Source organism: Candidatus Accumulibacter necessarius (assembly GCF_036625085.1).
On the sequence record NZ_JAZKUM010000008.1, the window covers coordinates 1 to 57671 of the forward strand.

Consider the following 57671-nt stretch of genomic DNA (forward strand, 5'->3'; position numbering starts at 1 on the left):
GGTGGCGAGAAACGCGCGCTTGGTCCTCGTGCAGGCCGAGGCGGCTCTGGGTTTTCCGATCGAGATCATCGGCGGTCGCGAGGAGGCGCGCCTGATCTTCATCGGTGCGGCGAATGCACTGACCTCGGCCAGTCACCGGCGGCTGGTGGTCGATATCGGCGGTGGGTCTACCGAGTTCATCATCGGCGAGCGTACCGAACCGCTGCTCATGGAATCGCTGTTCATGGGTGGCATCAGCTATCGGCAGCGTTTTTTTACTGAAGGCAAGGTCGACAAGAAGCGCTTTTACGCGGCTGAAGTGTCGGCTGCACGCGAGATTGAAGCGATTGCCGCCGACTACCAGCGTTTTGGTTGGCAAGAGGCGGTGGGTTCCTCGGGTTCCGCGCAGGAAATTGCCACGCTCCTGGAAACAAACGAGCTGAATCCTGAGGGGGGCCGCGGTATCAGCCGGGAAGGTCTGGCGAAACTGCGCCAACTGCTTATCAGGGCCGGGTCGGCCGAGGCGCTGGAACTCAAAGGCCTGAGCAGCGACCGCTTGACGATTCTCCCTGGTGCCGTCGCGATAATGTCTGCGGTGTTTTCGGAACTGGGCATCGAACACATGACCCACTCCGATGGCGCGTTGCCTCTGGGCGTTCTCTACGATCTGCTCGGGCGCTTCGAGCATCATGACAAACGCGACGACACGGTCGTCCATTTTCGGCGTCGCTATCAGGTCGACAAGGCACAGGTCGTCCGTGTCGAGCGCACCGCAGTGGCCTTGCTCGGTCAGATGATCAAGCTCGATTCACCAGAGCACGAGGACGACGTGCACTTTCTGCGCTGGGCGGTCTCGCTGCATGAGATCGGCCTTTCGGTGGCGCATAGCGAGTTCCACAAGCATGGGGCGTATATCCTTGGGCATGCGGACATGCCTGGCTTCTCCAAGCGCGATCAGGCGCGTCTGGCCCTGCTGGTACTTGGTCAGCGCGGCAAACTTCAGAAGCTGGCCTCCATGCCTGCCGGTGACGCCAACTGGCGCCTGGTGTTCTGCCTCCGCCTGGCGGTCCTGCTTCATCGTGCGCGGGACGACCATGCACTACCCGAACTGCCGGTCAGGGAGTCACCAGTCGGGTTCGAGCTTGATGTTCCTCTGGGCTGGCCGAATGCCAATCCGATGACTGCGGCTGCCTTGACCGATGAGGCGTTGCTCTGGCGCCGCATCGGCATCAAGCTGCGCGTCCGGCCGGTGCCGGACGGCATTGTGGTGAGCTCGGATCCGTTGCAGAAATCGTAGTGCAGTGGCCGCGAACGCGGCGCGATGCCTCGCGGGGGTTGGTTCGAGGCAGTGAAGAGGATGGGCATTGAACCGAGGAGGATTGAGCGAGTGAGCGAGGAAGCGGATCGGTCCCGCAGCAGATCGAACAGCGCCTTCTGAGGTCGGAATGGCGGTGGCCACCATAGAAGCCGTCAGGCAGTCCGACGCGGTGCAGCTCGTGCTTTCCGGTGAGTGGACGCTGGCGACCATGCCGCAGCCGATTTCGGGGTTTGAGTTGCGTCTGCGCGATTTGGCGATCAGCAAGCCCGGGTGGGACTTGCGGTCGATCTCCCGCCTCGACAGCGCGGGCGCGATCCTGCTCTGGCGCGCATGGGGACGGCAGTGGCCGGCCTCACTGGCGGTGTCTTCCGGACACCGAGCGCTCCTGGAGCGGGTCGAGGCTGTCGGCCCCGACCTCCAGCCAGAGCAATCGATGGATCCACTGGCCTGGCTCACTGTTCCTGGCGGCCTGACCCTGACCGCTGGCAACCACCTGGCGGCGATGGTTGCCATGATTGGCCAGTTGGTCCTGGATGTGGCCTATCTGTCCGTTCACCGGCGTGACATTCCGTGGCGCGAGTTTTCGGCGAACCTTTACAAGAGCGGCGCCCAGGCCTTGCCGGTGACGGCATTGATCGGCTTTCTGATCGGCGTCGTTCTTTCCTACCTTTCGTCACTGCAACTGAGGACCTTCGGCGCGGACATCTTCATCGTCAATCTGCTCGGCATCAGCATTGTGCGCGAGCTCGGTCCGGTGCTGGTCGCCATCCTGGTAGCCGGTCGCTCGGGGTCGGCGATGACGGCCCAGATCGGCGTCATGCGGGTAACCGAAGAGATCGATGCGCTAGCAACGATGGGTGTCTCGAGAAGCCAGCGTCTTGTCCTGCCCAAGGTGCTTGCGCTGGCCGTAGCGATGCCGTTGCTGGTAATCTGGTGTTCGGCAGCCGGGATCATTGGCGGCATGGTATCAGCCAAACTGCAGATGGGCCTGTCCTATGGCTTCTTTGTCGATACCCTGCCCAGGGTGGTGCCGGTCGCCAACGTGTGGATTGGCTTGAGCAAGGGAGTAGTCTTCGGCGTCCTGATTGCGCTCATCGCCTGCCACTTTGGTCTCAGAGTCAAGCCGAATACCGAAAGCCTGTCGGCACGGACGACCACTTCGGTGGTAACCTCGATCACGGTGGTGATTCTGGTTGATGCCGTCTTCGCGGTGTTCACGCGCAATCTGGGGCTCCCCTAGGTGGGTACATTGCCTGAGGTCTGCCCGAGAGCGACGCCGGTGGTCGAGATCCGCGGCCTGTGTACGCAGTTTGAGGATGTCGTGATCCACCGGGACATCGACCTCGACATCGAAGTCGGGCAGATGCTTGGGCTGGTCGGCGGCTCGGGCAGTGGCAAAACGACCTTGCTGCGCGAGATTGTTGGTTTACTGGCGCCAAGCAAGGGGACCGTCAGACTCTTTGGCGAGGCGGTCCTCGACCCCAATCCGGAACGGCGTCGTCGGCTTCGCCGTCGCTTCGGCATGCTCTTTCAGCAGGGGGCGCTTTTCTCGGCACTCTCCGTTCATGACAACATTGCTTTTCCCCTACGGGAACTGCACACTCTCGACGAGGCGATGATCACCGATCTCGTATTGCTCAAACTCGGCATGGTCGAGCTTGAAGCCCGCCACGCCCGGCTGATGCCCGCCGAGTTATCTGGCGGCATGATCAAGCGGGTTGCTCTCGCGCGCGCCTTGTCGCTGGAGCCTGAGCTGCTCGTTCTCGACGAGCCCACGGCTGGTCTCGACCCGGACCGCAGCGAGAACTTCGTCAAGCTGCTCAGGATGCTGCAGAAGGAACTCGGTTTCACGGTCGTCATGGTGACGCATGATCCCGAGACGCTGGCCGGCCTCGCCACGCGCCTGGCCGTTCTTGCCGACCAGCGCATCGTCGCCTGTGGTACGGCAGCAGAGGTGGCCGCCGTTGACCACCCATTCATTCGCAACTTCTTCAGTTCCGGGCGCGCAGCGGCGGTCAGACAGGGCGTCGGCTAGCCATGGAGCACCGTGCGCACGCCCTGGCGGCCGGACTGTTTACGCTGCTTCTCGGGGTGTCGGTAGCACTCGCGATCTGGTGGTTCGGGGGCAACCACGATGCGACCACCGAGTACACTGTGGTTACCCGAAACAACGTCACCGGTCTCAGTCTGCAGGGGCAGGTGCGCTATCGTGGAATCCGGGTTGGCAAGGTGCAGGCGATCGGACTGGACCCCAAGGATGGGCAGAACATCCTGGTTCGTATCAGCGTGGACAGCACCGTGCCGGTCACCCGCGCGACAACCGCCAAGCTAGGCTACCAGGGAGTGACCGGCATTGCCCATATCCTGCTGGAAGACAAGGGAGAAGATCCGACGCCGCTGCGCGGTGATGACGGTGAGCCGCCACGCATCGGCATGCAGTCGTCACTGATCGAGGAGTTGTCGGAAGTCGGCGGGGCGACCTTGCGTCAGGCACGGGATTTTCTGGCCAGCGCGAACCAGGTCCTCGACGGCGAGAACCGCCAGAAGCTGGCCAGGATCCTGACCAACCTTGAGGCGACGACCGGCAACAGCAACGAGCTGGCACTTCAGTTGCGCCAGTTGCTGGCTCCGGAGAATCTCCGCTTGCTGCAGGCGACACTTACCCATGCGGAGCGGGCGGCAAGTGAGGCGGCGCCCCTGCTGATCGATGCTCGTCACCTGATGGTTCGTCTCCAGGCGGTCAGCGACAAGCTGGATCTGCTGATCGGTGACCCGTCGCCGGCTGGCATCGGCGCTCTCGCGCCGCGCCTCAATGAACTTGGCGCTGATTTGTCGGCGAGTTCGCGTCAGCTCAATCGGCTGCTGCAGATGCTTGAGGAATCGCCACAAAGCCTCGTATTTGGTCCCCCGCAGCAAGCCCCGGGACCCGGCGAGGCCGGTTTTGTCGCGCCGCCAGCCAGCGAGGGATCACCATGAACAGGCCACTGATTATTCTCGCGGCGTGCTTGCTCGCTGCCTGCGCCGGCGGCGCACGAAACGCGCCGCCGGCCGCCGTGTACGACTTCGGGCCGCCAGTGGAGCGTCTGGCCGAGGGCAGCCCTTGGTGGAGCGTGGCGCTCGAAATCAGGGCGCCATACTGGTTTGACTCGCTGGGTATCGAATACCGTCTGCTCTACGAAAATCCGCTCAAGTTGCGCAGCTACGCAGGTAGTCGATGGGCAGGACCACCAGGACTGTTGTTGTCACAGCGCCTGCGGCAACAGCTGGGCCTCGTTCCCGTGACTGGACAGACCGCGGTCAGTTGCGTGTTGCGCCTGGAACTGCATGAGTTCTCTCAGCTGTTCGATACGCCACAGCGCAGTCGCGCCATGCTGCAAGGCAACGCCACCCTGCTCGATGCCAGGCATCGGATCGTTGCCGAACGAGTGGTCGCCAGCGAGCAGCCAGCAGCCACAGATGATGCTCGCGGCGGGGTCATGGCATTGGTTGCGGCCAGTGAAGCGCTTGGGCGGCAACTCGCCACCTGGCTCAACGATCTGGAGAAAGCCGGCCGGCTGAGGCATTGTCGGTCGACCGCCGGGGAAGACCAATAACTCGCATCACTCATTCAAGGAGAGAAAGATGAACACCCCGATGTCCAATCCGGATGACCTCTACGTTGTCCGCGCTGATCATGACGGCATTGCCACCCTGACGCTGAATCGCGCAAGTCAGTTCAACGCCTTGTCGCAGGCCATGATTGGTGCCCTGCAGGCGGAACTGGATGCGATCGCCCCGGACCCGGCAGTTCGTGTCGTGGTCATTGCTGGTGCCGGCAAGGCTTTCTGTGCCGGACACGATCTGAAGGAAATGCGGGCTAATCACCACAAGACGTTCATGCAGGATCTGTTCGGCCGCTGTGGCAAGATGATGATGACCCTGACGCAGATGCCCCAACCGGTGATTGCGCGGGTGCATGGCATCGCCACGGCAGCCGGTTGTCAATTGGTGTCGATGTGCGACCTGGCGGTTGCCGTCGACAGCGCGCGCTTCGCCACTTCCGGCATCAACGTCGGCCTGTTCTGCGCGACGCCGGGGGTGGGGCTGTCGCGCAACCTCGGTCGCAAGCAGGCGTTGGAAATGCTGCTCACCGGCGACTTCATCGATGCCCGGACGGCGCTGCAGCAAGGCCTGGTCAATCGGGTCGTCGCCGCCGATGCCCTGGATGCCGAGGTCGACAAGCTGGCACGCTCGATCATTGCCAAGTCTTCGGTCGCCATCGGCATGGGTAAGCAGATGTTCTACAAACAACTGGAGATGGGGCTGGAAGCGGCTTACCAGTATGCTTCCGAGGTGATGGCCTGCAACATGATGACCGACGATGCGGGCGAGGGGATCGACGCTTTCATTGGCAAGCGCAAGGCCGACTGGAAGGGCCGATAGTTCGGCACGGTGTGCCTTCCGGCCAATCGCTCTCGTCGGGGGGCCGGTCGTCCTTCTCTGCTGCGGCGTGAGTTCGCTCAATCACGTCGTATTGTCAAGCCAGCGCTATCCGATCGTGTCCGCCCGCCTTGGCATTGTGAAGCGCCTGCGCTGTGCGCTTCAGGAGGTCGTCAGTAGAGCGGTCAGTAGCACAGGCTGCGCCTGCTCCGACGCTGACCGTGAACTGGACAGTACCGTTCTCCGTGGGAATCGAGATCGCTGCGACTTCCAAGCGAACCCGCTCGGCAATACGGACCGCCTGTTTCACTTCGGTCTCGGGCAGGAGAATCGAAAATTCTCCACCGCCCAGCCGGCCCAGGAGGTCCCTTCCCCGGAGACAGCGTTTCGCTACAGTTGCAAAGGTGACCAGTGCCTGATCACCCACGGCATGGCCATAGCCGTCGTTTATCCGCTTGAAGAAGTCGATGTCGAGCAACAGTACGGCCAGCGGCGACTGCTGCCGCTGGGCGAGTTCGAGTTCCTGCTGCAGTGTCTCGACGAAGTGCTGGCGGCTGCTGACGCCGGTCAGCCGATCGGTGTCTACCAGCTGCTGCAACTGCGCATTCTGGCTGGCCAGCGCCTGCAGCAGACAGAGGGATCGATAGGCGATTACGGTCAGCGGTACGGTCACGCCCAATGCCAGGAGAACGATCCACACGGTCTGTCGCAGCCAGGCGGCGAGTGCGTCGTCGTAGTTTTCCGAGACCATTATCAGCAAGGGATAATCAGGCATCGACGAGAAGCTGATGAATTCCCTGGCCAGGCCATCCGCCTTGTCGTCGAACAGTACGAAGGCTTGTGATTGTGTGGCGAGATGCTTACGGAAAAGCTCTCCGTCAGCCAATGACCGGCTCGGCAGTTGCTGATCGTCTGGTGCCCTGGCGAGGATCGTGCCGTCGCGCCTGAGCAGAGTGATCGCGCCCCCCGGCTTCTGGCGTTGCTCGTCGTACGCACGGGTCAGCCGCGGCAGGTCGATCAAGGCAACCAGCATCTGGATGCCGTGCGCGGGGTTCTGCAGCGACAGAGCAACCGGCAAGCCAAGGTGGCCAGTCGACGGATCACGCTCGGGGCTGCCGATGAACAGCCCCGGGTTGGCCAGCGCACCCCTGAAGTGCTCGCTGTCAGCCAAACTCGCCAGCCGCCCCTTGGCCTTGCTCCGGACGTCAGATACCTCGCCATTCGCGGTCAGCAGCAGGATGTCGATGGACTCACCGGTCCGGCTGCGGAAACCTTCGATCAACCTCCGGAAAGCAGGATCGCTGCGCGGGTTGCGGCTGCTGTTCGCAGACAACCAGGATTCACAGCTCATGAGGAAGATGTCGAGCAGGCGCAGCTGATGTCTTGTCTGCTCCTCAACCGCATGCGTCATGCGCTGCAGGCGCTCGCCGGTGGCGATGATGCTTGCCTGCCGCGCCGAGACGGCTGAGACAATGACCACTGTCCACAGTGCGCCGAGGAGCAGCAGCGTCAGCACGACGACCGTCCGTGGGTTAGCCCATTCCTCCAGGTGCCTGATGGTTTCTCTCACCTTACCGTCTGCTTTCGTCGATAATCGATCGCAGCCATTCTAACAGCCTGCCGGTATGGGTCGATCAAGCGGCGCCCAAGCAACTCGACGCTGTCGTGGAGCGAGGTCAACTTCCGTTTCGGGCGACCGCTCGGCTGGCGATGGTCTCAGCGTGAATTCCGCAGCGTCTTGTCTTGTGCACCGTCGGTGGTGGCTTCCTCCTCCACCTCGACATCAATGACCCCGGCAAAGAAATCGATGGCCGTGCGGGCAACCTGCGAGGTGTCGTAGTAGGCGTAGGCGCTGGCGCCAAGCGCACCGAAGACGGGGATCCAGCGCGCTATCACCTTCCCTATCACGCGTTGCGAAATGTGCAAAGCGATCTTCAGGGCCACCGCCTGGACCTCCGGGCGTGAAGCGCGATGGACGACAAAACGCTGGCCGATTCCGGCAACCAGATCACGGACGGCCTGAGCGTCGGTATGCCGGAAGAGGCAATAAAGCATCTCCTCGCGGCCCAGCTCGGTCGTCCTGCCGTAACAACCGGCGATATCTGCAACCATTTGTGTTTGCAGCTTCCACAGCGCACGGAGTTGCGGAAGCAGCGTCAGCCAGCCCAGGGGGCCAGGGGGAAGCGTCAGAGTGCCCGCGGTTACGGCAGCCTGCCTGGCGGCCGTCCTGGCTATGGCGCGGGCACGACTTTCCGGCCTCTCCTTTCTGTGTTCGGCCGTGGCAGGGGTATGGCCGACATAATCCAGAATGGCTTCGGCGATTCGCTGGCTGGCACGGCGTTCGGAGCGGCGTCCGGAAAACTGTTTGTTTGGCATGGCGGGAATGCTGGCTAGGGTGGAAACGGGAATCTGGGGGATCGCTTGGGGCAGTCATCGTCGCTCATCCTGCGACCTGGCGCCAGACGCTGGCGAGCCATGGCTGCTGCGCACGTGGCACGCCGGTGGGACGATAATAATGCTCGAGTTCGCTGAAGCCGGCAGCGGAGAGCTGGCGGCGCCAGGCTGCAAGGTCATGGAAGGCGGCATAGCGTCCATCCTGCCAGCCTTCCTGATTGTCGCCGTGGGGGTTCGAGCAGAACAGTACGCCCTGCGGCTTGAGGGTGGCGTGCAGCTGTCGCAGAACGCGCGGCAGTTCCCGGGTTGGCACATGAAACAGCGAGGCGTTGGCGAATATTCCATCAAAATACCCTGCCGGGAGATCGAGCTGCAGGAAATCCTGCTGCCAGACCATGCAGCCGCTGTCGGCGCGCGCCATGTCGACAAAGCTCCGTGTACCGTCCAGCCCGATGACCAGATGACCGAGGCCGGTAAAGGTCTTCAGATCGCGGCCTGGGCCGCAGCCGAAGTCGAGGATCGTGAATGGCATCTGGCCTCGGAGGTGGCGCAGCAGCGCGGCGATATTCTGACTTACGTCATGGTCGCGCGTCCCCATGCGAAACTCCTCGGCGCGCTGGTGGTAATGAGCCAGCGTTCGGCCAGAGATTTGTTCGAGATCGTGTGAACGTGGCGGCATGGGCTGTGGTCGGGAGGATCGCCTTCAGGCAATGGTAAACCATTGTTCGCCAGAGATGGATGACGCCATCCCGGCCGGCATTGAAATCTTCCTGTGTTAATCTAGGATCCTGTGCTGCCCGGGGAATCACCCGCTTGAAGAGGTTTGGTCGCCGGGCGGCGTCACGGGAAAGCGGAATAACCCGGGGAGCACCAGCCCTCCCCAGCAGGAGGGTTTGTCATGGCCACAGAGACCGAAATCAAGCTGTCCCTCCCAGCGCGTGCCGCGAGCCAACTGGCCAAGCAAGCCATCCTGGGCGGCGTCGAGCCGCAACGGCAATTGCTGATCAATACCTACTACGACACGGCGGACAAGCGACTGCGGCGCGAAAGGATCGTCGTGCGTCACCGCCAGAAAGGGCGGCAGTGTTTGCTCACCGTCAAGACAGCCCCGATGCTCACCGCAGGACTAGCGCAGCGCAGCGAGTGGGAGGTCCCCGGCCGGCCTGGAGAGTTCGACTTTTCGCATGTGGATGACGCGATCGTCCGCGAACTGCTCGAATCGCTGCGTGACCATCTGCAGCCCATATTCACCACGCACTTCAGGCGCAATGTCTGGCTGCTGGAGCCGCGCCAGGGTGTACGCATCGAACTGGCGCTCGACCGCGGCTGGATCGATACGCGGGGTCAGCGCCAGACCATCCGGGAGATCGAACTGGAGCTGCTCGCCGGCGAGGTCAGCGATCTGTTCGACGTGGCGGTCGAGTTGCAGTTCAACCTGCCGCTGCACCCGGAGACAAGCAGCAAGTCGGAACGTGCCTACCGATTGCTGGCCGATGTGCCGCTCGCCACGGCCAAGGCGTTGCCGGTCGTCACCTCGGCCAGCATGCCGACCATCGAGGCCTTTCGCCTGATTGCCCTGTCCTGTCTCCACCACCTGCAAAGTAACGAACAAGGCGTTTGTCAGAGTGAGGAGCCGGAGTTCGTTCATCAGGCGCGGGTTGCCATCCGTCGCCTGCGGTCGGCGATCCGCCTCTGGGAGCCGCTACTGCCAGAGGCCTTTGTTGCCCGCTTCGATCCGCTTTGGCAGGAGCTGGCGACACGGCTTGGTGATACCCGCAACTGGGATGTCTTTCTGGCGGAAACGTTGCCTGGACTCGCTGAGGCCTTTCCCGGCAGGGGCGAGATCGACCGGCTTTCCCGTCATGCCAAGACACGCTGCGCTGGCAGCCGCAGGGCGAGTATTCGTGCGCTCAAATCGGTGGAGTACTCACGCCTGCTGGTCGACTTCACTGCCGCCCTTCTGGCGCTGCCGGAAGCCGGCGCCGGGCGGCTCGCAGGTTTCGTTCCGCGCTGTCTCAAGAAGCGGGCCAGGCGGGTCAATGAGCGCGCAGCGGATGCGCTGGAGTCGGATGTCGAGGCCCGTCACCGCCTGCGCGTGGCGTTCAAGCAGCTACGCTATGCGGTCGAATTCTTTACTCCGCTCCTGTCCGGCCCGCAGCTGGCCGACTACCACCAGTCAGCCACGTGTTTGCAGGAACTGCTCGGTCGTCTGAACGATCTGGCCGTTGCTGCGGAGCTGACTGCCGAGGCGCTGCCCGGTGGCAAGGGAGCGGTTATCGAGACCTGGCTGGCGGCAAAGTCCGAGTCCCTGCTGCCCGAATTCAGAAACTTCCTCAACCACTTCCAGCAGCAGCAGGCACCGTGGTAGCGCGCATGAACAGATCGCGTGCAGTCGACCCTGGCGGTGAGGCTCGGGCTCCAGGTCACCACTACTCGGTGGGGCTTCGGATGGCTCACAGCTGGTAAATCCAGCTGGCGATCACGAAGTAGTTCAGGACGCCCAGAATGTCGATCGCAGTGGTGACGAAGGGGCCCGTGGCCACCGCCGGGTCTACCTTGAGGCGCTGAAAGATCATTGGCAGGAGAACCGCCAGCAAGGCGGCGCCGGTCATGTTGCCGAGAATGGTCAGACCGACGACCTCGCCAAGCTGGATGCTGTTGTGGACCAGGTACCCGTAAAGTGCCAGGATCACACCGTAGAAGCCACCAAGCACCAGGCCGACACGCAACTCCTTGAGCACCAGTGGCACGGTGTCTCTGACATCGATTGCACCGGTGGCCAGACCCCGCACGGCGACGGTGGCAGACTGGACTCCGACGTTACCAGCCATGCCCATCACCACTGGCAGGAAGGCGCTCAGGACCAGAACCTCGCCAAGGATCGCTTCGTAACGTCCGATCACCGCCGTCGCCGCTAGTCCTCCGATGAATGCGGCGAGCAGCCAGGGCAGGCGTATTCCGGCAATCTTGAAGGCCGAGTGGGTGAGCGTTTCCGACTCGCTGGTACCTGCCATTTTCAGCATGTCGCGCGTCGTTTCTTCTTCGATGACATCGATTACGTCATCCACCGTGACCATGCCGACCAGGACATTTTCCTCGTCCACCACGGGGATCGCGAGCAGGCGGTACTTGTCAACCAGCATGGCGACGGTGGTCTGGTCGGTATCCGTCGTCACCTTCATCACGCGCCGGTTCATGACCTTGTGCAGAGGGGTGCCGGCGCGAGTCAGCAGCAATTGGCGCAATGAAACGACGCCCACCAGTCGATCGGCCTCGTCGGTCAAGTAGAGGTAGAAAACCATCTCGACGTCTTCACGGCTGCGGATGCTCTCGATCGCTTCCTCGACGGTCAGGGTGTGTGGCAGCGAGAAGAAGTCGGTGGTCATAATGCCGCCGGCACTGCTGGGGTCATACTGCAGCAGGCTTTCCACCTCGTTCTTGCTTTCGCGACCGAGCAGCGCCATCAGCTGTTCGCGCTGCGCTTCAGGGAGATCACCGATGAGGTCGGCAAGGTCGTCCGGGGGCAGATGCTCCAGCACGCCAGCCAGTTTTTCGATCGGTGACTCGGTCATCACCTGCGAGCGCAGGCCTGAGGGCAACTGGTTGAAGACATCTGCCGCCATCGTCGTGTCGGCGATGGCGTAGAAGACATCCACCACGTGCGCCGGGGGTAAGTCATCGAGAATCGCGGCCATGTCCGCAGGATGAATCCGGGAGATCATTTTCTGCAGTGACGCCTTGGCATCACGCAGGTAGAGGCGGTCGATCGTTTCGACGAGGCGCTTCTTCTTGATATCGTAGGCTGCGGAGGCAGGGGGCCTGGTTTCTATGTTGATTTGCATGACATTGTTTTCCCAAAAACGGCGTGCGCAAAAGTCTAACTGGCCAGTTTACTCGGAGGCACTTCCGCGGTCCATCGTTTCGACGTGCACCTGGGACAGCCACCTCGTTTTTCTGGTTTCGGTGGCCCATCAGCTCCTGCCAATGGGCGCTCATGCTTGCGCGAGACAACAGCTTTCGAAGGCATTCCCAGCAGGATGGCACTCGTGTCGATTTGCAGCAGGTTTGAATACTCTGGCATCAATCGGCGGCAAGCGATATTCGAACACGACGATCTGACCAAGCCATCGGTGAACACTTGCTGAATTTCCGGCAGATCAGGGTATATTGCCGGTCTGCTGCTTTTTGTCCGGAGCTTCACACATGAGAACTGCGCTGTTTTTCAAGTACCTGCAGTCTGGCGTGCCACTGGTCACCACTCTCAAGGAATACCGACTGGCATGGCTGAGCAAGGACTCGATCGCTGGCCTTTCTGCCTGTATCGTGTCGATTCCGTCGGTCATCGCCTACGCCGAACTGGTGCATCTGCCGGCGATTGCCGGTCTTTACGCAGCGCTGGCGGCGGCCATCGGCTACGCCCTGTTTTCCAGTTCACGTCACGTCATCGCCGGCCCCGATGCCGCCATCGGCCTGCTGGCCGGTTCGGCGATCCTGCCGCTGTCGGGTGGTGATCCGGCGCGGATCGTCGTTCTGGCAGCGGTCCTCAGCATCCTGTCGGGAGTCGTGCTGCTGCTCGCTGCGCGCCTTAAGCTGGGCGTCATAGCCGACCTGCTGTCGCGCCCGGTGCTGATCGGTTATCTCAATGGCGCGTCTCTGGTTCTGATCGCAACGCAACTCGGCAAGATGTTCGGCATCAAGACCGAGGGCGAGGAGTTCTTTGAAGTGGTGTTCACGGTGATCGAGAAGCTGCCGCAGACGCAGGTGCCGACCTTCGTGCTCGGGGTGCTGCTGGTTGGGCTGCTGGTCGGACTGGCGCGCTGGTTGCCGCACATACCGGGTGCACTGGCGGTCTGCGCAGTAGCGATCGTCGCGACCTTCGCTTTCGACTTGGGCAGCTACGGGATAGCACTGGTCGGCACTGTCCCCTCGGGGATCCCGTCTCTGACGATTCCGTCGTTCCGCTGGGCCGATATCGCAGCCCTTGCGCCGGCCGCCGTGGCGATCGCCTTCCTGGCTTTTTCGGATGGCATCCTTTTGGCACAGACCTTTGCCGAAAAGAATGGCTACGAAGTGCGTCCGAACCGTGAACTGGTTGCGCTGGGCTCGGCGAACATACTGGCCGGGGTCTGGCAGGGCTTTCCGGTTTCGGCCAGCCAGTCGCGCACCTCGATCGTCGATTCGGTTGGCGGCGTGTCGCAGGTGGCCCAACTGGTTCTGGCTCTGGGCCTGCTGTTGTTCCTGTTCTTTCTCACTGGCCTGATCGCGTTGCTGCCGAAGGTTGCCCTGGGTGCGATCCTGATCGTCACCGCTATCGGAATGCTGGAAGTGGCGTCGTTGGCGGGTCTCTACAAGATCGATCGGGTCGAGTTCGGGATTGCCCTTGGCGTCACCCTGGCGATCCTGATTGCCGGCGTGGTGCCGGGGATCATTCTTGGCTTGCTGCTGTCGCTGATTTCGGTGCTGGTCGAGATCTCGCGTCCCGGCGATGCGATTCTCCGGCGGCTTGTCAGCGACGGGAAGTTCCACGATTGCCGTGATGAGGACGAGGCCGAGAGCGTGCCAGGTCTGCTCGTCTATCGGCTCTACGCACCGCTGAACTTTGCCAATGCACGGCATGTAATGACGCGTATCCGGACGCTGGTGGACGAAGCCGATCCGCCAGTCAGGTGGCTGATCATCGACGCCCAGGCTATCCATGACATGGACGTGACCGCCGCGCAGCGCTTCGCGGAACTGCATCGGGAACTTGCCGAGGACGGCGTTGACGTCAAGATTGCCGACGCCCCGCGGCCTTTCCTTGAAGAACTGGCCAGGGTTGGACTTTCCGAGGAGATCGGCCGGCGGGATTTCTTCGTTTCGGTCAAAAAGGCTGTCGACGCCTTCGAGCAATACTGTGCTGGGCGGCATCCATGACCCTAACCACGGCCCATTGCGCGAGCGTCGGAGGCGCGGGCACACAGCCTGCTTGCCAAGTCCCCTGGCAGCCGTTCCACCGCCTGGGCAGGGCCCCGTGCTGGTCAGCGGCCGCGACCGGGCAGGACCTCGCGCAGTAGCCGGGCAGCGTCTCGTATCATCGTCTCGGTGGTCTCCCAGTCAACGCAGGCGTCGGTCACCGAGCAACCGTACCTGAGCTGCGAGAGATCTTCCGGGATTGACTGGTTGCCGGCAACGATATTGGACTCGATCATCATGCCGACCAGAGACTGGTTTCCGAGGCGGACCTGATTGACCACGTCGGCCATGACCAGCGGCTGCCACTCGTGTTTCTTGTAGCTGTTGGCGTGCGAGCAGTCGACCACGATATTGGTCGGCAGGCCGGCCTTGCGCAGTGCCTGTTCGGCCATCTGTACGCTGACCGTGTCGTAGTTCGGCCGGCCATCGCCGCCGCGCAGAACGAGGTGCCCGTAGCGGTTGCCACGGGTACGCACGATCGAGGTGCGCCCCTGGCCATTGATGCCGAGGAAACTATGCGGCCGTGAGGCAGAGAGGATGGCGTTGACGGCGATGCCGACGTCGCCGTTGGTGCCGTTCTTGAAGCCGACCGGGGTAGACAAGCCGGACGATATCTCCCGATGTGTCTGCGATTCGGTCGTGCGCGCGCCGATTGCCGTCCAGGAGATCAGATCGCCGAGATACTGCGGCGAGATCGGGTCGAGCGCCTCGGTACCGGCAGCCAGGCCGAGTTCGGCGAGCTGCAGCAGGAATGCGCGCGCCTTGTACATGCCCTGATCAACCCGGAAGGAATCGTCCATGTCCGGATCATTGATGTACCCCTTCCAGCCGGTCGTCGTCCTCGGCTTTTCGAAATAGACCCGCATCACCAGGTAGAGCGTCTGGCTGACCTCGTCAGCCAGAGCCTTCAGACGTTTGGCATAGTCGAGCGCGGCCACCGGGTCGTGGATCGAGCACGGGCCAACCACGATGAACAGTCGCTCATCGCTGCGGTCGAGGATGTGACGCAGGACCTCACGGCCGCGCATGACGAGGTCGGCGGCGCTCGGCGACAGCGGCACCCGGGCGAGGATTTCCTCGGGCGAAGGCATGGGGTCGAAGGCGCTGACGTTGATATTGTCGATGTCGAGGGTGGTCATGGTTTGGCCTGGCGAGTCAGTTGATGAATGATGTCTTTAACCGCAGCGACCCGGTCGGCAAGCGTCGCGCAGTGGCGTTTGAGGACCAGTCTGTCTGCTCCCGCCAGGCGGAAGTTGCGGTCCTTCTGGATCAGATCGATGATCCGCATCGGGTCGATCGGCGGATTGGTGTCGAACTGCAGCGCAATCTGTTCGGTGTTGGCGTCGAGTTTGCTGATTCCGAGAGGTTTGCAGAGCAGCCGCAGCCGGTGGCTGTCGAGCAGAGCCCGCGCTTGTGGCGGTAGGTCGCCAAAGCGATCGACCAGTTCTTCCTGCAGATCGGCAAGCTCGTTCGCCTGCCCGCAGTCGGCCAGGCGTTTGTAAAGCGTCAGCCTTTCGTGGACGTCTGGTGCGTAATCGTCGGGGAGCAGGGCCGGGGTGTGCAGCTTGATTTCGGTGGTGACGGCCAGCGGTTGCGTCAGGTCTGGTTCCTTGCCCTGCCTGAGCGCCGCAACGGCGCGCTTCAGCATCTCGGTAAACAGGTTGAAGCCGACCTCCTGCATCTCGCCCGATTGGCTGGCACCGAGCACTTCGCCGGCACCCCGAATTTCGAGATCGTGCATGGCAAGGTAGAAACCGGCGCCGAGCTCATCCATCATCTGGATCGCCTCAAGTCTCTGCCGGGCCTGCTTGTTGAGTGCCGTCTCGTCGTGCGTGAGCAGGTAGGCGTAGGCCTGGTGGTGCGAGCGGCCAACCCGACCGCGGAGCTGATGCAACTGGGCGAGACCAAATTTCTCGGCGCGGTTGATGACGATCGTATTGGCGTGCGGGTTATCGATGCCGGTTTCGATGATCGTCGTACACAGCAGCAGATTGGCTCGTTGTTGCGTGAAATCGCGCATCACGCGCTCCAGATCGCGCTCCTTCATCTGCCCGTGGCCGACGAGGATACGTGCTTCGGGCAGTAGCTTGCCGAGCCTGTCACGCATGTTCTCGATGGTGTCGACCTCGTTGTGGAGGAAGTAGACCTGGCCGCCGCGCTTGAATTCGCGCAGCAGCGCTTCACGGATGATGCCGTCCGAGAACCTGCTGACGAAGGTCTTGATCGCCAGGCGCTTCCGTGGCGCGGTGGCGATGACCGAAAAGTCACGCAGCCCTTCGAGCGACATGGCGAGCGTGCGAGGGATAGGCGTCGCCGTCAGCGTCAGCACGTCGACCTCGGCGCGCAGCGCCTTCAGTGCTTCCTTCTGGCGGACGCCAAAGCGGTGTTCCTCGTCGATCACCACCAGACCGAGACGGCTGAAATGGACATCCTTCTGCAACAGCTTGTGCGTCCCGATGACGATGTCGAGTCTGCCGTCGGCCAGTTCCTTGAGCGCCTGCGTCGCCTCGCCGGCGGTCTTGAAGCGTGAGAGTTCGGCAATCCTGACCGGCAATTCGGCGAAGCGGTCGCTGAAGGTCTGGAAATGCTGTTCGCAGAGCAGCGTCGTCGGGCACAGGACGGCGACCTGTCGGCCACCGGCAACGGCGCAGAAAGCGGCGCGCAAGGCGACTTCCGTCTTGCCGAAACCGACGTCGCCGCACACCAGGCGGTCCATCGGTCGGCCCGATTTCATGTCTTCGATCACCGCGGCGATGGCTGTTGCCTGATCCTGCGTTTCCTCAAAACCGAAACCATCAGCAAACGCGTCATAGTCATGCGCCTTGAACTCGCAGGCGTGGCCTTGCCGAGCGGCGCGCATGGCGTACAGGGCGAGCAGTTCAGCTGCTGTGTCGCGCGCCTGCAGGGCGGCACGACGCTTGGCCTTTTCCCATTGTTGCGAGCCGAGCGTGTGCAGGGGCGCACTGTCCGGATCGGCTCCAGAGTAGCGCGAGATGACATGTAACTGTGACACGGGCACGTACAGCCTGGCGTCGCCGGCGTAGTGCAGTTCGAGGAACTCCATCTCACCTTCGCCAAGATCAAGATGGATCAGGCCCTGGTAGCGTCCGATGCCATGCTGCTCATGCACCACCGGCGAAGCCACCTTCAGTTCGCTGAGGTCGCGCAGCCAGTTGTCAGCCGACGTTCGCCGCTGGGCCACGTGGCGCGTGCGCCGCGACGGGCTATCGGCGTAGAGTTCAGCTTCCGTGATGATCGCCAGTTGATCGAGCAGGAAGCCGTCGTAAAGGGGGCCAACCGCCAGCGAGAGCCGGCTGTCGCTGGCCATGAAGTCGGCAAAACTCGCGCTCGCCAGTGGTTTCAGTCCGTATTCCGAGAGCAGTGCGGACAGTGTTTCGCGGCGCCCGGCGCTTTCTGCGAGCAGCAGGACACGGCCTGGGAATCCATCGAGAAAGGCTTGCAGGCGGCAAAGCGGGTTTTCGGCGCGGCGGTCAACGGCCAGAGACGGCAGGCTGCGCACCGGGCCCTCATTGCTCGCCGTCAGGCTCACTCTGGCATAGGCCTTGGCAGCGATGAAGAAAGGTTCCTCGGCCAGAAAGAGTTCGGCCGGTGGCAGTAGCGGCCGCGAGCGCTCGCCCGACAGCATCGTGTAGCGTGACTGCGCCTCGCGCCAGAAGGTACGAATCGCTTCCGGCACGTTGCCGTGGAGGCAAAGCAGGGTGGCGCTGGGCAAATAGTCAAATAGGGTGGCCGTTTCCTCGAAAAAAAGCGGTAGCCAGTACTCGATCCCGGCGGCGGGAATGCCGTTCGAAACGTCCTTGTAGATTCCCGAGCGCCCCGGGTCACCCTCGAACATTTCGCGGAAGCGCTGACGGAAGCGCGCCCTTCCCTGGTCGTCGAGCGGAAACTCGCGCGCTGGCAGCAGCCGAACCTCAGGCACTGGATAGAGCGTGCGCTGGTTGTCGACGTCGAAGGTCTTGATGCTCTCGATTTCGTTGTCAAAGAGGTCGAGTCGGTAAGGCAGTTGCGAGCCCATTGGGAAGAGGTCGACCAGGCCCCCGCGGATGGAGTACTCTCCAGGGGCGACGACTTGCGTCACATGCGCATAGCCTGCCAGCGTCACCTGGGCGCGGAACTGGCCCGCATCGAGCTTCTCGCCCTGCTTGAGGAAGAAGGTGTAGGCGGCCAGATAGGCCGGCGGTGCCAGACGGTAAACCGCAGTGCTGGCGGGTACCAGCAGCACATCGCACTCTCCCCGCATGACAGCATAGAGCGTTGCCAGTCGCTCGGAAACGAGGTCGTGGTGTGGTGAAAAACTGTCATAGGGCAGGGTCTCCCAGTCCGGGAGCAGGCGTACGCGCAAATTCGCGGCGAACCAGGGGATTTCCTGCAGCAGACGGTGGGCATCACCCGCGCTGGCGGTGAGTACAGTGAGCATCTGCTGCTTGGCGTCAGCACTGCTTCGTGACGCCGCGTGGGCGATCACGAGCGCGTCGGCGGAACCCGCGAACGAGGGAAACGAAAGCTTTTCACCGCCTTTGGCTACTGGCAGATGGGGAAGCGGCAATGACAAGGAATGCGACTCGCGACTCGACTGCTGAAGTGGTCTGGGCTGCACAGGCCGGGCGGGGCGAGGCAGCGAAAGGGCGGCATTATAGCCGATCAGTCCTTCGCCCCGGCGCCATTGATCGCCTCATCGGATAAGCCTGGCGATTGGTTCAGGCGTCTTTCATGTCGGGTTTTTCATGTCGAGCTTCGTGCACAGCGCGGCGAAGAACTGCGAGGCACCGTTGCGGATCGAAAAATCGGCGGCGTCCGAGAAGGGCGTCGGGTGCGGATTGACTTCCACAACCACCGCGCCGGCACGCTTTGCCCATACCGGCAGGCGGGCGGCGGGCTGCACGGTAAAAGAGGTGCCGACACAGAAGAACACGTCGGCACCGAGGCTGCGTATTTCGGCAGCGGCAAAGACCTCTTCATCAAGCATCTCACCGAACATCACCAGGTCGGGCCGCACCGGCGCCCCGCAAGCGGGACAGGCATAAGGATTGATGGCGCTTTGATCCCAGGCGGCGACAAAGCCACAGTGTCGGTGGCAGCGTACCCGGTGGATGGTGCCGTGTACCTCGAGGACGTGTTCATTGCCGGCACGCTCGTGATAGCCGTCGATGTTCTGGGTAATGACGGTCATCCTCTGTGCCGGGCAGATTTCCTCCAGCCGCGCGATCGCCTGATGCCCGGCATTCGGGCGCCGCTCATCAACCAGGGTTTTCAACTGCAGCAACCAGTTCCAGGCGCGCTGCGGATTGCGCAGGAATCCCGCAATGCTGGCAACCTCGTCAGGGTCGACGTTGTTCCACAGGCCGGTCGCCCCATCGCGGAAAGTGGGAATGCCGCTGTCGGCCGAAAGCCCAGCTCCCGAGAAAACGACAATCTCCTCCGCCTCGCGCAGGATGGCAGCGATCGACTCCAGACTCATTGCGTGCATGGTCCTCTCCTTTTCCACTCAGCAGTCTGCGCTGCCGCAGCGATGATTGTCGCACGCACAGGCAGGCGCAGCGCTCCGGCGCTGGGCTTCCTGTTGCCACCCCAGTACAGGTGGGGCACCAGTTGCAGCAATCTCACCGCTGGCGAGGGCTGTTCGTTGTATAAAAGCGACACAATGCGAGGTCGATGCTTGAAGGAAATCAAGTTTGTATGCTTAAATCTCCCGACTGCGCAAAAATCGCATCGCGTTACACGCATTCGGACCTAACAGAGATTAATCGAGGAGGAACATCTTGAAATCGAAAATCATTACTACCCTGCTGGCCTCTATCGGCCTGTTTGCAGCCGCTGGCGCTGCGCAAGCCCAGACCGCTGCTGATCGCGTCTACGTGATCGACCAACGTGGTGAAGTCGTGCTGAGCGGCACCGGCCTTTGCTGGCGTACCGGTTTCTGGACCCCGGCCGCTGCTGCCAAGGACCCGGCTGGCTGCAAATGCGACAAGGATCTGCTGCCGAAGGAAGTTTGCGAGCCGCCAGCACCCAGGGCTGCTGCCGTACCGGGCGCCAAGCCCACGGGTGACAAGATCACCATCGCTGCCGATGCGCTGTTCGACTTCGACAAGGCGGTACTGCGTCCGGAAGGCAAGAAGAAGCTCGACGAAGTGGCCGCCAAGTCCAAGCAGATCAAGCTGGAAGTGATCCTCGCCGTCGGTCACACCGACCGTTTCGGTTCCGTGGCTTACAACATGAAGCTCTCCGATCGGCGCGCTGCCGCGGTGAAGAGCTACCTGGTGAGCAAGGGAGTCGATGCCAACCGTATTTACACGGAAGGCAAGGGTCCGAAGAATCCGGTCACCAAGCCTGATCAGTGCCCGGGCAAGAAGGCGACCAAGGCGGTTATCCAGTGCCTGCAGCCCGACCGTCGTGTCGATATCGAACTCATCGGCACCAAGTAATTCCGGCGCAATGCGTCAGAAAACCCCGCTTTGGCGGGGTTTTTTTGGGCTCCTAGATATGTCTTTGGAATGAACACCGCAGTGCCGGCAGTCGATCTGGTCATCGAGGCGCGCTGGATGGTTCCTGTGGACCCGCCTGGCGTCGTTCTCGAGAACCATGCGCTGGTGGTCAATCACGGCCGGATCATCGACCTCCTGCCACAGAGCGAGTTGGCTGGCCGTTTTTCACCGCTCAGCCGCAAGTGTCTGGACCAGCACGTGCTGATTCCAGGGCTGGTGAATCTGCACACCCACGCGGCGATGACCTTGCTGCGTGGTCTTGCCGATGATCTGCCGCTGATGCAGTGGCTTCACCATCACGTCTGGCCGGCTGAGGCGCAGCACGTTTCCGCGCAGTTTGTCCATGACGGAACCCTGCTTGCCTGCGCCGAGATGCTGCGGGGCGGCATCACGTGTTTCAACGACATGTATTTCTTTCCCAAGGCCGCAGCGGACGCCGTGCTGGCTTCGGGAATCCGGGCCGCAATCGGCCTGATCACGGTCGATTTTCCGAGCAACTATGCAGCCGACGCCGACGACTATCTTGCCAAGGGCCTGGCGGTTCGCGACCAACTGCTGGATGAACCGCTGTTGTCTTTCTGCCTCGCCCCGCATGCGCCCTACACCGTCAGTGAGCGGAGCTTTGCCCGCGTGCTGACGCTCGCCGAGCAGATCGAACTGCCGATTCATCTCCATTTGCATGAAACTGCCCAGGAAATCGACGACAGCCTGCAGCGTTTCGCGGTGCGCCCGATTGAACGCCTTCGCCGCCTCGGTCTGCTCAGTCCGGCGCTGATCGCTGTGCATGCAGTTCACCTCAGCGCGGCCGAAATCGAAATGCTGGCGCAGCACGGCTGTTCGGTTGCCCATTGTCCCAGTTCCAATCTCAAGCTGGCCAGCGGCATAGCCCCCATCACGCAGTTGTCGGCGAGCGGAGTCAATATCGGCCTGGGCACCGACGGGGCGGCCAGCAACAACCGGCTCGACCTCTTTCAGGAAATGCGCCTGGCCGCGCTGCTGGCCAAGGAGGAAGCCGGCCGCGCCGACGCCATCAACGCGCATCGCGTATTGCACATGGCGACTCTTGGCGGCGCTCGCGCGCTCGGTCTCGAGGCGAGCATCGGCTCCCTGACCCCGGGCAAGGCGGCCGACCTCTGTGCCGTCAGACTCAACGATCTTGCGCTTGCTCCTTGCTACGATCCCGTTTCCCATCTGGCCTACGCGGTAGGCCGTGAGCATGTTTCTGCGGTGTGGGTGGCAGGCCGGATGCGAGTCGAGAACGGGCAACTGATTGAAAACAACGAAACCGGATTGATAAAACTGGCCCTCTTGTGGCAAAATAAAATTCGTCCGTGATGAGTTCAGTCAACAACGAGGCATAACAGGCCATGCGGATCACTCCCGCAGGCTTCAACTAACGAGGGAAACCTAGATGAACAGAACTGCAAAAAACTCCATGATGGCCTTGCTCGCCGCCGCCACCTTCGGCGGCGGCGCCTCGCTTGCTCAGGCACAGACTTCAATTCCTTTGAATCGTGTGTACGTGATCGACCAACGCGGTGAAGTCGTAATGAGCGGCGCCGGCCTCTGCTGGCGCACCGGTTTCTGGACCCCGGCCGCTGCCGCCAACGACCCGGCTGGCTGCAAATGCGACAAGGATCTGCTGCCGAAGGAAGTCTGCGAGCCGCCAGCGCCCAAGGGCGCTGCCTTGCCGGGCGCCAAGCCCGCGGGTGACAAGATCACCGTCGCCGCCGACGCGCTGTTCGACTTCGACAAGGCGACGCTGCGTCCGGAAGGCAAGAAGAAGCTGGACGAAGTGGTTGCCAAGGCCAAGGCGATCAAGCTTGAAGTGATCATTGCCGTTGGTCATACCGACCACTTTGGTTCCGATGCCTACAACCAGAAGTTGTCCGAGCGGCGCGCCGCGGCAGTCAAGACCTACGTGGTCAGCAAGGGTATCGATGCCAACCGTGTCTACACCGAAGGCAAGGGCGAAAAGAATCCGGTGACCAAGCCTGGTCAGTGCCCTGGCAAGAAGCCGACCAAGTCGGTTATCGAGTGCCTGCAGCCCGACCGTCGTGTCGATATCGAACTCATCGGCACCAAGTAATCGTATAGCGATACCGAAAGCCCTGCCTAGGCAGGGCTTTTTTGTTTGGTGCGCCCGAGCATGGGCGTGATCCCGCGTCTGCTGTCGCTGCTTGATACGGTGCCACAACGACAGCGAGGTCAATGAACCGATGGATCCGAAACTGCATGTCCGGGTGTGGGTGAGGATGATGGAGGGGGCATCGCCTTGTGTCCGCCGCCTGTGAAGTATCAACTGTGAACTTTCTCCTGTGCCATTTGCCGGTAGAATCGTCGAAAATAGTATTGTCTCGACTCGTGCCAGGCTGGTGGCGAAAAGTGCGTGCTGGTCGTGTCATTAGCGGTTTGAGGAAAAGATGTCACTGTTCCTTCGTGAAGAAGACGTTAAGCAACTGTTGAGCATGCCGATGGCGCTCGAGGCGGTCGAGTCTGCGCACCGTGCACTCTCGTCAGGGTTGGCCTGTGACGTGCCCAGGCAACGTACACGCCTGCCGCAGACGACGCTCCATATCCTGCAGGGGGCTTTGCCGCAGTTCGACGTGATTGGTTACAAGGCCTACACCAGCAATCGATCCGGTGTGCGCTTCCTGGTTCACCTTTATCGTGCGTCGCGCGGCAACCTGCTTGCGGTAATTGAGGCCGATCTTCTGGGTATGATGCGTACGGGTGCTGCGTCAGGAGTGGCGACGCGCTGGCTGGCCAGGCCGGACGCGCAGGTGGCGGGCGTGTTTGGTGCCGGCTGGCAGGCGGAGGGGCATATCGAAGCGCTCGCGACGGTGTGTCCGTTGCTGCGGGTTAAGGTCTACGCGCGCCACGCCGAGCGCTTGGCGGCCTTTTGCAAGAAAATGTCCGAACGTCTCGCCCTCGAGGTGATCCCGGCGACTTCGCCGGAAGACGTAGTACGGGGCAGCGATATCGTGAGCACGGTGACGACCTCGGCAACGCCGCTGTTTGCAGCTGAGTGGCTGTCGCCGGGAACACATATCAATGCCGCTGGCTCGAATTCACTGATTCGCCGCGAACTGGGCGAAGATGTTCTGAAGCGCTGCTCGCCGATCGTTGTAGACAGTGTCGAAACGGCGCTGCATGAGTCTGGTGACTTGTTGCCGTTGCTGGAAAAAGGCCGCTTGCACGCTCGTCAGCTGATCGAACTCGGAGACGTGATCTGTGGACGACAGCCAGGGCGCTCAACGGCTGAGGAGATCACCTTGTTCGAGTCGCAGGGCATGGCCGTCCAGGATCTTGCACTGGCCGCCCGCCTGGAAACGCTGGCTCGTGAGCGCGGACTCGGTGTCGAATTGCCTTATGGTGGCTAGGTTGACAGAACGCCTGGTGTCGGGAGCGCAGGATGATGGAGACCAACCGTCTCAAGGGGGCGCTGGAAATCGTCGTTCGTACCGATCCGGGACTGGTGCGGGCAAAGAATGAAGATTCGGTGTTTGCCGATGCCAGTCACGGTCTGGCGATCCTGGCCGACGGAATGGGTGGCTACAACGCCGGAGAAGTCGCCAGCAGAATGGCAACGACGCTCCTGGCAAGCCGGCTGGAAGCCGCCTTTGCGACAACCGCAGCGCACGAAACCGACCGCATGACCGGACAGCCGTTTGCCAGTCGTTGCCTGGCGGAGCAGATCGAGGCGGTGAACTCGGCGATCTATCATGCGGCAGAGGATGACGCGAAGTTCGTCGGGATGGGCACGACGCTGGTGGCGGCCGTCTTTTGTGATGACCGAGTGGTTGTCGCGCACGTTGGCGACTCGCGGTTGTACCGTCTGCGTGGCGAGGAGTTCATGGCCATCACGCATGATCACTCCTTCTTGCAGGAGCAGATTGACCAGGGCCTGATGTCGGCGGAAGAGGCGCGTTATTCGCTCAACAGGAACCTTGTGACGCGAGCGGTCGGCGTCGATGATAAGGTTGAACCGGAGATTCATGTTTACTCTGTCCGGGCGGGCGATGTCTATCTGCTGTGTTCTGATGGTCTCTACGACATGGTCGATGAGGCGGAGATTCAGGAGGCATTGGAAACGTTCGGCGCCAACCTCGAGCTTTCCGCGACGCAACTGATTCAGATGGCCAACGACAACGGCGGTGACGACAATATCTCGGTGGTTGTGGTCAAAGTATTGCGTGAGTTCCCGGTCGCTGGAGGAGGTTTGTCCAAACTCTGGTCATGGCTCAATTAAGGACGAAGAAGGCGATGGCAAAGCTGATACTTAGCATGGATGGTCTGGTCCTCAAGGAAATCCCTCTGCGCAAGGAGCACATGAGCATCGGCCGCAAGGCACACAACGACATCCAGATCGACAATATGGCGATCAGTGGTGAGCATGCAGCGGTGGTGACCATCCTCAACGATTCCTTCCTGGAGGATTTGAACAGCACCAACGGAACCCTTGTCAATGGTCAGCCGATCAAGAAACATTTCCTGAAGGACGGCGACGTCATCGAGTTTGGCAAGTACAAGATGAAGTATCTTGTCGAAGCCGTTGCCTCGGGTGAGACTTCCGAGTACGAAAAGAGCACGCCGTTCCGCTCCGAACCCCTGCAGGTGGTTTACGGAGACCGGGATGCAATGACTGCCAGCACGCCGCAGGGTAGTGCCACGGCGCCCACCCTGCCGGGTGCAGCCATCCAGTTGCTCAGTGGTTCCAACGCCGGCCACCAGTTGCAACTGACCAAGACGCTGACGACACTCGGCAGGCGTGGTCAGGTGGCGGTGATTGCCCGGCGGCCACAGGGTTACTTCCTTACCCACGTCGAAGGATCGGGCTTCCCGCTGTTGAATGGCCAGGTTGTTGACGCTCAGGCGCGGCGTCTGGAAAACCACGATGTGATCGAGATTGCGGGCGTGAAGATGGAATTCTTCCTGAAGAACTGATGGGAAATCGTCTTCTGGTCAGGCGAGGCAGTCATTGGTCTTGGGCTCTGGCGACAATGGGCAGCAGCGGACAGCATCGAAATCCGGTGGAGCCAGCATGAAAGTCAGGATTCTGGGCTGTAGCGGCGGCATTGGCGGGCGCCATCTGCGAACCACATCCATGCTCGTCGATGATGACATCCTGATCGACGCGGGGACGGGTGTCGCTGACCTGTCGCTTGCCGAACTGGCAACCATCGACCACGTTTTCCTGACCCACTCCCATCTCGACCACATTGCGTCGTTGCCCTTGCTGATCGATTCGGTCAGCGACATGCGTTCGAGACCGGTCACCGTTTATGCCACGGCGGCGACGCTTGAGATCATTGCCAGGCACATTTTCAACTGGTCCATCTGGCCGGATTTCAGCGCCATACCGAGCCGCGAGCAGGCGCTCATGCAGTACCGGACAATCGCTCTGGGACAGTCGGTTCGGCTGGGTCAGCGAGCGATCACGGTGCTTCCTGCAGAACACACGGTGCCAGCCGTTGGTTATCAGCTCGACTCGGGGTCCGCCAGTCTGGTTTTTACCGGCGACACGACGATCAATTCCGCTTTCTGGCCGGTGATCAATCGGATCGCGAATCTTCGCTACCTGCTGATTGAAACCGCTTTCCCGAACTCTGAGCGGAGGCTTGCCGAGATCTCGAAGCACCTGTGCCCGAGCCTGCTGGCGGAGGAGTTGAAGCAACTGAAGGTCGATGCCGAGATCTACATCAGTCATCTGAAGCCGAGCCAGATCGAGCTGACAATGTCCGAAATCGAGGCCTGCGCCGCCGATTTCAGGCCGCGCCGGCTGTACAACAATCAGGTCTTCGACTTCTGATCAGGACCATGGCAAGCACCCGGCCAATCGACAGCAACCTGGGCGACATGAGCCGGCGCTTGGGCTTCTTCAAGAATCTCCAGCGCGTCACCAACAAGATCCACGCCACCAGCAATGCTGACGAAATCATCCTCGAGATGTCGGAGGATATCTGCGAGCTCTTTCACTGTGATCGCCTGACCATCTACCTTGTCAGCGACGACCGGCAGAACATCGTCTCCAAGCTGAAGACTGGGCTGGCTTCGCACAAGGACATCAAGCTGCCGATTTCCGAGCAAAGCATTGCCGGTTATGTCGCGGGGTCCGGCAAGGCAGTCAACATCCGTGACGTCTACGATGATCTCGAACTGGCGAAGCATAGCCCGCACCTGTGCTTCCTGAAGGACATCGACCAGCGTACCGGCTATCGTTCCCGGCAGATGCTGGTGGCACCGATTGTCAACGAGCAGAACAGCGAGCTGCTAGGCGTTGTACAACTGATCAACAATCGGTCGGATACCCCCTTTCCGGCCGTCGCCGAGGAGGGCATCCAGGCTCTGGCGCAGACCCTGGCCGTGGCTTTTGCGCAGCGTCAGAAGGCACCCCTCCCCGGGCTGAAAACGAAATACGATGCCCTGGTCAGCGATGCCATCCTCTCGGCTGCCGAACTGGACCTGGCACAGCGCTCGGCACGGCGAAAGAACATCGATCTCGAAGAAGTGCTGATGGAGGAATTTCACGTCAAACTGCCAGCGATCGGTGCCGCGCTGTCAAAGTTCTTCGCTGTTCCCTATGAGCCCTTCCTGCCGAACCGCATCAGGCCGATGGCGCTGTTGAAGCATCTCAAGCGGGATTACGCAGAGGCAAATCATTGGCTGCCGGTTGAGGAGAGCGCCGACGGCCTGGTCGTCGTGACCATCGACCCGGAGCGGATCAGGGGCTCGCGGACGGTCAACAACATCTTTCCGAAGAGCCGGATAGCCTATCGCGTCACAACCCACCGGGATTTCCTGCAACTGATCAACCAGTTTTTCGGCGACCTGTCGAAAATGGATTCTGTCGGCGACCTCTTGTTCGGACTCGACGACGATGAAGCGAGCGATGTGCCCGGCAGCAGTGCCGAGGTACTCAGTGCTGCGGCGGACAACGAACTCGTTCGCCTGGTGAACAAGATCATCGTCGAGGCCTATCAGAAGGGCGCGTCGGATATCCACATCGAGCCACGGCCTGGCAAGGAAAAGACGGTCATCCGCTTCCGTCGCGACGGTGCCCTGGCGCCGTACATCGAAATTCCGCCATCCTACCGAAGTGCCCTGATTGCGCGTCTCAAGATCATGGCCGATCTCGATATTTCGGAGAAACGCCGGCCGCAGGATGGCAAGATCAAGTTCAACCGTTGGGGGCCGTTGGACATCGAGCTGCGGGTGGCGACAATCCCGACCGCCGGCGGCATGGAGGACGTCGTCCTACGCATCCTCGCCGCCGGCGAACCCATCCCGCTTGCGGATCTCGGTGTGACGGAGCACAACCTCGAGCGACTGAAGGCCCTGATCGCCAAGCCCTACGGGCTGTTCTTCGTCTGCGGCCCGACCGGATCAGGGAAAACGACCACCCTGCATTCCATTCTCAGCTACATCAACCGGCCGGAAACCAAGATCTGGACCGCCGAGGACCCGGTCGAAATCACCCAGAAGGGCCTGCGTCAGGTGCAGGTCAACAAGAAGGCCGGGCTCGACTTCGCTACCGTGATGCGCGCCTTCCTGCGCGCCGACCCCGACGTGATCATGGTCGGTGAAATGCGCGACCGGGAAACCGTGTCGATCGGCATCGAAGCCTCACTCACCGGCCACCTGGTTTTTGCGACCCTGCATACCAACAGCGCTCCCGAGTCGATCAATCGCCTGCTCGACATGGGCATGGACCCCTTCAATTTTGCCGACGCGCTGCTCGGCATTCTTGCCCAGCGGCTTGCCAGACGCTTGTGCACCTCGTGCAGGGAGGCTTACCAGCCGACTTCAGACGAAATCCGACACCTGCTTTCCGAGTATTGCGCCGAAATGGCGCATACGCAGGCATGGCAGGCCGACCCGCAGGCGGCTACCGAGCGCGTACATCAGGAATGGCTGGCAAGGCACGCTCGGGGCGGCAAGTTCATACTCTATCGGGCGCGCGGCTGTGATGCCTGTGCTGGCAGTGGCTACCGGGGGCGTGTCGGCCTGCACGAACTGCTGAGCGGCACCGATCTGGTCAAGCAGCAGATCCAGGAGCGGGCGCGTGTCGCTGAGCTGCTCGCCACGGCGCTCAACGAGGGCATGCGTACACTGAAGATGGACGGCATCGAGAAAATCCTGTCTGGCATCACCGACCTGAAGCAGGTGCGCGCGGTCTGTGTCAAGTAGGCTGGTCATGTGGACGGCGACAGGCCGTCAGGCAGCGAATCGTTGCGTAGAAACTCCACCCGCGGAAGGACCATGGCCACGAGTCAGGTAAGCCGGGCTGTTCGGTCAGATGTCTGTTGGCCGCGTGCCAATGAGGAATGCTCCGGATGGGTTCGGTCGATGGCACGAAAATTGCTGATTGATGCGGAGGATGTTCCATCACATTGGCCGGAAGGACTGACATCGCATGAACGAGCAGGAAAAAGGTTTTACGCTGATCGAGCTGATGATCGTCGTCGCGATCATCGGCATTCTGGCAGCCATCGCGGTCCCGCAGTTTTCGGAGTACATCAAGAAGGGCGAGGACAAGGCGGCGCAGAGCGATGCGCGGAACCTGCTGACGGCTGCCACCAGCGCCGGCTTCAACCACTAGCCCTGGCAGGTCGTCACCATGGAACGACAGCGGTTTGCTCCGGTGCCGTTTTGGCATCGTGCCTTATGGGCAAGAAGCGTGGGTCAGGCTGACAGCCAGGGCATGTGGGCTGACGTTTTTTGTCAGGCGGGTGACGCTAATGAGGGTAATACCCGGCCGCAAAGACCGGAAAAGGCGTTTTCCACCCGGTTAATAGTCTGGCATGGAAAGTGCTATATCTAACTCAACGGATTGTCCGTTTAATTCACTGGAAGGAGCAACCACCATGAAGAAGCTGCAAAAAGGTTTCACGCTGATCGAGCTGATGATCGTTGTGGCGATCATTGGCATCCTGGCCGCCATCGCGATCCCGCAATTCACCGAGTACACCAAGAAGGGCGAAGACAAGGCAGCTCAGTCCGATGCGCGCAACCTGCTGACCGCCGCTATCGGGAACTCGACGTCCAATTAACCCTCTCGACTGGAGACTCTTATGAGCAATATCAGTATGAAAAATGTTGTGATGGCTTCGGTTCTTGCCATCTCCGCTGTCACCTCGCTGTCGGCTAATGCCGTTACCGTGTGCACCGGCGGCGGTGCCACAAACGGCGCTTCATTTGCTTCCGGGACCAATTTCGTGAAGACGGCGTTCACTCCAAAATGTTCGGCGAATGTCTTCCTGGATGGAACCGAAACGAATGCAACCTTGTTCAAGGTGGGTTCGGCATCGATCAAGGGCAAGAAGTATTATGGCGGTTCGACGGCCGGTGGTGCTGTCAAAGCCGAAGGGGAATGTGTTGCCGTTGCTGCTGGCGGTGCCTGCGCCCAGACTGACTCTCAACTGGGGGAAGCTGCCGCCCCGAGTTCCTGACCTTCGACCTTCTGACGTGAAAGCGGGCGCGCCGCAGGCTGCGCCCCTTTTTTTGACGGGTAATCATGCTTGAGTTTGCCCTTTCCGGGCTACGTTCCGGCTTGCGCGGAAGAAGTTTCCACGCGGTCTTTTTTCTTGGCATGCTGATGATCGGTATCGCCTATCTTTCGGGTTTCTTCTCGCCGCGGCAGCCGCAGACCGTCGCGCTCGATGTCGGCTTCTCGGGGATCCGCTTTTCCCTCGTTCTGCTCAACCTGTTCTGGGTGCAGGAACTGGTCGCGCGCGAGATCGATCGCCGAGTGATCCTCTTTTCACTGGCCTATCCGGTCTCGCGCGCTGCCTTTCTGGCCGGGCGTTTTGCGGCCGTGCTGCTCCTATCGCTGCTGGCGGCAACGGTACTTGGATTGCTCTTACTGCTGGCCGTGATGGTGGTGGGAGGGGGTTTCAGTGGGGAGTTTCCGCCGGCACTGGGGCTGCCCTTCTGGAGTACCGTCGCCGGCCTGGCCCTCGACGCAGCCGTGGTGGCCGCTTTTGCCCTGTGCATCGCCGCGCTGTCCACCGTTTCAGTGTTGCCGCTCGCCCTGGGCGCCGCTTTTGCGGTGGCCGGCAAGGCGCTTGGCGCGACCATGGATTACCTGGCGCGCGGTGCCGACGGTGACCAGGAATTGCTCGCCAGCTACAGCCCGATTGTTGACCGGATCCGCTGGTTGGTGCCGGATCTCTCGCGCCTCGATTGGCGGGAGTGGTCGATGTATCAGTTGGCGCCCGGCGCCGAAACGGTGTTCTGGTCGGTGTCGATGGCGGTCGCGTACATCGTCCTGCTCATGGTTGCTGCCAGCCTGTTGTTCTCGCGGCGGGAGTTCTCCTGATGCGACGTTCGCTGAGCGTCATGACGCTGTTCATGGGTGCGCTGTCGGTGCTCGTCTATGGCTATGCCCAGCACCGTCTGTCCGCCCTGGCTCGCCCGACGGCGGCGCCGGAACTGCTGATATCCTTGCCGCGCTTTGCGCAGGTCCTGATGGCCGGCGGGGATCGCTATCTGGCGGCCAATCTGGCGGGGTTTCGCGTGCTGGTCGCCGATACCGGCCGGATGAATGCCGAGGACTACGCGGTGCAGGCAAAGCTGCAGCGCGATATTGCGTGGTTCAACCCCTTGCATGAAGACAATTACTACGTTGGCGCGGCGATCCTGCCGTGGAATGGCGAACTCGATGCGGCACAATACGTCCTGCGGCGGGCTTCGGACGCGCGGACTTTCGATTGGTACCCGCTGTTCCATTATGGATTTCTCTTCTATCATTTTCGCAAGGACCCGGCGACAGGCGCCCAGTGGCTGCTCAAGGGCGTCCCGCGGGTCACCAATCAACAGGACGAGTGGGCGTTGCAGAATCTCGCCGCCATCTGGATCGAGAAGGGTTACCAGACCGCCAATGCAGCGACAATGGTCGACGCGATGGCGGCAAACTCGCCGCCGGGGGCATTCCGCAACTACCTGCAGGTCAGGGCACACCGCCTGCGTGACCTGGCGGCGCTGCAGGACGCAGCGACGCTTTTTCGGGCCAGGCAGGGCCGGGCTGTGAAGAAGCTGGAGGAACTGGTGAGCGCTGGTTTGATCGCCGAAGTGCCGAAAGACCCGCTGGGCTTTGGCTTCGGCCTCGATGCTGCCGGCTGGCCCATCCTGAATTCAGTCGCTGCGGGTGGGCAATGAGCGTTCCCGCGATCGCCATTGACGGTCTTGAAAAACACTACCGGAAGCGGTGGCGGTCGGCAGCGGTCGTTGCACTTGGCGGCGTTTCGCTGGCCGTCGAGCCCGGCGAAGCCTTTGGCTTCATCGGCGCGAACGGCGCCGGCAAGACGACGACGATCAAGATCCTGATGGGCCTGATTGGGGCGACGAGCGGAAGCGCCCGCCTATTCGGGACAGCCGTCACGGAGCCGCGTGCTCGCCTGGGCCTCGGCTATGTTCCCGAGAACCCCTATCTCTACGACTATCTGACGCCACTCGAACTGCTCACGATGAGCCTGCGGCTGCATCGGGTCAGGGTGACTGCCGAGGAAAGCCACTGTCTGGCCTGGCTGGAGCGCCTTGGCCTGGCGCAGGTAGCGACAAAGGCGATCCGTTCGTTCTCGAAAGGCATGACGCAGCGCGTGGCCATTGCCCAGGCGCTGTGCATCAATCCGCGCCTGCTGATTCTCGACGAGCCGCTGTCCGGTCTTGACCCGATTGGTCGCCGGGATGTGGTCGATATCCTTTCCGAATACAAGCGCGGCGGCGGGACCCTTTTCCTGACATCGCATGTGCTGCACGACGTCGAAAGACTCGCCGACCGCTTCGGGCTGATTCATGAAGGGCTGTTGCGGGCGGTTCGATCGCCGGCCGAACTCACGGGTGAGCAGGAGATGGTGCTGGTGCGCACCTTCGGCCAGGTCGCGGTGGCCGGGATGCGCGAGGATTTTTCGGGGCGCTGGCTTGGCGAAGTGCCACGCGCTGAGCTATGGGCGCGCCTCGAAGCCCTGCATCATGCCGGGCATGTCCTGGTGGAAGTGCGCCCGAGCCTGTCCCTGGAGGTGGCCTTCATGCGTGCCGTCGGGCAGTCGTGACAATGAAGACAACCCGGAAAAAGTCGCACGCGGCAGTTGCCCGGCGTGTTCCGCTGGATGCGGACTGCCTGGCGCTGATGCGCCTGGTCGAGGCTGGCAGGCACGCCGATGTGGAAGCGGCGGCCCGTCGCATTCTTGGCGCCCGGCCTACGCAGCCGCTGGCCCTGAAGGCGCTTGGCTTCGCCTTGATCGGGCAGGGCCGTTACGACGACGCGCTGCCGGTGATCCGTTATTCGCTCGAGCGCCATCCCGATGACCCGGAAGCGCTCAACAACCTCGGGATCGTCCTGTCGGCGCTGATGCGCTGGGATGAATCGATCAAGTGCTTCGCTCGTTCAATCGAGATCAAGCCCGGCGATCCCGAGGTACTGAAAAACTACGGCGTCGCTCTCTCGCGCATGCACAAGTGGGACGAGGCCGTCCCATTCTTTCTCAAGGCCATTGAGTGTCACCCGGGTGATTATGTCGAGGCGATCGAGCAGCTGGCCAATGTACTGCTCAACAGCAATCGCAACGACGAAGCCTGGACGTGCTTCAACGAGCTGTGGAAAAATGACCACACCAACGCCGCCTTCTTGTCCCAACTGCTTTGCGCCAGCCTCAAGCGGTGTGACTGGACTGATCTGGAGGCGCGGCTGCTGACCCTCAGGTCCTTGACCACGGACTATCGCTCGCTGACCGATAATCCTTTTGTCGTCCTGTCGTTTCCTGGCATCACTTCCGAAGAGCAGCGCAGCGTTGCATCGAACTACGCGCGCTGCAACATCCCGGCGAGCGTTCTCGATGCACCGGACCCTGCCCTGGACGCACGCAAGGAAGAACCCGCTCGACGCTCGCGGCTACGGATCGGCTACCTGTCGGCCGATTACCGCAACCATCCGGTTGGCCAGATCATGCCGCAGGTCATCGAGTTGCACGATCGCGCGCGGGTCGAGGTGTTCGGCTATTCACTGGGGGTCGATGATCAGAGCGACATACGGCAGCGCTTGCGCGCTGCCTTCGATCATTTTGTCGATCTGCGGGATATCAGCGTGATCGAGACGGCCGAGCGCATTCGTGCCGACGAGGTCGATATCCTGATTGATCTCCACGGCTGGACTGCAGACGGGCGGCCCGAGGCACTGGCCCTGCGCTGTGCGCCGCTGCAGGTGAATTGGCTGGGCTATGCCGGGACTCTCGGTCACCCGAAGCTGGCCGACTATCTTCTGGGGGACCCGGTGGTGACGCCCTTGTCGCACGCGCACTGCTATACCGAGACGCTGGCGCACTTGCCGAACTGCTATCTGCCGGCGGACAGCACGATCACCCTGGCGGCTCCCCCACGGCGCAGGGATGCCGGGCTGCCCGAGGAGGGCTTGGTTTTCTGTTCCTTCAACAACAGCTACAAATTCAACCCGCAGGTTTTTGACATCTGGTGTCGGCTGCTGCTGGAGACAGGCGATAGCTGTCTGTGGTTGAGCCAGCCTGGAGGTACGGCTCATGATCGCCTGCGGAAGGAAGCTGAGACCCGTGGCGTCGATCCGGCACGGGTCATCTTCGCACCGCGAGTCGCGTCAAAGGCAGATCATCTGTCGCGCCTGCAACTGGCGGATCTGGCGCTCGACCCGTTTCCGTACAACTCGCATTCGACGGGTATCGATGTCTTGTGGGCGGGCGTTCCGATGGTCGCCCTGCTCGGCGACACTTTCCCGGGACGCGTTGGCGCCAGCCTGCTGCACGCGGCAGGCCTCGACGAGCTGATCGCCGGATCGACCGACGAGTACTACCGATTGGCCCTGGCGCTCGCACGCACCCCAGATCGTCTTCATGCGCTGCGGATGAAGCTGGTCGAGCAGAGAAGCCGCTGCCCGCTCTTCGATATGCCGCGCTTCGTTCGCTCGCTGGAGGAGGTGTACTTCCGGATGTGGGACAGCGCCCTGTCGGGTGCCGAGAGGACTGCGCTCGTCTGAGCGCAGCCGGTACTGATCTTGATGCGCACATTAGTGCGATGCCTTGCCGGGAGGTGAGGGGAGTGCTCGGAGCTGGCACGGAAAACCTCGAAACATCTTCGCGGGCTTTCTTCTGGGGGGCCCTGTTCGTTGTCGTGGTCGTGGCGATCTCGCCCAATCTGGCCTGGCTGGCGGTGGATAGCCCGCCCAAGGACTGGTCGCTGAGATCCTTTTGCCGGCACTGGCGACCGTCGGGCTGTTGCTGTCGGTCGCCGGCAGACTCTGGATCGGCGTCCTGCTGCTGCTGCCGTGGGTGGCGCTCGCGCCCTTCGAGGCTTACTACATCCTGGATTTCGGCAGGCCCAGCGATACCCATCTGCTCGGCGTCATCGCCGACAGCGATGTCGCTGAAGCGAGCACCTTCCTGTCCGGGATCGCCGGCGGCCTCGCAGCGCTGAGCCTGGCGGGCGGCGCTCTGGCGGTATTTGCCTTGCAGCGCGCGCGGCGCTGGCGAATCACCTGGGTGGGGCGCACCCGCTGGTGGGCGCTGTGCGCGAGTGCTCTTGCCCTGGCTCTGCCGGAACTGGTGGACCTGGATGGACCGCCACGTTCGCTGCCGATAGAGAACCTCCGGGCATCTCTGCTCGATCCGAACGACAATCTGGCGAATGATTTTCGAGCGCAGATCTTCGGCTACCTGCTGCCAGTCTATCCGGTCGGCGTTCCCGGCCGCTTCCATGCCTATCTGGCAGCAGCGCCGGGCGCTGAATGCAGCGAAAGAAAGGCTCGAGGACTTCCGTTTTCATGCCCGACAGGAATCCGTCGCCGGGCGCGAGGTGCACGTGCTGGTGATTGGCGAAACCGGGCGGCCGGATCGTTGGCAGTTGAATGCCTATCACCGCGAGACGAATCCTCGCCTGATGACGATCGAGGGCCTGGTCAGTTTCAGGGATGCGTTTTCTCCCTGGACGTCGACGCGGATGTCCGTGCCACTGCTGCTGACGCGCAAGTCGCCAGTCGACCACAAGGTGTTCTTCCCGGAACGTTCCCTGATTTCGGCCTTCCGCGAAGCGGGTTTCCGGACCTACTGGCTATCGACGCAGAGCCCGCTCGGTCCGCACGACAGCTCGATTGCGCTGCATGCTGCCGAGGCGCACGAGGTACGCTTCCTCAACCCGCTGGGCTACCAGGCGGGCGGTGTCCTCGATGGCGCGCTGCTGAAGCCGCTGGCCGAAATCCTCGCACGTGACGAGCAGAAGGTGCTGGTTGTCCTGCATACCCTTGGCGGGCACTTCAACTATGCCGATCGCTACCCGGATGAGCTGGACGTTTTCAGGCCTTCGCTCAAAGGTGTGAGGAACCCCAGCCTGCACCAGCCGGCGCTGAAAGAGGAATTGAACAACAGCTACGACAACAGTTTGCTGTACCTGGATTTCTTCCTCGCCGAAGTGATTGGCTACCTGTCGGCTGTCGACGCGCTGACAACGTTGTTCTACATTGCCGACCATGGCGAGAATCTCTTCGACGGCGAGTGTGACAAGGCGGGTCACGGGCGTGACAACGAGTATGACTTTCGTGTGGCTGCCTTGTGGTGGCCTTCGGCTCGTTACGCAGAGGCCTTTCCGGAAAAGGTGGCCGCCGCCAGATCGCGTAGCGATTCTCCGATTGCCACCAGCAACGTCTTTCACTCGCTGCTCGATGCCGCCAGCATCCGCTATCCGGATGAGGATCCTGCCTTGAGCCTCTTCAGCCCGGCCTGGCGCCCCGCCGCACGCATCACCCAGAACGGGATCGACTTTGATCTCGCCAGTCGGGACCCGATATGCAAGAAACTGCTGCCAACACCGCCCCGGTCAGCGTCCTGACCGGCCTGTTCTTCGTTTCCGGTTTTGCCAGCCTGGTCTATCAGGTCAGCTGGCAGCGAGTGCTCTTTGCCGCTTTCGGTTCTGACCTCGAATCGGTGACCATCGTGGTCTCGGCGTTCATGCTCGGTCTTGGCGGCGGTGCGCTCTGCGGGGGCTGGTTGGCGGATCGGCTGCCGACCAGGGCACTGGCCATGTTCTGTGGCTGCGAGGCGGGGATCGGGCTGTACGGACTGATAAGTTTTGCTTTGATGCGCTGGATTGGCGATGCTTTTGTCCTGGCTTCCCTGCCGGTCATTGCCGCGGTGAACTTCCTGCTGGTTCTTGGCCCGGCGCTGCTGATGGGGGCGACCTTCCCGATCCTGGTGGCCCATACCGTCCGGCAGTGGGGTAACGTCGGGATGGCCACGGGCCATCTTTACGGCGCCAATACGCTGGGTGCGGCGCTGGGCGCCCTGAGTACGGTGTTCGGGCTGTTCCATGTCATGCGTCTCGATCAATCGATCAGCCTGGCAGCGGCACTCAATTTTTCTGTCGTGGCCATCGGTTTCTGGCGCCTGAGGCAGGCCCGATGAAGCGACTCGGCTGGAGTCTCGCATTCTTCATCGGTTTCCTGAGCCTGAGCCAGGAGATCCTGTGGGTTCGGGTCGTCACGTTTGCCCATCAAGGTGTCCCGCATTCGTTCGCCCTGGTCCTCGCGGTCTTTCTGTTTGGCGTTGCCTCCGGAGCAACCGCCGGGAAGCGCTTGTGCGGACGATGGCCGTTGTCGGCAGATACCGCTGTCGGGTGGTGTCTGCTGGCAGGCGGGGTGCTCGATCTGCTGATTCCGTGGTGGGTGTCACGGGTTGCCGGCAGCGAGTGGCTGTCGGTCACCATGGGCGTTCTGATTTATGTGTCGGCAATGCTGAAAGCCATGGCCTTCCCGGTCGCGCACCATCTCGGGTCGGATGCCGGCGGTTCGTATCTCGGCCGGTCTGTGGCCAGGTCTATGCCCTGAATATCGTCGGCTCGACACTCGGCGCCTTGCTCACCGGCTATGTCTTGCTGGACTACGTTTCAGTGAGCAGCGGCTTCACCCTGGTCGGTACCGCGACGCTGGTGATTGGCTTGGTGTCGCTGCTGCGAGGCTGTCCGCGCTGCGTGTGGATTGCGCCAGTGGTTGTCGTCGGCGTGATCGTGACCGCCGATCCCGACGATCGGACTCTGGTCGTGGCGGCCAGCCGTCATGCGCCGGGTCGCATCAAGACGATCATCGAGAATCGGCATGGCATCATCCATGTGGTCGATGATGGCGAGGAACGGGGCGATGTGGTCTATGGGGGCAATGTGTATGATGGGAGAACGAACATCGATCTGCGGCTGAACAGCAATCGGGTCGACCGTGTCTATCTGTTGGCTGCGCTGCATCCGGCACCGCGCAAAGTGCTGGTCATCGGGTTGAGCACTGGCGCCTGGGCGCGTATTCTTTCGACGCTGCCGTCCCTGTCGCAAATGGATGTCGTCGAGATCAATCCGGGCTACCTGCCCCTGATCTCGGCTTATCCGCACTTGTCGCCGCTGCTCGACGACCGGCGCGTCCAGGTGCATATCGACGACGGGCGCCGATGGTTACGGCGACATCCGGCAGATCGGTTTGACCTGATTGTGATGAACACCACATTCCACTGGCGAGCAAACTCAACCAATCTGCTGTCGAGGGAGTTCATGGAGATCGCCAGATCGCGACTGGCGCCGGGTGGCATCCTTGCCTTCAATGCCACCGGCTCAGCGGACGCGCTGGCGACGGCTGCGGCGGTTTTTCCTCATGCCTACCGCTGGTCCAACTTTGTCTACGCTGCCGAACAGGACTTCCGGGCCATTCCGCCGCAGGCGGTGGACCGTCTGGCGGCACTTCGCCTGGGCGCGGAGGCGTTTGACCTGCGGAGAAGCACCGACCGGTCGCTGTTGAACGACATGTTGGCGAAACCATTTGCCAGCGTGCACGACGTCGAGATTGAAAGTGGTCGCGCGCTGGCCGTGATCACGGATGCCAACATGCTGACCGAATTCAAATATGGCCGGCGGCTGCGGCTGGACTGATCGCCGAGAAAGATCTGGCTGAGCGCAGCCGGCTTTTGTGGAGTATCTGTCGGCAAGGGGAGGCGAGCCCCCGTGTGCTTGGCGGGTAAGCAAGAGCGCCAGCTGGTCATGGCTTTCTGTCCAGCGAAGGTGTCACTCTGGCGCCAACCGGCCGCGCCTCGCGCTATGATGGTAACCGAGTTCCGGGCCGGGGTGCTTATCAGGAATCGATCGTTGAACAGGGAGGCAGAAGTCACATGTGGAGTCTATTGGACTATTTCCCCGAAAATTTCAAGATCAACATACTTGACATCGGGGCAGCGCTGAATGAACGACCACCGTATCAGTCGCTGGTCGATGCCGGCCGGGCGAGAATCATCGGCTTCGAACCGAACCGCGAAGAATGCGAACGATTGAACCAATGTTACGGCGAGCCGCATCGCTTCTTCCCGTACTTCGTTGGCGATGGACGATCAGCGATTTTCCATGAAACCAACTGGGTGCTGACGGGCTCGCTTTACGAACCCAACTCGCCACTTCTCGAGAAGTTCCAGAATCTCGCCGAGCTGGTGACACCGGTGGGCAAACATCCGGTCAGCACGACCCGACTTGACGACATCGATGAGATCTCCGATGTCGACTTTGTCAAGATTGACGTCCAGGGAAGTGAGCTGGCTGTCTTCCAGAACGGATTGCGCGCGCTTTTGGGCACGCTCCTGATACAAACCGAGGTTGAGTTCGTCGAGTTGTACAAGGGACAGCCGATGTTCGCCGATGTGGATTCTTTCCTCAGGGGGGCAGGGTTTCAGTTTCACGCGTTCAACGGCTTTGGCAGCCGCTCGTTCAAGCCGATTGTTGTCAATGGCAACATCAACCAGGGGGTTCGTCAGGCGCTATGGTCGGACGCTCTCTACGTACGCGACTGGATGAGTCTGGATGCCCTCGATGCAACCAAGCTCAAGAAGTATGCCGTGCTTGCCCATGATTTGCTGCAGTCGTACGATCTTGCCCATCTGGTACTGTTGACGCTCGACAAGAAAACCGGAAGCAGCTTCGCCACCACGTACCTCGATCAATTGACTGACGGTATCGAGCAACCGGATTCCTGACGGCACGGTCTGGGAAGCGTCCGCTCCCGCTCCACTGGCTCGACGCGGGTCAGGTCAGGCGAGAACCAGCGGTCGAGAATCCTGGGCCAGCAGATGCGCCCACGCCGGTTCGGTCATAGGTCGACGCCACGCCGTGGCGTTGGCGGTGCCTGGCGGCTATGACGCCGGCAGTCCAAAACGGTTCTGCAACAGGCGCAGGCGACGTTCCATTTCGCTGCTGCCAAAGCCCAGGGCGCGGATCATTTCCAGGCGCTGCTGGGCGGATACCCCCGTGTAGAACGATGAAAACGAGCCAAGCCGTTCTGTTTCCTCAAGGACAGCGGCGAGAACCCAGTTGCCGATGCCATCACCGGGAGGGAGGGATTCGAATCGTTCTCCGGGTACCAGAAAAGGTTCCCTCGGATCGATCTGACCATGCTCGAAGATGGCGTTGGCAAGGTGCTGGAGCGCGGACACGGCCAGCGACCGTGCGCCGAAGTCCCGCGCCACGCGTGCGAGGCTGGCCAGGCGCAGATACGACGACTGGCTCTCACACAGGCTCTTGAGCAGGCTGAAGCTGGCTTCCAGGGAAGCCCAGCGATCAGCAGGGGACACCGACGAATCCTGACTGATCGCATAGAAGGACAGCGCTTGATCCACCGCAGCGCTGCCGCCAGCAGCCATTGTCTGTTCCCAGAGACTGGCGAGTTCAGTCCCGTACGGTAGCTTGCCGATGGTGTGACGCCAGTCGTATTCAGGGGAGTCACTGCGCCGTTCCACGCTGTTCGGCAACCGTTCCGCAGGTGGTTTGCCGGCTTGGGCAGCAGGAGCCACCAAGAAACCCTGCGCTGCAAGCCGTTCGGCACGGTCCGGCTTGCAGCAGAACAGGTTGAGCAGGTAGCCATCCGGAGGTGATTCGGCATCGAAGCGAACCAGCAGGTTCAGTCCCGGGACCAGCCGGTAGGAGTCATAGCCCAGGGCGGCGAAGTCGTGGACGAGGTCCATATGCAGGTCTGCGCCGGCCTTGATCTCATACTGGACCAACGGTGACAGGTCGGCAAAAAAGCGTTGTCCCCCTTGCAGAATGTTGGCCTCCTCCCCTTCCGCATCGATCTTCATGAAGTCGATATTCGGGCCGTGCTGACCTCTCATCCAGTCGTCGAGGGTGAGGACTGGCACCGTCTCAACAGCGCTCGTTGATGGCTGACCATGAACCAGCGCGTTCAATTCGGAATTCTCGTTCAGGGATAACTGCGCTGTACCACAGCTACTGGACAGGGCGCTCTGTTCCAGGAAAACATGGGCAAAGCCATTGACGGCAATTCCTTCCGCGAGCAATCTTGCCGTGCCGGACGCCGGTTCGAAAGCCCAGACGCTTCCTGTGGGTCCGACGGCCTGCGCCATCGACAGAGCGTAAACCCCATAGTTGGCACCGATGTCGATGACTTTTTGCCCTGGCTGCAGCAGGTGCCGCAGGAACTTGATCTCATCTTCAAACCAGTCCTGTTGTTCCAGCAGAACGTAGGGAGTGATCAGATCCAGCGAGTCAGGAACGACGACCCGTACTTCATCGACCATGGTGAGTGTCGCGGTGGCAGTCATGGTTTGCGAGACCTCTGTGAGATTCAAGTTGCGGCGTTTGTGCGCCGCCCGGAACATGCGGGTTTTGGCCGCTGGCCAACACCGGCCGCCAGGGTCGCTGGACTGAAGCACCGGCAGCGGGTACCTCTCGGTATTGTAAGCGACGATTCCGATCGCTGCTGACGCCAAACCCGATTGTTCGGGATCAGCGGCGCCTTGATCCGCTCATGAGACCGCGGGCTGTTGGCGGCCCTGCCGCGAATCCGGAAGCACGCAGGGGGATTGGAGCGGTCGGCCAGCACCCGCAGCAAGGGAAAAAGATCGGTCCGGGTCTGGATTTCGTCCAGGATTACCAACCCGGTCAGTGGACGCAGCACGAAGGCGGGGCCGACAAGTCGCGCCAGGGTCGTCTTTCCAACCTGGCGTGGCCGCGAAGAGCCCCCTCCCCCGGAAACGCAACAAGCGCTCGACAAGGCGATCAAGATGGGGGGACGTGGAAGCATTCCTGGAATTCAACATGAAATCTCGGAGCCTCGGTCCGAGATTTCATGGATCAGAGGGTCCGGCCAGCGCCGGAGTATGAGCCCGATCAGCGCGTCAGGTGCCAGCTCGCGCTGATCGTGACTCAGCTCTATCAATCGCCCGATGAATCGGGCTCCTACGGATGTCGTGGGTTTTGGGCAGGCCATCGGCTGTCATAGCGAGTTGACTACTTTCTCCCGCCGAGCAGACTCAGCAGGCTTTCGGCGAGGCGCTGGACGGTCTGCGGGTCGGGGACGGGAAGCTTGAAATAGCGCTAGCCGGTGGTCGAGTCGGTCTGCACCCAGGGCGACTCGCGTTCGCCGCTTGACGCCGCGGTCAATTCGCCGAGCAACTGCACGCCGGCAGCGAGCAGCGGCGCCCAGGGATCGGCGCCCCCTGAGACGGCCGCAGGGGCCGACGTTGGTGGCTCAGCCCCGGTTCTCGCGTCGGCAACGGGCGGCTGATCCGCTTCGCCCGCGGGCGTCGACTGCCGGTATTCGGCTTCTGTCTCGCTACCGGCTTCGGGCGCGGCATCGAGCGGCAAGGTGTCCTCGCTCGACTCGTCCATCGGGGCGGTGCTTTCCGCTGCGCCGGAGACCTGGTCGACGGTTTCCATGAATTTTGATAGCCGCGTGCCCTGCAGGACCACTTCGCTTTCACCGCCGTCGAGGATGTCGGCGAACAGGGATTGCTTGAACGCCAGTATGGAAAGCATGCCCTCCTCGATGGTTCCCCGGGCGACAAAATTGATCACCTGCACGCCGCGTGTCTGGTCCAGTCGGTGCACGCGACCGATGCGCTGTTCGAGTACCGCCGGGTTCCAGGGCAGGTCCATGTTGACGATCACCGCCGCCGCATGTTGCAGGTTGAGCCCGACGCCGCCGGCATCGGTGCTCAGAAATACCCGGCAGGCGGGGTCGTTGTTGAAGCGGTCAACGAGCGCGCCGCGCTTGTCGCCGGGGACGCCGCCGTGGAACAGGACATGTTCCCAGCCAGGCGTTTGAGCCGGCGGATGATCAGCTCGTGCGTGCGCAGCCACTGGCTGAAGACGACGACCTTGGCCTGCGGGTCGTCGAAGAGGTCGTCGAGCAGGGTCAGCAGCTCGTCGGCCTTGTAGCCGTTGTCTGTTTCGTGGTCGATGAGAAAGCTGCTGTTGCACGCCATTCGCATGTTCTGCAGGGAGCAGCGCAGACGGAGCTGGTCCTTTTCCGAGAGGAAGCCGGTATGCCGCCAGGGTTGTACGATGCGCGCGACGGTCTGGAGGTTTTCCTCGCGATGTTCGGCCTGCAGCGGGCTCATCGGCATGAACAGGGTGTTGTCGACGCGTTCTGGGAGTTGTTCGAGCACCTCTGATTTGCGTCGGCGCAACATGATCGGCGCCAGCGTCTGGCCAATCCGGTGCAGCTCGCGGTAGCCGACGACGCGGCCGCGTTCGTCCCGCTGCTGGTGTGCGTCGAGCAGGCGCCAGGTTGGCCCCAACCGGTGCTGGTCGACGTACTGCACGATCGAGATCAGCTCCTCGAGACGGTTTTCGAGCGGCGTCCCGGTGAGCACGATGGCGTAAGGGCTGTCGATCCGCTTCAGTGCGCGCGCCACGAACAACGCGCCCTCACGCTGGTAGGGATAGAGCTCGACCTTGAGCAGTGCCTTGAGTTCAGCACTGTCGGCACCCAGCGGGTAGGCGGTCGTGAGCGTCTGCCGGCGTATCTCGCCGTCGCGGACCTCGGCGACGAAGGATAGCGCTTCCTCAGCGCAACGACAGTTGCCAGCTGCTGGTCCCGTCGAAGAGCTGGCGCATGCTCGACTGCAGCTCGGCGGGGAAATCGCTTCCCGGACGCAGGCGAACGCGTCGCTGTCCGGTGTAATCGAGGAACAGCTCGCTGAACGATCCCTGGAAGCCCCGCTCGAGGGTCTTCTTGCCGCCTGGTCGGGTGCTGATCTGCGCCAGTGTGAATTCGATGTGCTTGCAGGTGCCGAGATCGTTGGTCGCGAAGTCGGGACACGAGCAGTGGTTGTCGCCGGCTTGTGCGCCGCGAATGGCCACCCGGAAGCGGCGACGGCTGTCGGGGTTGAAGAAGGAGAACTCGGAGAAGACCGGATCATCGCTCAGGTTCTCGAAGCTGAATGACTACTCGCGGCCGAATTGTCGGCGCGGCGCCCTTTGCCAGTCGTCGACCGGCAGGTTGGCGGGCTTGCGCTGCCGGAAGAGGCGAGGCTCGGCAGTGCTGTGGGCAGAAGTCTTGCGGCTCTGGCTGGTGGTGTGTGCCTTGGTCATGGTGTCTCCGTGGCCTGCTCCGTGGATGTCGGTCGGAAGTGGTGGGTGAAAGGTCCCCGTTGTCTGCGTAGTGGTCGCCCTCGCAGCCACTGCGGGAGAGCGCTGCTTCGCTCAGCGTTTGAGGCGGGCAAAGGCGCTGGCCATGGCACCGGTCGACTCCGGCTGGCTCTGCTGGCTTTGCCGGGTGCGGGCCGAGGTCGGTGCGGCAGCCATCTTTGGGGCGCTCGGCAACTCATCGGCGAGTCGCATGCTGAGCGCAATGCGCTGGCGCGGCAGGTCAACCTCGATTACCTTGACCCTGACCACGTCGCCAGCCTTGACGACCGTGCGCGGGTCCTTGACAAAGCGGTCGGCGATCGCCGAGATGTGTACCAGCCCGTCCTGGTGCACGCCGATGTCAACAAAGGCGCCGAAATTGGCGACGTTGGTGACCACGCCTTCGAGGATCATTCCCGGCTGCAGGTCCTTGACCGACTCGACGCCTTCACGGAAGGCTGCGGTCCTGAACTCCGGGCGGGGATCGCGGCCCGGCTTTTCGAGTTCCCTCAGGATGTCGCGTACAGTCGGCAAGCCGAACCTGTCGTCGATGTACTTCTCCGGCGTCAGCGCCTTGAGGATTCGCGAATCGCCGATCAGCTCGCGAATACCCTTCCCGAAATCGGCAAGAATACGTTCGACGAGCGGGTAGGCTTCGGGGTGCACGGCCGAGCGGTCGAGCGGATTGTCGCTTTCGTTGATGCGCAGGAAGCCGGCCGCGAGTTCGAAAGTCTTTTCACCGAGGCGCGGTACTTCCCGGAGTGCCTGCCGGTTGCGGAAGGCGCCATAGCGGTCACGGTGCGCGACAATGTTCGTCGCCAGCGTCGGGCTCAGTCCCGAGACCCTGGTCAGCAGAGGGATTGAGGCGGTGTTCACATCCACGCCGACGGCGTTCACGCAGTCTTCGACGACTGCGTTGAGCGCCCTGGCGAGCCGGGTCTGGCTGACGTCATGCTGGTACTGGCCGACGCCAATCGACTTCGGATCGATTTTCACCAGCTCGGCAAGCGGATCCTGCAGCCGACGGGCGATCGACACGGCGCCACGCAGGCTGACGTCGAGTTCCGGGAATTCGCGCGAGGCGTATTCTGAGGCCGAATAGACCGAAGCGCCGGCTTCGGAAACGACGACTTTGCTTAGCCGCAGGTCGGGCTGCTGGCGCATCAGATCAGCGGCCAGGCGATCGGTTTCGCGCGATGCCGTGCCGTTGCCGATGCTGATCAGGTCGACCTGGTGCCGGCGCGCCAACAGGGCCAGGGTATGCAGCGAGCCGTCCCAATCCCGGCGCGGTTCGTGCGGGTAGATCGTGGCGGTGTCGAGCAGCTTGCCGGTGGCATCGACGACGGCGACCTTGACGCCGGTGCGCAAGCCGGGATCGAGGCCCATGGTGGCATGCTTGCCGGCGGGTGCGGCGAGCAGCAGGTCGTGCAGGTTGGCGCCGAAAACGCGGATCGCCTCGGCCTCCGCACGCTCTCGCAGCGCGCTCATCAGTTCCAGCTCAAGGTGCAACGATACCTTGATTCGCCAGCTCCAGCGTACTGTCTCGGCGAGCCATCGGTCGCCTAGCCGGCCCTGGTCGACGATGCCGAAACGTCGCGCGATGCGTGCCTCGCAGGGGTTGGGGGTGCTCGCCTTTTCGTCCCGTTCGCTGTCGAGAACCAGCGCGAGTTGCAGCAGGCCCTCGTTGCGGCCGCGGAAGAGCGCCAGGGCACGATGCGAGGGAATCGCCAGGATGGCTTCCGAATAGGCAAAGTAGTCCTGGAACTTGCCGGCTGCGCTTTCCTTGCCGGCGATGACCGTCGATTGCACGCAGCCGTGCGCCTCCAGGTAGGCACGCAGCTCGGCCAGCAGCTCGGCGTCTTCGGAGAACTGCTCCATCAGGATCTGGCGGGCGCCGTCGAGCACGCTCTTGAGGTCGGTAAAGCCGGCTTCGGAATTGCGATAGCGCCCGGCTTCCACTTCCGGCGACAGCCTGGGGTCGGCCAGCAGGGCTTGGGCGAGCGGGGCCAGGCCGGCTTCGCGAGCGATTTGTGCCTTGCTGCGCCGTTTCGGCTTGTAGGGCAGGTAAAGGTCTTCGAGGCGCTGCTTGGTGTCGGCGGCGTGGATGCCGGCGGCCAGTTCGGGCGTCAGCTTGCCTTGTTCCTCGATCGAGGCGAGGATGCTGCTGCGCCGGTCTTCCATTTCGCGCAGGTAGGTCAGACGCTCGTCGAGCAGGCGCAACTGGATGTCGTCAAGGCCGCCGGTCACCTCCTTGCGGTAGCGGGCGACGAACGGTACGGTTGCCCCTTCGTCGAGCAGGCTGGCGGTAGCGAGCACCTGCTGCGGGCGGCAGCCGATCTCCTCGGCGATTTTCTCGGCAATGGCGCGCGAGGCTTCTGGTGCGGGCGGTGGCGGCATCGGTGTCGGCTGGCTGAAAAGGAGCGCGAACTATGCAGAATCGGGCGGCAAAACTCAAGCCGGGTGGTTCATCGGTGGCCAGAGGTTGGCGGCAAATAGAATTGCCGCTGCGCTGTCACTCAGGTTACATTGCCACTCTTGGGCAGCGACGCGCAGTTGGGAAATCTGACCGACCGCCGCGCGATGCAGAAGGTATTGCAGGAAGTGCATCCGACCTTGCTCTATCGCGCTGGCTGATCAAAGGCGGGTGTAAAGGCAGGGGCAGTGTCGTAGCGCGCGTGGCAGTTCCTGAAGACCTCCAAGGGGACGATCGGCTGCCGGCGGTCAACCGGGGGGGAGCCGTGCGTCCTGCAAGCCAGGGGTGGTGGCGTTGATCATGAAGAATCTTGTACTGGCGCTGGGGCTTTGTCTGGCCACTGCAGTCGGCATTGCCGCTGAGACCGGGGCACCGGCCGGTAAGGTCAAGCGCGCTGAAGGCAGCGTGACGATCGATCGCGCCGGGCATGTCCAGTCGCTACCGGTGGGCTCAACGGTGTATGTCGGGGACCGGATTCGTACCGGGGCCGATGGCTCGGTAGGCATCACTCTGTTTGACGATACCCTGCTCACCGCCGGGCCCCGTAGTACCCTGCTGATCAACGACTTCCAGTTCAATCCCGTGACTAATGAGGGGAATTTGCTGACAACACTGGTCAAAGGCACGCTGAGTGTGGTGACCGGCCTGATCGGCAAGCAGGCCCCACAGAACGTGCGCTTTCGGACACCAACCGTGGTGCTGGGCATTCGCGGCACCGAGTTCATCGTCGAAGCGCGCGGAGAAGACGAGTGAGAGCAGCGGGCGGTTCGCTGTGCGTGCTGGCGCTGAGCCTTTCGGCCTGCGCGCAGATCTCCGACCGTGTCATCTTGCTGCCCGGGCCGGATGGCCGTACCGGGGCGCTGTCGGTCACTGCCGCGGCCGGCGAGGTGGTGCTCTCCGAGCCCTACACCGGGGTCGATGTCACCGACAGCCGGTTGACCCGGCAGAAGACCAGCCCGGGCATGGTGCGCGATGCCTATGGCCAGCTGCTCGCCATGCAACCGTTGCGGCCACGAATTTTCGTGGTTCATTTCAACCCTGGGAAAGACGCGCTGCGGCCTGACTCGCAGGCCATGCTGGCAAACATTGTCGCCACTCTGGCCAACTTTCCGGCGGGCGAAGCGATCGTGATTGGGCATACTGACCGAATGGGCCGCGCCGCCGACAACCTGCGGTTGTCGCTGCGCCGGGCGGCGGCGGTGCGTGAGTTATTGGTCGGTGCTGGCGTGGCCCGGGAGGCGATAAGCGTAGTTGGGCGGGGCGAACACGAGCCGGCCGCGATCACCGATGATGAGGTCGCAGAAGCACTTAACCGCCGTGTCGAAATCAAGCTTCGTTGAGTTTGCTGCAAGCTGCGGGCGCTGGCTTGCGCCAGGCAATCTCCGGCAGTGGTTGGGCGTTGCGTTGCTTGGTGTGCTGCTTGCGCACAGCCTGAATTACCTCGAAATCGTGCCGCTGCGTCGACTGGACGCGCTGCTTTACGACTTCCGTGTGCGGTTGCTGGCGCGCGGAGCGGTCGACGAGCGCATTGTCATCATCGATATTGACGAGCGCTCGCTGGCGGAACTGGGCCGCTGGCCGTGGAGTCGGTTGCGGCTGGCCGAACTGGTCGACAGGATTTTTGGCCAATACGACGCGCTGCTGCTCGGCCTCGACCTAATTCTGGCTGAGGCCGACGAGAGTTCCGGGCTACCTGTGCTGGATGTGCTGGCACGCGGACCGCTGCGGCAGAATGCCGCCTACCAGTCAGCGTTGCAGGCATTGCGCCCGGCGCTTGATTACGACGGCCGTCTGGCGATGGTCATGCACCGCTATCCGGTGATTCTCGGTTTCCATCTGTCGAGTGGAACCGGCGCTGCCCGTAGTGGACAACTGCCGCCGCCGGTGGTGATTGAACCTGCTCTGGCTGCGCAGGCTGCAAACCTTACCCAATGGGCCGGTTACGGCGGCAACCTGGCGATTCTTCAGCAAGCCGCCACCGCTGCCGGATTTCTCAGTGCGCCGCTTGATCCTGACGGGGTGACACGGCATGCCTTTCTGCTGGCGGTCCACGATGGACAAGTCTATGCAGCGCTGTCGCTGGTCATGGCGCAGGTACTGCTGGGCCAGCCGGGATTGCACCTGCGATTCGCCGACAGCGTTCCCTGGCAATCCGGCACGGGACCACTCGAGGCGCTCGAACTGCTCACGGCGCGCGGCGCGCGGCGTATTGCCGTCGATCAGCAGGGGGCCGTGCTGCTGCCCTTTCGTGGCGCCGAGGGGCGCTTTCGTTACCATTCGGCGGCTGACGTGCTGGCTGGGCGCTTGCCCGCTGACAGTCTGCGCGGCCGTGTTGTCCTGCTGGGCACGACCGCGCCGGGTCTGCTCGACCTGCGCGTGACGCCGGTTGGCGAGGCCTTCCCGGGGGTCGAGGTGCATGCCAACCTGCTCGCCGGTCTGCTCGACGGCAGCATGCCGCATTCGCCGGCTGAGGCCCCGGTGCTCGAGGCCGGCCTGGTGTTGATCGTCGGCATCGGCCTGCTGCTTGGCTTTCCCCGAGTTTCGCCGCACGGGGCGGTCGCTTTGGCGCTGTTGACACTGATGCTGCTGACGGGCATCAACCTGGTTGCCTGGGCGGTCGCCCGCCTGGTACTGCCGCTGGCAACCGGCCTTGTCCTGGTGGTGGCAATGCTGGCCCTGCATCTGTTCTTCGGCTCCTATCTCGAGTTTCGTGCCAGGCGCCGCCTGGCGGAGTTGTTCGGCCAATACGTCCCGCCTGAACTGGTCGAGGAGATGAGCCGCGACCCGACGCGTTACAGTATGGAAGGCCGCAGTGCGGAGTTGACGGTGCTTTTTGCCGATGTGCGCGGGTTTACGACTTTTGCCGAGCAGATGCCGCCCGACGAATTAGCGCAGCTGATCAACGAGTATTTTTCGGCCATGACTGATGTCATCCGCGCCCATCGGGGTACGCTCGACAAGTACATCGGTGATGCTCTTGTGGCTTTCTGGGGCGCGCCGCTGGCCGATCCGCAGCATGCCCGGCATGCGGTCGCCGCCAGCCTTGCGATGCAGGCCGCCCTGGGCGGCGTCAATCAGCGCTTTGCCGCCCGTGGCTGGCCGTCGCTGCGAATTGGCATCGGCATCAACACCGGCACGATGATCGTCGGCGATATGGGCTCGCGTCACCGGCGCGCGTACACCGTGCTCGGCGATGCGGTTAACCTGGCGTCCCGCTTTGAGGGGCTGTCGGCACAATACGGCGCTGGCGTGATTGTCGGCGAGGCGACGCGCCAGGCACTCGGCGACTGGCGTTGCCGGCAACTGGACGAAGTGACGGTACGCGGTCGCACGACGCCGGTGGCGATCTACGAGCCGCTGGCCGAGTAAGCAGGGGGGGTCGCCTAAAGCCGAGGCAGTTTGTGCCGTTAAACAACTGGTAAAGAGAAGACGACAATGATGAGGGGGACGGGATGAGCGGAGTGGCGTGGAGAATTCGTGTCGCGATGCTGCTGCAGGTTGCTGCCGCAGCACTGGCCGGGTACCTGGGGAATGCCGTATTCGGTGCGGGCATCTACGGTTGGTTGGGCGCTTTGGGCGTTCTGGTGCTGGTCGCGGCGGTGATTGCCGGGCTGGTGGAGAGGCACCTGGTCGGCCGCCTGGAGGTGCTGCGAGACGTGATCACCAGGACGTACGCCGATGGCGATCTGACCCGGCGAGCACCGGTTGAAGGGAAGGACGAAATAGCGGCGGTGGCTGGTGCTTTCAATCGGTTGATGGAGAGCTTCGCGACCATTGTCGGCAAGCTGCTTTTCAACTCTATCGAGGTTGGGAATGCCTCGCGACAGTTGATCGGCGACGCCAATCGTGTGGCCTCGGGGTCGAATCAGCAACGTGACGCGGCCTTGGCGACGGTCGGCGAAATGGGCGCTTTGACCGAGAACCTGAACGAGGTGAGCCAGAATGCCACGGAGACGGCGAGCATTTCCGGGACGTCCAATAGTCTGTCGACCGAGGGAATGGCCATCGTGCGCAGTGCTTCGGCCGAGATGGAGCAGATTGCTGCCTCGGTTACCCAGTCAGCGAAGGTGGTGTGCGCGCTGGGCGAACGTTCGAAGGCGATCAGCGGCATTGTGCAGACGATTCGCGAGATTGCCGATCAGACCAATTTGCTGGCCCTTAACGCGGCGATCGAAGCGGCGCGGGCTGGTGACCAGGGACGTGGGTTTGCCGTCGTTGCTGACGAGGTGCGCAAGCTGGCTGAACGCACTTCGCATGCGACTGGCGAAATCAGCCAGATGATCGCGGCAATCCAGGGCGAGACCCAGAGTGCGATCGTCAGCATCGAGGCGGGCAGCGGGCAGGCCCGCAAGGGTGCCGAGCTTGCCCGACAGGCAGCTCAATCGCTGGAGCGCATCAACCGTGGCGCGCGTGAAACGATGGAGAAAGTTGACGCCATCGCAGCGGCCGTCGCCCAGCAGAGTCGCACCGGGCAAAGCATCGCAGAGCACGTGCACAAAATCCGGGAAATGGCCGAAACAAACAACGCGGTCACCGCAGACACCCTGCTCGCAGTGGATCACGTTGAATGCCTGGCCGAGAACCTCAAGGAAGTCGGCAGTGTCTTCAGACTTGGACCGGCCGGCGAGCAGGCGGTCAGCACTCACGGCAGAATGCCGGCTATCGTCAGGCAGGCGGCGCTGACCGCTGGTGAGATTCTTGACCGGGCCGTGGACGCGGGCAGGATCTCCGTCGGGGATCTGTTCGACGATCGCTATCAGCCGATTCCGAACACCAAGCCACAAAAGTTCAAGACGCGCTTCGACGACTTCACCGATCAATCCATGGCGCCGCTACAGGAAGGTTTGCTCGCCCAGCACCCATGGCTCGTCTACGCCATCGGCATCGACCGCAATGGCTATGTGCCGACGCACAACCGGATATTCTCGCAGCCACTGACGGGAGATGAAAAGCTCGACTTCTTGAACAACCGCACCAAACGACTCTTCGATGACCCGGTTGGCAAGCGCTGCGGGGATCATGAACACTCCTTTCTGTTACAGACCTATCGCCGGGATACGGGTGAGCTCATGCACGACATCTCGGCGCCAATCTACGTCAAGGGCCGACATTGGGGTGGCTTCCGCATTGGTTACCGGACCGCGGCCTGACCGCGTCAGGGTTTGTTCGTGTGCCGGTGGACGATCATGACGTGGCGCCGCAGTTTCGATTAAGATGAGGGCGGCCAGCCGTCCAAGCCTTTCAACGGCCTTTGTACGAGGAAAAGAGGAATGTCGGATCTACTGAGAAGTATTGATGCCCGAACCAAACTGGCGGGGACCAACAAGCTGGAGATTCTCCTGTTCTCGCTCGGTACCGATGCGCGCACCGGCAGGCGCGAGACCTTCGGCATCAATGTCTTCAAGGTTCGCGAGGTAATGCGCACGCCACCGATTACGGCAGCACCGGAAATGCCTCCTTCGGTCGAGGGAATGGTCAGCTTGCGGGGCGCTCTGGTGCCCGTCGTTGACCTGGCCCGTTATGCGGGTGTCGACACCGACACACCACGTTCGATCATGATCGTGACCGAATACGCTGGCCATACGCAGGGTTTCCTCGTAGAAGGTGTGGACACCATTCTGCGTCTCGACTGGAGTCAGATGCGGGTGCCGCCAGCCATGCTGCTCGCGGATATGGGTGGTCTGGTGACAGCGGTCACCGAATTGCCCGATGGTCGTCTGGTGATGATGATGGATGTGGAGAAAATTCTTTCGGAAACGACGAACTACGACGACGAAATCGTGTACCGCAATATCAAGCCGCTCGAAAATCCTGAATTGACGGTATTCTTTGCCGATGACTCAGCCGTTGCGCGCAAGCAGATCCAGAGGACCCTGGAGGCAATGGGGGTGAAGTACGTGGCCGCGATCAACGGCCTTGAAGCCTGGCTGGAACTGGAAAAAATGGCTGCTTATGCGCAGGCATCGGGGCAGGAAGTGGACGACCTGATCAGCCTGGTGCTGACCGATATTGAAATGCCCGAGATGGATGGCTACATTCTGACCAAGAAGATCAAGTCCGACCCGCGCTTTGTCAACGTCCCGGTCATCATGCATTCGTCGTTGTCCGGGATGTCAAACCAGCAGCTCGGCAAATCCGTCGGCGTCGATGAGTATGTGCCCAAGTTCGAACCGCAGCGCCTGTCCGAGACGCTGACGCGAAGGCTGCGACGGGACGCGGTTCCGACCGCGCTGTTGACCTGATTCGCGATCTCTCTGGAGCAATACTATGGATCTGGCAGAAAGGAAAAACCTGCTCGAGGGCGTTGACGCGCGAACCCGGCTGGCCGGTTCCAACAAGATGGAGATTCTGCTCTTCTCCCTGGGGACGCGTGAGACTTTCGGGATCAATGTTTTCAAGGTGCGAGAAGTCGGCAGGACACCGCACATCACCAAGACACCGAACATGCCGCGCGGCGTCGAAGGGCTGATTTCCCTGCGCGGTAACGTCATCCCGGTGCTGTCGCTGATTTCCTTTCTGGAGCACCGGGATCCACCGCGCGAGTATGGCAAGACCATGATGGTCGCCGAGTACTCCAAGCGTACCCTGGGCTTTCTGGTACATGAAGTGGATCGAATCATCCGGGTGGATTGGGAGAAGGTGAAAGCACCCGAAAGCCTGTTGTCTGCCAACCAGGGCCTGATCACGGCGGTGACCGAGCTGGATGACGGCAAGCTGGTGTCGATTCTCGACGTCGAGCAGATTCTTGCCAATGCCTTCGGCGAGGCGGTCATCGTCGATATCCCGCGAGCCAACGTCGATGACGACGTGAGTCTGTTTTTTGTCGATGATTCCATCGTCGCCCGGCGGAAAATCGGTGAGGTACTAGACCGGCTCGGCGTCAAGCACAAGCATGCCACCAATGGCGCCGAGGCCTGGAGCCGACTACAGGCAATCGCTACCCATGCAGGGCAGACCGGGAAAGGCGTTCGCGACGAGATCCGCCTGATTCTGGTGGATGCCGAAATGCCGGAGATGGACGGCTACGTACTGACGAAAAACATCAAGAGCGATCTTCGTTTCACGGGCATTCCGGTGGTCATGCACTCCTCGCTGTCGTCGCAGGCCAATCATGCCATGGGCAAAGCGGTGGGGGTGGATGCATATGTCGCCAAGTTCGACGCGGAGGTGCTTGCCGATACCCTGCGCCCCTTGCTTGAGCGCTGAAAGAACAAACAGGAGTAGAGAATGGCTGATCCGAAGATGCGAATTCTGGTGGTGGACGATTTTTCGACAATGCGACGCATTGTCAGGAATCTCCTCAAGGAATTGGGTTTCGCCAATGTAGAGGAGGCTGAGGACGGGGCGATCGCCTTGCAGAAGCTGCAGAATGGGAGCTTCGAGTTCGTCGTCACCGATTGGAACATGCCGAACATGGATGGCCTGCAGCTGCTGCAGGCAATTCGCAAGACGCCAGCGCTCAAGCACCTGCCGGTGATGATGATTACGGCCGAGGCAAAGAAGGAGAACATCATCGCTGCCGCCCAGGCCGGGGCCAGTGGCTACATCGTCAAGCCTTTCACCGCTGCGACGCTGGCCGAGAAGCTGCAGAAAATCTTCGACAAGATGGGTGGGTGACATGAGTGATGCCGATAGGTCTGGTGACTCCCGGGAGCTCGAAGCGCTGTTCGACAGCATTGCCTCGGGAATGACCGCCACTGCCATGCCGGCGCCGACCGCATCTTCCCGGCCGTCGCTGCTGCAACAGTTGCACGAGGGCGACGGGGTCGACGACAGCGACGAGTTGCAGAGCCTGTTCGATTCGGTGGTCGACGCGCAGCGCACGGCGGCAGGCAGCGCCGAGTCTCCGCCAGGTGGCGAGCAGTGGCAGGGTCAGGACCGGGTATTCCAGCGCGTCGGCCAGATGGCCAGACAGTTGCATGACACGCTCGGTCAGCTGGGCTACCACAAACTCATCGAGAGCACCGTTGCCGCCATCCCGGATACCCGAGACCGGCTCAGCTATGTCGCCAGCCTCACCGAGCAGGCGGCCTGCCGGGTATTGAATGCGACGGACATCGCCAATCCATTGCAGGAGGAGCTTGAGTCGGGTTCGGCTGCGCTGGCGGCGAAGTGGGATGCGCTGTTTGCGAATCAGATCGGCGTTGAGGAGTTCAAGGGTCTGGCCGAGGAGACGCGTACATTTCTCAAGCAGGGTCTGCCCGGGAAGACCGAAGCCACCAAGGCGCAGCTGCTCGAGATCATGATGGCTCAGGACTTCCAGGATCTGACGGGTCAGGTAATCAAGAAGATCATTCATGTGGCACAGGAACTGGAGGCGCAGCTGATGGGGGTGCTGATTGAAACGATGCCCGGCGAGCGGCGGACCGATTCGGTGATGAGTCTACTCAACGGGCCGGTGATCAACCCTGAAGGCCGCAGTGACGTGGTTGCCACACAGCAGCAGGTCGACGACCTGCTCGATAGCCTGGGATTCTAGGAGACCCAAGATGAGCGATTTTGCCGGGATGGAAGACCTGCTGCAGGATTTTCTGCAGGAAGCCGGTGATCTCCTGTCGGATGTCGACAACAAACTCGTTGATCTCGAGCGGAGTCCGGATGATCGTCGTCTGCTGAATGACATCTTTCGCGGCTTTCACACCATCAAGGGTGGCGCGGGCTTTCTCAATGCAGGCGAGCTGGTGACGCTTTGCCATCTCACCGAGAGCCTCTTCGACAAGCTGCGGAACGCCGGGATGACGCTGACGCCGGGCTTGATGGATACCATCATGGCCGCGACCCACGGTGTCCGCAACATGTTTGGTGAGATCGCGCAGGGGAGGCAGCCCAACCCGGCCTCGCCAGAAGTGATCACCAATCTGCGCGCGGCTCTCGCCGGTGGCGGCAAGATTGAACTGGCGGCCTTGACAGCCACTGGCGGGGTTGACGGCGAGACGCTAGTGGGGCCAGATCCTTTGCCAGCCACCGCTGCGCACAGCAAGGGCCCGGACTGGCAGGCGTTACACGCGGCCGTGACCGGCCAGAGTGTCGGACCCCTGGCAGTATCGGCGCCCGTCGAGCCAGTCGCCAACGCTGGTTCGGGCAGCGCGGTGGATCTGGCCAGTCTGCAGCCGCATTTTCCGCCGGAGGGACGCCGCGTCACCGACAAGCCAGGTGCTGCAGTCAGCGGGGCACCGACCGGTCGCCGTGTCGAGGAAAGAGCTGCCGCGCGCGAGACGACAATCCGGGTTGATACGGCGAGGCTGGATCAAGTGCTCAACCTTTCCGGCGAGATCGGGCTGACGAAGAACCGCCTGACCAGCCTGCGGGCCGACATCCTTGCCGGCAGAACCGACGCAGAGACACTCCAGGCACTTGATCAGGCCGTCAGCCAACTCGACCTGCTGGTTTCCGACCTGCAGAATTCGGTGATGAAGACGCGCATGCAGCCGATTGGCCGGCTGTTCCAGAAATACCCGCGCATTGCGCGCGATCTGGCCAGGCAATTGGGCAAGGACGTCGAGTTGGCGCTGGTGGGTGAAGAAACCGAAGTCGATAAGACGATGATCGAGGATTTGGCCGATCCGCTCATTCATCTGATTCGTAACGCCGTCGACCACGGCGTCGAGTCGGCCGAAGAACGCCGAGCGGCGGGCAAGCCGCTGAAGAGCGTTGTCCGCCTGGAAGCGCGCCAGGAGGGCGATCACATCGTGTTGATGATCGCCGACGACGGGCGTGGGATGAGTCCAGAGCGCATTCGGGCGAAGGCGGTCGAAAAGCGCATCATCAGTGAAGAGGAAGCGAATACCCTGGATGACCGGCAGAGTCTTAATCTGATCTTCCTGCCCGGCTTCTCGACGATGGCACAAGCCTCGGCGGTTTCGGGCCGGGGTGTCGGGATGGATGTCGTGAAAACCAACATCCAGAAGCTCAATGGTTCGATCGAGATCCGTTCCGAGGCTGGCAAGGGCTCAGTATTCGTCATTTCGCTGCCGCTGACGTTGGCGATTCTTCCCGTCCTCCTCGTCCTGCTGGGCGATCAGCCGTTTGCCCTGCCACTCTCCATGGTTCGGGAGATCCTGCCGATCAATCAGGAGAGGATGCAGGAGGTGGGCGGCAAGGAAACCTTGGTCGTGCGCGGCGAGATCCTGCCGGTGATCGCTCTTTCGCGGCTACTCGGCTGGCCGCAGGTGCAGCCAGCCGAGTACGGCGTCCTGATGCAGACGGCGGAGCGCAGCTTCATTCTTGCGGTCGACAACTTCGCTGGCCGCGATGATGCGGTGATCAAAGCGCTTGACGATTTTCGTCCGCGCGGGGTGGCCGGGGTGACGACGCTGTCGAACGGGCAGATCGTGCTGATTCTGGACATGAAGGAACTGCTCGCTGATCTGACGGCACACCCCGAACGTGACCTGCGGCCGGCGCCTGCCCGGGCTCTGGAGTTCTTCGCCTGAACACCGAGAGAACATCGCCACTCAGGGGGCTGCGGCCCCCTGTTTTTTTGTTGCGCTACGACAACTGTTGCTCCTGTGCAACTATCCAAGAACCAATCTAAATAAAGACCCATAATTCCCTATTTTAACGACGATTTTCTTATAATTAAGACGAGTAAACTGGAAGCTCGAAATGGCAGAGGAAAGCGACCTCGAACGAACTGAACCAGCGTCAGCAAGGCGCCTGGAACAGGCACGCGAGGAGGGCCAGGTGCCGCGTTCGCGGGAGATCGGCGCGTTCCTGATTCTGATCGTTGCTGCCTTGGCGTTCTGGCTGATGGGTCCCTGGATGGTGCAGCGGGTATTGGAAATTTTCCGTCGCGCTCTGGTGGTTGACCAGGATCTGGCCCGGGAGCCGTCGCTGATGCTGGTTCGCCTGGCCGATCTCTCGATTGACGCCTTGCTGACTTTTGCGCCATTGTTTGCGGCGCTGGTCGCTGCCGCATTGCTGTCACCTTTCTTTCTCGGGAGCTGGAACTTTTCCCCAAAGGCGCTGCGCCCTGATTCAAGCCGCCTGGATCCGCTGAAAGGAATGTCCCGCCTCGTGTCCTGGAACGGGCTGGTGGAACTCGTCAAGGCGGTGGCCAAGGCGTCCTTGCTGGGTGGCATTGCCGCGTGGGTCCTGTGGAGCGAACGCGGTGACCTGCTCGCGATGTTTGCGCAATCGATTCCGGTCGGTCTGTCGAGTGCCGGGCATTTACTCAATTTCAGTTTCGTTGCGATCGTTTCGGCGATGCTGGTAATCGTTGCGGTCGATG

At 61.9% G+C, this 57671-nt stretch carries 52 protein-coding genes (1 of these 52 running past the window's edge); 38 read left to right on the forward strand and 14 right to left on the reverse strand.

All coding sequences use genetic code 11. The features are described 5' to 3' along the window. The 6 genes from V5B44_RS19710 to V5B44_RS19735 all read left to right on the forward strand — a co-directional run. A partial coding sequence (locus V5B44_RS19710; RefSeq protein ID WP_332360786.1) for a Ppx/GppA phosphatase family protein occupies positions 1-1276 on the forward strand: 1276 nt, incomplete at its 5' end. Positions 1277-1424: 148 nt separating this feature from the next. Beyond that, positions 1425-2537: an MlaE family ABC transporter permease gene (locus tag V5B44_RS19715; RefSeq protein ID WP_332360787.1), complete on the forward strand. Its 1113-nt coding sequence runs from the start codon at positions 1425-1427 to the stop codon at positions 2535-2537. A 9-nt stretch (positions 2538-2546) separates the two neighbouring features. Further along, on the forward strand, positions 2547-3332 hold the full coding sequence (locus V5B44_RS19720) for an ABC transporter ATP-binding protein (RefSeq protein WP_332360788.1): 786 nt from the start codon (positions 2547-2549) through the stop codon (positions 3330-3332). Between the two features lie 2 nt (positions 3333-3334). Next, entirely contained in the window at positions 3335-4273 is a 939-nt protein-coding gene (locus V5B44_RS19725) for an MlaD family protein (RefSeq protein ID WP_332360789.1), read from the forward strand. Beyond that, entirely contained in the window at positions 4270-4890 is a 621-nt protein-coding gene (locus V5B44_RS19730; RefSeq protein ID WP_332360790.1) for an ABC-type transport auxiliary lipoprotein family protein, read from the forward strand. Before V5B44_RS19725 ends, V5B44_RS19730 begins: the two co-directional genes overlap by 4 nt. Positions 4891-4918: 28 nt before the next feature. Next, positions 4919-5719, forward strand: a complete 801-nt coding sequence (locus V5B44_RS19735) for an enoyl-CoA hydratase (protein ID WP_332360791.1) — start codon at positions 4919-4921, stop codon at positions 5717-5719. 94 nt (positions 5720-5813) lie between these two features. Here the strand turns inward: V5B44_RS19735 and V5B44_RS19740 are convergent, their stop codons facing one another. The 3 genes from V5B44_RS19740 to V5B44_RS19750 all read right to left on the reverse strand — a co-directional run bounded on the left by V5B44_RS19740 (position 5814) and on the right by V5B44_RS19750 (position 8789). Continuing rightward, positions 5814-7286: a sensor domain-containing diguanylate cyclase gene (locus V5B44_RS19740; RefSeq protein ID WP_332360792.1), complete on the reverse strand. Its 1473-nt coding sequence runs from the start codon at positions 7284-7286 to the stop codon at positions 5814-5816. A gap of 146 nt (positions 7287-7432) precedes the next feature. Next, on the reverse strand, positions 7433-8092 hold the full coding sequence (locus V5B44_RS19745; RefSeq protein ID WP_332360793.1) for a hypothetical protein: 660 nt from the start codon (positions 8090-8092) through the stop codon (positions 7433-7435). Positions 8093-8156: 64 nt separating this feature from the next. Further along, positions 8157-8789 carry a class I SAM-dependent methyltransferase gene (locus V5B44_RS19750; protein ID WP_332360794.1) on the reverse strand — a complete coding sequence of 211 codons (633 nt, stop codon included), beginning with the start codon at positions 8787-8789 and terminating at the stop codon, positions 8157-8159. 219 nt (positions 8790-9008) lie between these two features. On the opposite strand from V5B44_RS19750, the gene V5B44_RS19755 reads away from it, so the two are divergent. Next, positions 9009-10478 carry a CHAD domain-containing protein gene (locus V5B44_RS19755; RefSeq protein ID WP_332360795.1) on the forward strand — a complete coding sequence of 490 codons (1470 nt, stop codon included), beginning with the start codon at positions 9009-9011 and terminating at the stop codon, positions 10476-10478. Positions 10479-10563: 85 nt separating this feature from the next. On the opposite strand, the gene mgtE is transcribed toward V5B44_RS19755, so the two are convergent. Beyond that, positions 10564-11952: a magnesium transporter gene (mgtE, locus tag V5B44_RS19760; protein WP_332360796.1), complete on the reverse strand. Its 1389-nt coding sequence runs from the start codon at positions 11950-11952 to the stop codon at positions 10564-10566. A gap of 361 nt (positions 11953-12313) precedes the next feature. Here mgtE and V5B44_RS19765 point away from each other — a divergent pair, with 361 nt between their 5' ends. Continuing rightward, a complete protein-coding gene (locus tag V5B44_RS19765; RefSeq protein ID WP_332360797.1) occupies positions 12314-14023 on the forward strand; it encodes a SulP family inorganic anion transporter in 1710 nt (569 codons plus the stop codon). A gap of 104 nt (positions 14024-14127) precedes the next feature. On the opposite strand, the gene V5B44_RS19770 is transcribed toward V5B44_RS19765, so the two are convergent. The 3 genes from V5B44_RS19770 to V5B44_RS19780 all read right to left on the reverse strand — a co-directional run bounded on the left by V5B44_RS19770 (position 14128) and on the right by V5B44_RS19780 (position 19550). Further along, positions 14128-15201: a 3-deoxy-7-phosphoheptulonate synthase gene (locus V5B44_RS19770; RefSeq protein ID WP_332360798.1), complete on the reverse strand. Its 1074-nt coding sequence runs from the start codon at positions 15199-15201 to the stop codon at positions 14128-14130. Continuing rightward, positions 15198-18635 (reverse strand): transcription-repair coupling factor, encoded by a 3438-nt coding sequence (gene mfd, locus V5B44_RS19775; protein WP_434735493.1) that lies wholly within the window; start codon positions 18633-18635, stop codon positions 15198-15200. The genes V5B44_RS19770 and mfd overlap by 4 nt, the downstream gene beginning before the upstream one ends. A 156-nt stretch (positions 18636-18791) precedes the next feature. Continuing rightward, entirely contained in the window at positions 18792-19550 is a 759-nt protein-coding gene (locus V5B44_RS19780; protein WP_332360799.1) for an SIR2 family NAD-dependent protein deacylase, read from the reverse strand. A 292-nt stretch (positions 19551-19842) separates the two neighbouring features. Between V5B44_RS19780 and V5B44_RS19785 the strand changes: the two genes are divergently transcribed. The 20 genes from V5B44_RS19785 to V5B44_RS19880 all read left to right on the forward strand — a co-directional run bounded on the left by V5B44_RS19785 (position 19843) and on the right by V5B44_RS19880 (position 39575). Continuing rightward, positions 19843-20505 carry an OmpA family protein gene (locus V5B44_RS19785; RefSeq protein ID WP_332360800.1) on the forward strand — a complete coding sequence of 221 codons (663 nt, stop codon included), beginning with the start codon at positions 19843-19845 and terminating at the stop codon, positions 20503-20505. 69 nt (positions 20506-20574) lie between these two features. Next, a complete protein-coding gene (locus tag V5B44_RS19790; protein ID WP_332360801.1) occupies positions 20575-21900 on the forward strand; it encodes a TRZ/ATZ family hydrolase in 1326 nt (441 codons plus the stop codon). A gap of 76 nt (positions 21901-21976) precedes the next feature. After that, positions 21977-22654: an OmpA family protein gene (locus V5B44_RS19795; RefSeq protein ID WP_332360802.1), complete on the forward strand. Its 678-nt coding sequence runs from the start codon at positions 21977-21979 to the stop codon at positions 22652-22654. 334 nt (positions 22655-22988) lie between these two features. Further along, positions 22989-23948 carry an ornithine cyclodeaminase family protein gene (locus tag V5B44_RS19800; RefSeq protein WP_332360803.1) on the forward strand — a complete coding sequence of 320 codons (960 nt, stop codon included), beginning with the start codon at positions 22989-22991 and terminating at the stop codon, positions 23946-23948. Between the two features lie 32 nt (positions 23949-23980). Continuing rightward, positions 23981-24817, forward strand: a complete 837-nt coding sequence (locus tag V5B44_RS19805; RefSeq protein WP_332360804.1) for a Stp1/IreP family PP2C-type Ser/Thr phosphatase — start codon at positions 23981-23983, stop codon at positions 24815-24817. Between the two features lie 14 nt (positions 24818-24831). Beyond that, complete coding sequence (locus tag V5B44_RS19810) at positions 24832-25512, forward strand: FHA domain-containing protein (protein WP_332360805.1); 681 nt, start codon at positions 24832-24834, stop codon at positions 25510-25512. 97 nt (positions 25513-25609) lie between these two features. After that, complete coding sequence (locus V5B44_RS19815; protein WP_332360806.1) at positions 25610-26377, forward strand: 3',5'-cyclic-nucleotide phosphodiesterase; 768 nt, start codon at positions 25610-25612, stop codon at positions 26375-26377. An 8-nt stretch (positions 26378-26385) separates the two neighbouring features. After that, a complete protein-coding gene (locus V5B44_RS19820) occupies positions 26386-28755 on the forward strand; it encodes a GspE/PulE family protein (protein ID WP_332360807.1) in 2370 nt (789 codons plus the stop codon). 226 nt (positions 28756-28981) lie between these two features. Beyond that, positions 28982-29167 (forward strand): type IV pilin protein, encoded by a 186-nt coding sequence (locus V5B44_RS19825; protein ID WP_332360808.1) that lies wholly within the window; start codon positions 28982-28984, stop codon positions 29165-29167. A 265-nt stretch (positions 29168-29432) separates the two neighbouring features. After that, the gene (locus V5B44_RS19830; protein WP_332360809.1) at positions 29433-29618 is read left to right on the forward strand and encodes a prepilin-type N-terminal cleavage/methylation domain-containing protein; all 186 of its coding nucleotides are present in this window, start codon (positions 29433-29435) and stop codon (positions 29616-29618) included. A gap of 21 nt (positions 29619-29639) precedes the next feature. Continuing rightward, positions 29640-30017: a hypothetical protein gene (locus V5B44_RS19835; RefSeq protein ID WP_332360810.1), complete on the forward strand. Its 378-nt coding sequence runs from the start codon at positions 29640-29642 to the stop codon at positions 30015-30017. A 65-nt stretch (positions 30018-30082) separates the two neighbouring features. Beyond that, positions 30083-30886: a hypothetical protein gene (locus tag V5B44_RS19840; protein ID WP_332360811.1), complete on the forward strand. Its 804-nt coding sequence runs from the start codon at positions 30083-30085 to the stop codon at positions 30884-30886. Next, on the forward strand, positions 30886-31725 hold the full coding sequence (locus V5B44_RS19845; RefSeq protein WP_332360812.1) for a hypothetical protein: 840 nt from the start codon (positions 30886-30888) through the stop codon (positions 31723-31725). The genes V5B44_RS19840 and V5B44_RS19845 overlap by 1 nt, the downstream gene beginning before the upstream one ends. Then, positions 31722-32618: an ABC transporter ATP-binding protein gene (locus tag V5B44_RS19850; protein ID WP_332360813.1), complete on the forward strand. Its 897-nt coding sequence runs from the start codon at positions 31722-31724 to the stop codon at positions 32616-32618. The genes V5B44_RS19845 and V5B44_RS19850 overlap by 4 nt, the downstream gene beginning before the upstream one ends. Before the next feature lie 2 nt (positions 32619-32620). Further along, positions 32621-34567, forward strand: a complete 1947-nt coding sequence (locus tag V5B44_RS19855) for a tetratricopeptide repeat protein (protein WP_332360814.1) — start codon at positions 32621-32623, stop codon at positions 34565-34567. Between the two features lie 716 nt (positions 34568-35283). Next, the gene (locus V5B44_RS19860; protein WP_332360815.1) at positions 35284-36411 is read left to right on the forward strand and encodes a phosphoethanolamine transferase; all 1128 of its coding nucleotides are present in this window, start codon (positions 35284-35286) and stop codon (positions 36409-36411) included. Beyond that, a complete protein-coding gene (locus tag V5B44_RS19865) occupies positions 36369-36983 on the forward strand; it encodes a hypothetical protein (RefSeq protein WP_332360816.1) in 615 nt (204 codons plus the stop codon). Before V5B44_RS19860 ends, V5B44_RS19865 begins: the two co-directional genes overlap by 43 nt. After that, complete coding sequence (locus V5B44_RS19870) at positions 36980-37405, forward strand: hypothetical protein (RefSeq protein ID WP_332360817.1); 426 nt, start codon at positions 36980-36982, stop codon at positions 37403-37405. The genes V5B44_RS19865 and V5B44_RS19870 overlap by 4 nt, the downstream gene beginning before the upstream one ends. Positions 37406-37431: 26 nt before the next feature. Then, positions 37432-38487 carry a spermidine synthase gene (locus V5B44_RS19875; RefSeq protein ID WP_332360818.1) on the forward strand — a complete coding sequence of 352 codons (1056 nt, stop codon included), beginning with the start codon at positions 37432-37434 and terminating at the stop codon, positions 38485-38487. Positions 38488-38723: 236 nt separating this feature from the next. After that, positions 38724-39575, forward strand: coding sequence for an FkbM family methyltransferase (locus tag V5B44_RS19880; protein ID WP_332360819.1), 852 nt, complete (start codon positions 38724-38726; stop codon positions 39573-39575). 156 nt (positions 39576-39731) lie between these two features. Here the strand turns inward: V5B44_RS19880 and V5B44_RS19885 are convergent, their stop codons facing one another. The 7 genes from V5B44_RS19885 to V5B44_RS19915 form a co-directional block, all read right to left on the reverse strand. Next, positions 39732-41156, reverse strand: a complete 1425-nt coding sequence (locus V5B44_RS19885) for an FkbM family methyltransferase (protein WP_332360820.1) — start codon at positions 41154-41156, stop codon at positions 39732-39734. 775 nt (positions 41157-41931) lie between these two features. After that, positions 41932-42636, reverse strand: a complete 705-nt coding sequence (locus tag V5B44_RS19890; RefSeq protein WP_332361003.1) for a helicase-related protein — start codon at positions 42634-42636, stop codon at positions 41932-41934. After that, on the reverse strand, positions 42552-43253 hold the full coding sequence (locus tag V5B44_RS19895; RefSeq protein ID WP_332360821.1) for an SNF2-related protein: 702 nt from the start codon (positions 43251-43253) through the stop codon (positions 42552-42554). Before V5B44_RS19895 ends, V5B44_RS19890 begins: the two co-directional genes overlap by 85 nt. Positions 43254-43404: 151 nt before the next feature. Then, positions 43405-43701, reverse strand: a complete 297-nt coding sequence (locus V5B44_RS19900) for a hypothetical protein (protein ID WP_332360822.1) — start codon at positions 43699-43701, stop codon at positions 43405-43407. Between the two features lie 84 nt (positions 43702-43785). After that, a complete protein-coding gene (locus tag V5B44_RS19905; protein ID WP_332360823.1) occupies positions 43786-43932 on the reverse strand; it encodes a hypothetical protein in 147 nt (48 codons plus the stop codon). A gap of 111 nt (positions 43933-44043) precedes the next feature. Next, entirely contained in the window at positions 44044-46365 is a 2322-nt protein-coding gene (locus tag V5B44_RS19910; protein WP_332360824.1) for a Tex family protein, read from the reverse strand. 54 nt (positions 46366-46419) lie between these two features. After that, a complete protein-coding gene (locus V5B44_RS19915; RefSeq protein ID WP_332360825.1) occupies positions 46420-46575 on the reverse strand; it encodes a hypothetical protein in 156 nt (51 codons plus the stop codon). 166 nt (positions 46576-46741) lie between these two features. On the opposite strand from V5B44_RS19915, the gene V5B44_RS19920 reads away from it, so the two are divergent. The 10 genes from V5B44_RS19920 to flhB all read left to right on the forward strand — a co-directional run. Continuing rightward, positions 46742-47194, forward strand: coding sequence for a FecR family protein (locus tag V5B44_RS19920; protein ID WP_332360826.1), 453 nt, complete (start codon positions 46742-46744; stop codon positions 47192-47194). After that, positions 47191-47781, forward strand: coding sequence for an OmpA family protein (locus tag V5B44_RS19925; protein ID WP_332360827.1), 591 nt, complete (start codon positions 47191-47193; stop codon positions 47779-47781). The genes V5B44_RS19920 and V5B44_RS19925 overlap by 4 nt, the downstream gene beginning before the upstream one ends. Continuing rightward, on the forward strand, positions 47759-49810 hold the full coding sequence (locus V5B44_RS19930; protein ID WP_332360828.1) for a CHASE2 domain-containing protein: 2052 nt from the start codon (positions 47759-47761) through the stop codon (positions 49808-49810). Before V5B44_RS19925 ends, V5B44_RS19930 begins: the two co-directional genes overlap by 23 nt. A gap of 83 nt (positions 49811-49893) precedes the next feature. Further along, on the forward strand, positions 49894-51591 hold the full coding sequence (locus V5B44_RS19935) for a methyl-accepting chemotaxis protein (RefSeq protein WP_332360829.1): 1698 nt from the start codon (positions 49894-49896) through the stop codon (positions 51589-51591). A gap of 120 nt (positions 51592-51711) precedes the next feature. Next, positions 51712-52683 (forward strand): chemotaxis protein, encoded by a 972-nt coding sequence (locus V5B44_RS19940; RefSeq protein ID WP_332360830.1) that lies wholly within the window; start codon positions 51712-51714, stop codon positions 52681-52683. Between the two features lie 25 nt (positions 52684-52708). Next, the gene (locus V5B44_RS19945; protein ID WP_332360831.1) at positions 52709-53647 is read left to right on the forward strand and encodes a chemotaxis protein; all 939 of its coding nucleotides are present in this window, start codon (positions 52709-52711) and stop codon (positions 53645-53647) included. Positions 53648-53668: 21 nt separating this feature from the next. Then, positions 53669-54058: a chemotaxis response regulator CheY gene (gene cheY / locus V5B44_RS19950; protein WP_332360832.1), complete on the forward strand. Its 390-nt coding sequence runs from the start codon at positions 53669-53671 to the stop codon at positions 54056-54058. A gap of 1 nt (position 54059) precedes the next feature. Continuing rightward, on the forward strand, positions 54060-54920 hold the full coding sequence (gene cheZ / locus V5B44_RS19955) for a protein phosphatase CheZ (RefSeq protein WP_332360833.1): 861 nt from the start codon (positions 54060-54062) through the stop codon (positions 54918-54920). A 10-nt stretch (positions 54921-54930) separates the two neighbouring features. Beyond that, on the forward strand, positions 54931-56874 hold the full coding sequence (locus V5B44_RS19960) for a chemotaxis protein CheA (protein ID WP_332360834.1): 1944 nt from the start codon (positions 54931-54933) through the stop codon (positions 56872-56874). A 172-nt stretch (positions 56875-57046) separates the two neighbouring features. Then, positions 57047-57671: the 5' portion of a flagellar biosynthesis protein FlhB gene (gene flhB / locus V5B44_RS19965; RefSeq protein WP_332360835.1), read on the forward strand. Its footprint extends 515 nt past the window's final position; 625 of the gene's 1140 nt are visible here — the first part of the coding sequence; its start codon is at positions 57047-57049; its stop codon lies beyond the right edge, outside the window.

Coding starts and splice junctions, on each gene's coding strand:
- V5B44_RS19850 (WP_332360813.1), top strand. CDS start 31,722: ATGAGCGTTCCCGCGATCGCCATTGACGGTCTTGAAAAACACTACCGG.
- V5B44_RS19820 (WP_332360807.1), top strand. CDS start 26,386: ATGGCAAGCACCCGGCCAATCGACAGCAACCTGGGCGACATGAGCCGG.
- V5B44_RS19945 (WP_332360831.1), top strand. CDS start 52,709: ATGGATCTGGCAGAAAGGAAAAACCTGCTCGAGGGCGTTGACGCGCGA.
- V5B44_RS19870 (WP_332360817.1), top strand. CDS start 36,980: ATGAAGCGACTCGGCTGGAGTCTCGCATTCTTCATCGGTTTCCTGAGC.
- V5B44_RS19880 (WP_332360819.1), top strand. CDS start 38,724: ATGTGGAGTCTATTGGACTATTTCCCCGAAAATTTCAAGATCAACATA.
- V5B44_RS19865 (WP_332360816.1), top strand. CDS start 36,369: ATGCAAGAAACTGCTGCCAACACCGCCCCGGTCAGCGTCCTGACCGGC.
- V5B44_RS19745 (WP_332360793.1), bottom strand. CDS start 8,092: ATGCCAAACAAACAGTTTTCCGGACGCCGCTCCGAACGCCGTGCCAGC.
- V5B44_RS19910 (WP_332360824.1), bottom strand. CDS start 46,365: ATGCCGCCACCGCCCGCACCAGAAGCCTCGCGCGCCATTGCCGAGAAA.
- V5B44_RS19840 (WP_332360811.1), top strand. CDS start 30,083: ATGCTTGAGTTTGCCCTTTCCGGGCTACGTTCCGGCTTGCGCGGAAGA.
- V5B44_RS19730 (WP_332360790.1), top strand. CDS start 4,270: ATGAACAGGCCACTGATTATTCTCGCGGCGTGCTTGCTCGCTGCCTGC.
- cheY (WP_332360832.1), top strand. CDS start 53,669: ATGGCTGATCCGAAGATGCGAATTCTGGTGGTGGACGATTTTTCGACA.
- V5B44_RS19845 (WP_332360812.1), top strand. CDS start 30,886: ATGCGACGTTCGCTGAGCGTCATGACGCTGTTCATGGGTGCGCTGTCG.
- V5B44_RS19770 (WP_332360798.1), bottom strand. CDS start 15,201: ATGACCACCCTCGACATCGACAATATCAACGTCAGCGCCTTCGACCCC.
- V5B44_RS19960 (WP_332360834.1), top strand. CDS start 54,931: ATGAGCGATTTTGCCGGGATGGAAGACCTGCTGCAGGATTTTCTGCAG.
- V5B44_RS19725 (WP_332360789.1), top strand. CDS start 3,335: ATGGAGCACCGTGCGCACGCCCTGGCGGCCGGACTGTTTACGCTGCTT.
- V5B44_RS19935 (WP_332360829.1), top strand. CDS start 49,894: ATGAGCGGAGTGGCGTGGAGAATTCGTGTCGCGATGCTGCTGCAGGTT.
- V5B44_RS19755 (WP_332360795.1), top strand. CDS start 9,009: ATGGCCACAGAGACCGAAATCAAGCTGTCCCTCCCAGCGCGTGCCGCG.
- V5B44_RS19715 (WP_332360787.1), top strand. CDS start 1,425: ATGGCGGTGGCCACCATAGAAGCCGTCAGGCAGTCCGACGCGGTGCAG.
- mgtE (WP_332360796.1), bottom strand. CDS start 11,952: ATGCAAATCAACATAGAAACCAGGCCCCCTGCCTCCGCAGCCTACGAT.
- V5B44_RS19810 (WP_332360805.1), top strand. CDS start 24,832: ATGGCAAAGCTGATACTTAGCATGGATGGTCTGGTCCTCAAGGAAATC.
- V5B44_RS19805 (WP_332360804.1), top strand. CDS start 23,981: ATGATGGAGACCAACCGTCTCAAGGGGGCGCTGGAAATCGTCGTTCGT.
- V5B44_RS19860 (WP_332360815.1), top strand. CDS start 35,284: ATGCCTATCTGGCAGCAGCGCCGGGCGCTGAATGCAGCGAAAGAAAGG.
- V5B44_RS19835 (WP_332360810.1), top strand. CDS start 29,640: ATGAGCAATATCAGTATGAAAAATGTTGTGATGGCTTCGGTTCTTGCC.
- V5B44_RS19855 (WP_332360814.1), top strand. CDS start 32,621: ATGAAGACAACCCGGAAAAAGTCGCACGCGGCAGTTGCCCGGCGTGTT.
- V5B44_RS19915 (WP_332360825.1), bottom strand. CDS start 46,575: ATGCACTTCCTGCAATACCTTCTGCATCGCGCGGCGGTCGGTCAGATT.
- V5B44_RS19825 (WP_332360808.1), top strand. CDS start 28,982: ATGAACGAGCAGGAAAAAGGTTTTACGCTGATCGAGCTGATGATCGTC.
- cheZ (WP_332360833.1), top strand. CDS start 54,060: ATGAGTGATGCCGATAGGTCTGGTGACTCCCGGGAGCTCGAAGCGCTG.
- V5B44_RS19800 (WP_332360803.1), top strand. CDS start 22,989: ATGTCACTGTTCCTTCGTGAAGAAGACGTTAAGCAACTGTTGAGCATG.
- V5B44_RS19765 (WP_332360797.1), top strand. CDS start 12,314: ATGAGAACTGCGCTGTTTTTCAAGTACCTGCAGTCTGGCGTGCCACTG.
- V5B44_RS19830 (WP_332360809.1), top strand. CDS start 29,433: ATGAAGAAGCTGCAAAAAGGTTTCACGCTGATCGAGCTGATGATCGTT.
- V5B44_RS19815 (WP_332360806.1), top strand. CDS start 25,610: ATGAAAGTCAGGATTCTGGGCTGTAGCGGCGGCATTGGCGGGCGCCAT.
- V5B44_RS19885 (WP_332360820.1), bottom strand. CDS start 41,156: ATGACTGCCACCGCGACACTCACCATGGTCGATGAAGTACGGGTCGTC.
- V5B44_RS19790 (WP_332360801.1), top strand. CDS start 20,575: ATGAACACCGCAGTGCCGGCAGTCGATCTGGTCATCGAGGCGCGCTGG.
- V5B44_RS19750 (WP_332360794.1), bottom strand. CDS start 8,789: ATGCCGCCACGTTCACACGATCTCGAACAAATCTCTGGCCGAACGCTG.
- V5B44_RS19780 (WP_332360799.1), bottom strand. CDS start 19,550: ATGCACGCAATGAGTCTGGAGTCGATCGCTGCCATCCTGCGCGAGGCG.
- V5B44_RS19920 (WP_332360826.1), top strand. CDS start 46,742: ATGAAGAATCTTGTACTGGCGCTGGGGCTTTGTCTGGCCACTGCAGTC.
- V5B44_RS19905 (WP_332360823.1), bottom strand. CDS start 43,932: ATGACCAAGGCACACACCACCAGCCAGAGCCGCAAGACTTCTGCCCAC.
- V5B44_RS19735 (WP_332360791.1), top strand. CDS start 4,919: ATGAACACCCCGATGTCCAATCCGGATGACCTCTACGTTGTCCGCGCT.
- V5B44_RS19940 (WP_332360830.1), top strand. CDS start 51,712: ATGTCGGATCTACTGAGAAGTATTGATGCCCGAACCAAACTGGCGGGG.
- V5B44_RS19795 (WP_332360802.1), top strand. CDS start 21,977: ATGAACAGAACTGCAAAAAACTCCATGATGGCCTTGCTCGCCGCCGCC.